This window comes from Methylobacterium sp. Leaf108, assembly GCF_001423265.1.
Taxonomy (GTDB): domain Bacteria; phylum Pseudomonadota; class Alphaproteobacteria; order Rhizobiales; family Beijerinckiaceae; genus Methylobacterium.
The window spans coordinates 57672-112022 of record NZ_LMND01000003.1; the positions used below are offsets into that span (position 1 = coordinate 57672).

General features: G+C 72.4%; 46 protein-coding genes (1 of these 46 cut by a window edge). 25 read left to right on the top strand and 21 right to left on the bottom strand.

Annotated elements, in window-relative coordinates:
* The 5 genes from livM to ASF39_RS04650 all read left to right on the top strand — a co-directional run.
* Positions 1–48 carry the end of a high-affinity branched-chain amino acid ABC transporter permease LivM gene (gene livM, locus ASF39_RS04630; protein WP_156648393.1) on the top strand. Its footprint begins 1257 nt before the window's first position, so the window shows 48 of its 1305 coding nt (coding positions 1258–1305); the start codon falls outside the window, past its left edge; the stop codon is at positions 46–48.
* Positions 45–902 carry an ABC transporter ATP-binding protein gene (locus ASF39_RS04635; protein WP_056281434.1) on the top strand — a complete coding sequence of 286 codons (858 nt, stop codon included), beginning with the start codon at positions 45–47 and terminating at the stop codon, positions 900–902. The genes livM and ASF39_RS04635 overlap by 4 nt, the downstream gene beginning before the upstream one ends.
* A 10-nt stretch (positions 903–912) precedes the next feature.
* Positions 913–1695 carry an ABC transporter ATP-binding protein gene (locus ASF39_RS04640; protein WP_056281435.1) on the top strand — a complete coding sequence of 261 codons (783 nt, stop codon included), beginning with the start codon at positions 913–915 and terminating at the stop codon, positions 1693–1695.
* Positions 1692–2039: a DUF6867 family protein gene (locus ASF39_RS04645; protein WP_056281436.1), complete on the top strand. Its 348-nt coding sequence runs from the start codon at positions 1692–1694 to the stop codon at positions 2037–2039. The genes ASF39_RS04640 and ASF39_RS04645 overlap by 4 nt, the downstream gene beginning before the upstream one ends.
* Before the next feature lie 73 nt (positions 2040–2112).
* Positions 2113–3234, top strand: coding sequence for a branched-chain amino acid ABC transporter substrate-binding protein (locus ASF39_RS04650; protein WP_156399248.1), 1122 nt, complete (start codon positions 2113–2115; stop codon positions 3232–3234).
* A 49-nt stretch (positions 3235–3283) separates the two neighbouring features.
* On the opposite strand, the gene ASF39_RS04655 is transcribed toward ASF39_RS04650, so the two are convergent.
* Complete coding sequence (locus tag ASF39_RS04655; RefSeq protein ID WP_200938152.1) at positions 3284–4624, bottom strand: NAD(P)/FAD-dependent oxidoreductase; 1341 nt, start codon at positions 4622–4624, stop codon at positions 3284–3286.
* Positions 4625–4774: 150 nt separating this feature from the next.
* Here ASF39_RS04655 and ASF39_RS04660 point away from each other — a divergent pair, with 150 nt between their 5' ends.
* Complete coding sequence (locus ASF39_RS04660) at positions 4775–5491, top strand: sulfate transporter family protein (RefSeq protein WP_055881266.1); 717 nt, start codon at positions 4775–4777, stop codon at positions 5489–5491.
* Positions 5492–5500: 9 nt separating this feature from the next.
* Here ASF39_RS04660 and ASF39_RS04665 read toward each other — a convergent pair whose 3' ends face one another.
* On the bottom strand, positions 5501–6646 hold the full coding sequence (locus ASF39_RS04665) for a complex I NDUFA9 subunit family protein (protein WP_056281437.1): 1146 nt from the start codon (positions 6644–6646) through the stop codon (positions 5501–5503).
* 279 nt (positions 6647–6925) lie between these two features.
* Here ASF39_RS04665 and ASF39_RS04670 point away from each other — a divergent pair, with 279 nt between their 5' ends.
* From ASF39_RS04670 to ASF39_RS04685, 4 genes are read left to right on the top strand one after another with little or no spacing between them, the layout of a single operon-like run.
* Positions 6926–7621: an ABC transporter permease gene (locus ASF39_RS04670; RefSeq protein WP_056281439.1), complete on the top strand. Its 696-nt coding sequence runs from the start codon at positions 6926–6928 to the stop codon at positions 7619–7621.
* Positions 7618–8337 (top strand): phosphate ABC transporter ATP-binding protein, encoded by a 720-nt coding sequence (locus tag ASF39_RS04675; RefSeq protein ID WP_055880457.1) that lies wholly within the window; start codon positions 7618–7620, stop codon positions 8335–8337. The genes ASF39_RS04670 and ASF39_RS04675 overlap by 4 nt, the downstream gene beginning before the upstream one ends.
* Positions 8310–9146 (top strand): substrate-binding domain-containing protein, encoded by an 837-nt coding sequence (locus ASF39_RS04680; RefSeq protein ID WP_082494361.1) that lies wholly within the window; start codon positions 8310–8312, stop codon positions 9144–9146. Before ASF39_RS04675 ends, ASF39_RS04680 begins: the two co-directional genes overlap by 28 nt.
* A gap of 37 nt (positions 9147–9183) precedes the next feature.
* The gene (locus ASF39_RS04685; RefSeq protein ID WP_056281442.1) at positions 9184–10524 is read left to right on the top strand and encodes a glutamate--tRNA ligase; all 1341 of its coding nucleotides are present in this window, start codon (positions 9184–9186) and stop codon (positions 10522–10524) included.
* A 9-nt stretch (positions 10525–10533) separates the two neighbouring features.
* On the opposite strand, the gene ASF39_RS04690 is transcribed toward ASF39_RS04685, so the two are convergent.
* The 3 genes from ASF39_RS04690 to ASF39_RS04700 all read right to left on the bottom strand — a co-directional run bounded on the left by ASF39_RS04690 (position 10534) and on the right by ASF39_RS04700 (position 13580).
* Positions 10534–11484, bottom strand: a complete 951-nt coding sequence (locus ASF39_RS04690) for a prephenate/arogenate dehydrogenase family protein (RefSeq protein WP_055880465.1) — start codon at positions 11482–11484, stop codon at positions 10534–10536.
* A complete protein-coding gene (locus ASF39_RS04695) occupies positions 11474–12616 on the bottom strand; it encodes a histidinol-phosphate transaminase (protein WP_056281445.1) in 1143 nt (380 codons plus the stop codon). Before ASF39_RS04695 ends, ASF39_RS04690 begins: the two co-directional genes overlap by 11 nt.
* A 115-nt stretch (positions 12617–12731) precedes the next feature.
* Positions 12732–13580 carry a chorismate mutase gene (locus tag ASF39_RS04700; RefSeq protein WP_055880470.1) on the bottom strand — a complete coding sequence of 283 codons (849 nt, stop codon included), beginning with the start codon at positions 13578–13580 and terminating at the stop codon, positions 12732–12734.
* Between the two features lie 289 nt (positions 13581–13869).
* On the opposite strand from ASF39_RS04700, the gene ASF39_RS04705 reads away from it, so the two are divergent.
* The 4 genes from ASF39_RS04705 (at position 13870) to ASF39_RS04720 (ending at position 19687) form a co-directional block, all read left to right on the top strand.
* Positions 13870–15117 carry a homoserine O-acetyltransferase gene (locus ASF39_RS04705; RefSeq protein WP_056281447.1) on the top strand — a complete coding sequence of 416 codons (1248 nt, stop codon included), beginning with the start codon at positions 13870–13872 and terminating at the stop codon, positions 15115–15117.
* Positions 15118–15232: 115 nt separating this feature from the next.
* Complete coding sequence (gene metW, locus ASF39_RS04710; RefSeq protein WP_056281449.1) at positions 15233–15922, top strand: methionine biosynthesis protein MetW; 690 nt, start codon at positions 15233–15235, stop codon at positions 15920–15922.
* Positions 15923–16118: 196 nt separating this feature from the next.
* Positions 16119–16946, top strand: coding sequence for an FAD binding domain-containing protein (locus tag ASF39_RS04715; RefSeq protein ID WP_056281450.1), 828 nt, complete (start codon positions 16119–16121; stop codon positions 16944–16946).
* Positions 16943–19687, top strand: a complete 2745-nt coding sequence (locus ASF39_RS04720; RefSeq protein ID WP_056281452.1) for a molybdopterin-dependent oxidoreductase — start codon at positions 16943–16945, stop codon at positions 19685–19687. The genes ASF39_RS04715 and ASF39_RS04720 overlap by 4 nt, the downstream gene beginning before the upstream one ends.
* Here the strand turns inward: ASF39_RS04720 and ASF39_RS04725 are convergent.
* The 6 genes from ASF39_RS04725 to ASF39_RS04750 all read right to left on the bottom strand — a co-directional run bounded on the left by ASF39_RS04725 (position 19675) and on the right by ASF39_RS04750 (position 25493).
* Positions 19675–21099, bottom strand: a complete 1425-nt coding sequence (locus ASF39_RS04725) for a mannose-1-phosphate guanylyltransferase/mannose-6-phosphate isomerase (RefSeq protein WP_156648390.1) — start codon at positions 21097–21099, stop codon at positions 19675–19677. The genes ASF39_RS04720 and ASF39_RS04725 overlap by 13 nt on opposite strands.
* 38 nt (positions 21100–21137) lie before the next feature.
* Positions 21138–22139, bottom strand: coding sequence for a GDP-mannose 4,6-dehydratase (locus tag ASF39_RS04730; protein ID WP_056281509.1), 1002 nt, complete (start codon positions 22137–22139; stop codon positions 21138–21140).
* A gap of 68 nt (positions 22140–22207) precedes the next feature.
* Positions 22208–23191: a GDP-mannose 4,6-dehydratase gene (gene gmd / locus ASF39_RS04735; protein ID WP_056281456.1), complete on the bottom strand. Its 984-nt coding sequence runs from the start codon at positions 23189–23191 to the stop codon at positions 22208–22210.
* 212 nt (positions 23192–23403) lie between these two features.
* Complete coding sequence (locus ASF39_RS04740) at positions 23404–23760, bottom strand: 4-fold beta flower protein (RefSeq protein ID WP_055880497.1); 357 nt, start codon at positions 23758–23760, stop codon at positions 23404–23406.
* An 88-nt stretch (positions 23761–23848) separates the two neighbouring features.
* Complete coding sequence (locus tag ASF39_RS04745) at positions 23849–24481, bottom strand: alpha/beta hydrolase (RefSeq protein WP_055880500.1); 633 nt, start codon at positions 24479–24481, stop codon at positions 23849–23851.
* 70 nt (positions 24482–24551) lie between these two features.
* Entirely contained in the window at positions 24552–25493 is a 942-nt protein-coding gene (locus tag ASF39_RS04750; protein ID WP_056281458.1) for a ring-cleaving dioxygenase, read from the bottom strand.
* A 126-nt stretch (positions 25494–25619) separates the two neighbouring features.
* Here ASF39_RS04750 and ASF39_RS04755 point away from each other — a divergent pair, with 126 nt between their 5' ends.
* Both ASF39_RS04755 and ASF39_RS04760 read left to right on the top strand, forming a co-directional pair.
* Positions 25620–26537: a LysR family transcriptional regulator gene (locus ASF39_RS04755; protein WP_056281460.1), complete on the top strand. Its 918-nt coding sequence runs from the start codon at positions 25620–25622 to the stop codon at positions 26535–26537.
* A 112-nt stretch (positions 26538–26649) separates the two neighbouring features.
* Positions 26650–27378, top strand: coding sequence for a GntR family transcriptional regulator (locus ASF39_RS04760; RefSeq protein ID WP_055880509.1), 729 nt, complete (start codon positions 26650–26652; stop codon positions 27376–27378).
* A gap of 46 nt (positions 27379–27424) precedes the next feature.
* On the opposite strand, the gene ASF39_RS04765 is transcribed toward ASF39_RS04760, so the two are convergent.
* From ASF39_RS04765 to ASF39_RS04780, 4 genes are all read right to left on the bottom strand, one after another.
* Entirely contained in the window at positions 27425–28315 is an 891-nt protein-coding gene (locus tag ASF39_RS04765) for a polysaccharide deacetylase family protein (RefSeq protein WP_056281462.1), read from the bottom strand.
* A gap of 27 nt (positions 28316–28342) precedes the next feature.
* Positions 28343–30805: a branched-chain amino acid ABC transporter ATP-binding protein/permease gene (locus tag ASF39_RS04770; protein ID WP_056281464.1), complete on the bottom strand. Its 2463-nt coding sequence runs from the start codon at positions 30803–30805 to the stop codon at positions 28343–28345.
* A 3-nt stretch (positions 30806–30808) separates the two neighbouring features.
* The gene (locus tag ASF39_RS04775) at positions 30809–31678 is read right to left on the bottom strand and encodes a branched-chain amino acid ABC transporter permease (protein WP_055880517.1); all 870 of its coding nucleotides are present in this window, start codon (positions 31676–31678) and stop codon (positions 30809–30811) included.
* 241 nt (positions 31679–31919) lie between these two features.
* Entirely contained in the window at positions 31920–33167 is a 1248-nt protein-coding gene (locus tag ASF39_RS04780; RefSeq protein WP_244472270.1) for an ABC transporter substrate-binding protein, read from the bottom strand.
* Positions 33168–33388: 221 nt separating this feature from the next.
* Here ASF39_RS04780 and ASF39_RS04785 point away from each other — a divergent pair, with 221 nt between their 5' ends.
* The 3 genes from ASF39_RS04785 (at position 33389) to ASF39_RS04795 (ending at position 37179) form a co-directional block, all read left to right on the top strand.
* Positions 33389–33805 (top strand): nuclear transport factor 2 family protein, encoded by a 417-nt coding sequence (locus ASF39_RS04785; protein WP_055880522.1) that lies wholly within the window; start codon positions 33389–33391, stop codon positions 33803–33805.
* Between the two features lie 58 nt (positions 33806–33863).
* Complete coding sequence (locus ASF39_RS04790; protein WP_055880525.1) at positions 33864–35261, top strand: Wadjet anti-phage system protein JetA family protein; 1398 nt, start codon at positions 33864–33866, stop codon at positions 35259–35261.
* A 274-nt stretch (positions 35262–35535) separates the two neighbouring features.
* A complete protein-coding gene (locus tag ASF39_RS04795) occupies positions 35536–37179 on the top strand; it encodes an ABC transporter substrate-binding protein (protein ID WP_055880528.1) in 1644 nt (547 codons plus the stop codon).
* Positions 37180–37370: 191 nt separating this feature from the next.
* On the opposite strand, the gene ASF39_RS04800 is transcribed toward ASF39_RS04795, so the two are convergent.
* Together ASF39_RS04800 and ASF39_RS04805 are read right to left on the bottom strand one after the other, a co-directional pair.
* Positions 37371–38321 (bottom strand): IS110 family transposase, encoded by a 951-nt coding sequence (locus ASF39_RS04800; protein ID WP_056281467.1) that lies wholly within the window; start codon positions 38319–38321, stop codon positions 37371–37373.
* A gap of 222 nt (positions 38322–38543) precedes the next feature.
* Positions 38544–41231, bottom strand: coding sequence for a PAS domain-containing protein (locus ASF39_RS04805; RefSeq protein WP_056281469.1), 2688 nt, complete (start codon positions 41229–41231; stop codon positions 38544–38546).
* A gap of 206 nt (positions 41232–41437) precedes the next feature.
* Here ASF39_RS04805 and ASF39_RS04810 point away from each other — a divergent pair, with 206 nt between their 5' ends.
* Complete coding sequence (locus ASF39_RS04810) at positions 41438–42070, top strand: DUF4194 domain-containing protein (RefSeq protein WP_055880535.1); 633 nt, start codon at positions 41438–41440, stop codon at positions 42068–42070.
* Positions 42071–42167: 97 nt separating this feature from the next.
* On the top strand, positions 42168–43013 hold the full coding sequence (locus tag ASF39_RS04815) for a DUF1206 domain-containing protein (RefSeq protein ID WP_056281471.1): 846 nt from the start codon (positions 42168–42170) through the stop codon (positions 43011–43013).
* A gap of 6 nt (positions 43014–43019) precedes the next feature.
* Here ASF39_RS04815 and ASF39_RS04820 read toward each other — a convergent pair whose 3' ends face one another.
* From ASF39_RS04820 to ASF39_RS21615, 4 genes are read right to left on the bottom strand one after another with little or no spacing between them, the layout of a single operon-like run.
* Positions 43020–45182, bottom strand: coding sequence for a glycosyltransferase (locus ASF39_RS04820; protein ID WP_056281473.1), 2163 nt, complete (start codon positions 45180–45182; stop codon positions 43020–43022).
* Positions 45179–45835, bottom strand: coding sequence for an acetyltransferase (locus ASF39_RS04825; RefSeq protein ID WP_056281475.1), 657 nt, complete (start codon positions 45833–45835; stop codon positions 45179–45181). The genes ASF39_RS04820 and ASF39_RS04825 overlap by 4 nt, the downstream gene beginning before the upstream one ends.
* Entirely contained in the window at positions 45832–46947 is a 1116-nt protein-coding gene (locus ASF39_RS04830) for a DegT/DnrJ/EryC1/StrS family aminotransferase (protein WP_056281477.1), read from the bottom strand. Before ASF39_RS04830 ends, ASF39_RS04825 begins: the two co-directional genes overlap by 4 nt.
* Complete coding sequence (locus tag ASF39_RS21615) at positions 46944–47357, bottom strand: FdtA/QdtA family cupin domain-containing protein (protein WP_056409510.1); 414 nt, start codon at positions 47355–47357, stop codon at positions 46944–46946. Before ASF39_RS21615 ends, ASF39_RS04830 begins: the two co-directional genes overlap by 4 nt.
* Before the next feature lie 329 nt (positions 47358–47686).
* Here ASF39_RS21615 and ASF39_RS04840 point away from each other — a divergent pair, with 329 nt between their 5' ends.
* The 4 genes from ASF39_RS04840 to rfbA all read left to right on the top strand — a co-directional run bounded on the left by ASF39_RS04840 (position 47687) and on the right by rfbA (position 54192).
* On the top strand, positions 47687–51142 hold the full coding sequence (locus ASF39_RS04840) for an SbcC/MukB-like Walker B domain-containing protein (RefSeq protein ID WP_056281481.1): 3456 nt from the start codon (positions 47687–47689) through the stop codon (positions 51140–51142).
* A 203-nt stretch (positions 51143–51345) separates the two neighbouring features.
* Entirely contained in the window at positions 51346–52401 is a 1056-nt protein-coding gene (rfbB, locus tag ASF39_RS04845; protein ID WP_055881280.1) for a dTDP-glucose 4,6-dehydratase, read from the top strand.
* Between the two features lies 1 nt (position 52402).
* Positions 52403–53305 carry a dTDP-4-dehydrorhamnose reductase gene (gene rfbD / locus ASF39_RS04850; protein WP_055880544.1) on the top strand — a complete coding sequence of 301 codons (903 nt, stop codon included), beginning with the start codon at positions 52403–52405 and terminating at the stop codon, positions 53303–53305.
* A complete protein-coding gene (gene rfbA / locus ASF39_RS04855) occupies positions 53302–54192 on the top strand; it encodes a glucose-1-phosphate thymidylyltransferase RfbA (RefSeq protein WP_055880548.1) in 891 nt (296 codons plus the stop codon). The genes rfbD and rfbA overlap by 4 nt, the downstream gene beginning before the upstream one ends.
* The last annotated feature ends 159 nt before the right edge of the window (positions 54193–54351 follow it).

Below are 54351 nucleotides of genomic sequence, written 5' to 3' on the forward strand. Positions count from 1 at the left end.
ATCTCCGAGCGCGAGCCCTCGGTGCGCCTGAGCGAGCGGGCACGATGAGCGGGCTCGTCGATCCCATCCTGGTCGTCGACCACCTCACCATGCGCTTCGGCGGGCTGGTGGCGGTGGACGACCTCTCCTTCGCGGTCGGGCGCGGCGACATCACCGCGCTCATCGGCCCCAACGGGGCCGGCAAGACCACGGTCTTCAACTGCATCACCGGCTTCTACAAGCCGACCGAGGGCATGATCACCCTGCGCCGGGCCGACGGGTCGACCTACCTGCTCGAGCGCCTGCCCGGCCACGACGTCAACCGCCGCGCCGGGGTGGCGCGCACCTTCCAGAACATCCGCCTGTTCCCGCGCATGACCGTGCTCGAGAACCTGCTCGTGGCCATGCACAAGCCCCTGATGAAGGCCTCCGGCTTCAGCCTCGCGGGCATCCTCGGCTTTCCCGGCTACGCCCGCGCCGAGCGGGCCGGCATCGAGAAGGCGCGGGCCTGGCTCGAGCGCATCGATCTCGTCGAGCGTGCCGACGACGAGGCCGGCGACCTGCCCTACGGCGACCAGCGCCGCCTGGAGATCGCCCGCGCGATGTGCACCGACCCGGTGCTGCTCTGCCTCGACGAGCCGGCCGCCGGCCTCAACCCGCGCGAATCGGCCGACCTCAACACCCTGCTGCGCCTGATCCGCGACGAGCACGACACCTCGGTGCTCCTGATCGAGCACGACATGTCGGTGGTGATGCAGATCTCCGACCGGATCGTGGTGCTCGACTACGGCCTCAAGATCGCCGACGGCACCCCCGACCAGATCCGCACCGACACCCGCGTCATCGCCGCCTACCTCGGGGTCGACGACGAGGAGGTCGAGGCGGTGGAGGCCGAAGTCGGGCTCACGGGGACGCAGGCATGAAGAGCCCAGCATGAGCGTCGCCGGCATCAACGTCCTCGTGGAGGAAACCCGGGCCGCCCAGGCCAGGGCGGCGCTGCCGCTGCTGAGCGTGCGCGGAGTCTCGACCTACTACGGCAGCATCCGCGCCCTGAAGGGGGTCGACCTCGACGTCAACGAGGGCGAGATCGTCGCGCTCATCGGCGCCAACGGGGCCGGCAAGTCGACCCTGATGATGACGATCTTCGGCAGCCCGCAGGCGCGCGACGGCTCCATCACCTATGCCGGCCGCGACATCACCCGGCTGCCCACCCACGAGATCGCGCGCCTCGCCATCGCGCAGTCGCCGGAAGGGCGGCGCATCTTCCCGCGCATGACCGTGCGCGAGAACCTGCAGATGGGGGCGGCCGTCAACGGCGGGCGCCATTTCGCGGAAGACCTGGAGAAGGTCTGCACCCTGTTCCCGCGCCTGGCCGAGCGGATCGACCAGCGCGGCGGCACCATGTCGGGCGGCGAGCAGCAGATGCTGGCCATCGCCCGCGCCCTGATGAGCCGGCCGCGCCTGCTGCTCCTCGACGAGCCCTCGCTCGGCCTCGCCCCCCTGGTGGTCAAGCAGATCTTCAACGCGGTGCGCGACCTCAACCGCACCGACGGGCTCACCGTCTTCATCGTCGAGCAGAACGCCTACCACGCCCTCAAGCTGGCGCACCGCGGCTACGTCATGGTCACGGGCACCATCACCATGAGCGGCACCGGCAAGGCGCTGCTGGACGATCCGCAGGTGAAGGCGGCCTATCTCGAAGGAGGCCAGCATTGACCGAGGACATCCCCCACGATCTGCCTACCCTCTGGGTGTTCGTCCTCGTCACCGTGACCTTAGGCGGCGGGGCGGCCTGGATGACGGGGGCCGGCATCGCGCGCGGGTGGCGGCCGTTCTGGCAATGCCTGCTGGCGCTGCTGCTCGTGGCGGCGGTCGCGCGCTTCCTGCACTACGCGCTGTTCGAGCAACCGCTGCTCTCAGGGATGGGCTTTGCCCTCGACGCCATCGTCATCCTCGCGATCGGGGCGGCGAGCTATCGTGCCACGCGCACGCGGCAGATGACGACGCAGTACCGCTGGCTCTACGAACGGACGGGTCCGCTGACTTGGCGGGTCCGCTGATCTGACGCCCGCGCACAACTTCGCTTTCACGCGGCCGGCGGGTGAGCCCGACCGGCCCAGAGGGGAAACACCGATGAGAACACTGCTCCGCACCGGCGTCGCACTCGGCCTCCTGATGTCGGCGACCCATGCCATGGCCGACATCAAGATCGGCATCGTCGCGCCGATCACCGGCCCCAACGCGGCCTTCGGCGCCCAGATCAAGAACGGCGCCACCCAGGCGGTGGAGGACATCAACAAGGCCGGCGGCATCAACGGCGAGAAGATCGTATTGTCGGTGGGCGACGACGCCTCCGACCCCAAGCAGGGCGTCTCGGTGGCCAACAAGTTCGCCTCGGAGGGCGTGAAGGCCGTGGTCGGCGCCTTCAATTCCGGCGTCTCGATCCCGACCTCCGACGCGCTGCAGGAGGCGGGCATCGTCCAAATCAGCCCCGCGTCCACCGCGATCAAGTTCACCGAGCGCGGCAACTGGAACACCTTCCGCACCTGCGGCCGCGACGACCAGCAGGGCGGCGTCGCCGGCGCCTACCTGGCGGACAAGTTCAAGGGCAAGAAGATCGCCATCGTCCACGACAAGAGCCCCTACGGGAAGGGCCTGGCCGACGAGACCCTGAAGGCGCTCAAGGCCAAGGGCGGCTCCAACGTGATCTACGAGGGCATCAACCCGGGCGAGAAGGACTTCTCGGCCCTCGTGTCGAAGCTCAAGCAGGCGCAGGTCGACGTGGTCTACTACGGCGGCCTGCACACGGAGGCCGGCCTCATCATCCGCCAGATGCGCGACCAGAGCCTGAACGCCCCGCTCATGGGCGGCGACGGCATCACCGACCGGGAGTTCGTGCAGATCGCCGGCCCGGGCGCGGAGGGCACCTACATGACCTTCTCGCCCGACGCCCGCAAGAACCCCAAGGCCAAGGCCATCGTCGACGCCTTCAAGGCGCGCAAGATCGATCCGGAGGCCTACACCCTCTATTCCTACGCCGCCGTGCAGATCCTCCAGGCGGCGATGACGGCCACCAAGTCCTCGGACGGCAAGAAGATCGCCGACTACATGCACCAGGGCAAGCCGTTCGACACGGTGATCGGCGACATCTCCTTCGACAAGAAGGGCGACATCACCCGGCCCGACTACGTGATGTACGTCTGGAAGAAGGCCCCCGACGGCTCGATCAACTACGCCGGCAACGAGATCGAGTAGTCGATCGCCGGCGGCGCCCCCCCTCCCCGCAAGGGGAAGGGGAGCGCCTTCAGGTGGGACGAGGCGGGGCGGTCGAATCGCCGATCGCCGCCATAACGCCTTGCGCCGCCCGCGTGCCTTCCTCGTAGGCGCCGCCGGCGGTGCCCCATTGCAGACGCGAGAGCGCTTCGCCGGCAAACCAAATCTTGTCCCCCACCGGTTCGGAGAGGGTGGCCCGGGCGCCGGCATGGCCCGGCGGCACCACCGCCCAGGAGCCGCGGGCCCACGGGTCGTGGCGCCACTCGCTCACAGCGGGGATCGCGAGGTCGTGGATGGCGCGGTACCCGACGTGCTCGGCGAGCACGCTGCGGACGTAGCGGCGTACCCCGTCCGGCCCGCTCCCCGCCGCGTCGAGTTCGGCGGCGGCATGGACGTCGAGTTCGAAGAAGTGGAACGGCGTGCCGTCGATGTGGGTGAGGAGACCGGGGGGGTTGCGCCGCCCGCCGACCACGCTCGCCAGCCGGTCCGCCCCCCGGAACGGGCAGGACGGCCAGTGCAGCACCGCATGCTCGTAGATGCCGGTGGAGAACCCGTCGATGGCCGCGCGATGGGCCGGCGGCAGGGCCGGGGCGAACAGGGCGCCGCCGCGCAGGACCATCATCGGCACGGTGACGATCGCCGCCCTGGCCCGCAGGGTCTCTCCGCCGGCGGTGGCGATCGCCACCCCCTCCCCGCTCCAGTCGATCCCGGTGACGGCGGTGCCGAGCGCGATCGGCAGCCCCTGCGCGAGACGGGCGAGATAGCCGCCGAAGCCGCCGGCGATGAAGCGGTTGTCGCCGTATTCCATGCTGGGAAAGTCGTGCAGGGACACCTCGCTCAGGGGCTGGCCCGAGACGAGACCGTGGACGAGCGTCACCCGCTCGCCCCACGGCCCGAGGCCGGGGGGCAGCACGCTCGCGGCCGGCCGGTCGGGTCCGGGGCGGGCGGCCCCCTCGGTCATCGCCCGGTCGGCCAGGGCGAAGGCGCGACCGAGCGCGCGCTCCTCGTTGCGCCGCGCCCGGCGGCGCCCGACCCAGAGGTGGCTCTCCTGGGCCGCCACCCGCAACGGCTCGCCCCGCGCCTGCCCGAGGCGCACCAGCGGGTTGATCGGCCCGGCGTGCAGCCAGTGGCCGCCCAGATCGACCGGGTGGCCGCGCAGCCGGGTCGTCACCAGCCGGCCCCCGACCCGGTCGCGCGCCTCCAGCACCGCCACCGCGACGCCTCGTTCCGTCAGGGCCCGCGCGGCGGCGATGCCGGCCGCCCCCGCCCCGACCACCACCACCTCGGGGTCCGGCGGCAGGGCGGAGAGGCGCGGGGACACGCTCGGCCGGAAGTGGGCATGGGCGGGGCGCGCGGAACGGATTGGGATCATGAAACACCCTGGACGGGACGAGGAGCCGGCCGGGGTCCTCCAGCGCATGGGGAGGACGGGCGGGCCGCGGCCTTGCCCCGGCGCCGGGGCGAGGCCAGATGCTGGGCGCAGGCGGACGCCGCCATCGGCGTCCGCATCGGGGATTCGTCCATGCTGATCAAGGCCTCCCTCGCCGCCCTGAGACAGGTGTTCTCGCCGCCCCTGCGGGCGATCCTGTGGAAGTCGCTGGCGCTCACCATCGGCATCCTGGCGGTGATCTGGTTCGCACTGACGCGGCTCATCGCGTGGTTCCTCGCCAACCACCACCTCTCGGCGGATTATCCCTTCCTCGACACCCTCGCCTTCTTCTTCGCGGGGGCCGGCCTGTTCGTGGCGCTGGCCTACCTGATGCCGGCGGTCTCGATCCTGGTGGCGGGCTACTTCCTGGACGACGCCGCCGCCATCGTCGAGGCCACCGACTTTCCCGGCGAGCCGCCCGGCCGGGCGATGCCGCTCGGCCAATCGATGCTCTACACCGCGCGCTTCGCCGGGCTGGCGCTGCTGGTCAACCTCGTGGCGCTGATCCTGTTCTTCGTGCCGGGGGTGAACCTCGTGGCGTTCTTCGGCGCCAACACCTACCTGCTCGGCCGCGAGTATTTCGAGCTCGCCGCCGCCCGCTTCCGCGGGCTGGACGAGGCCGGCGCCATGCGCCGCCACCATTCCTTCACCGCCATGAGCGCGGGCGCGCTGCTGGCCGGGCTGATGGTGGTGCCCATCCTCAACCTACTGACCCCGCTGTTCGGCATCGCCCTGATGGTCCACGTCCACAAGGGCCTGAGCCGGCGGGCGGAGCTGACCGGGCCGGAGGTGCAGGGGCGGCTGCGGTAGGCGCGAGGTTCAGTCCCGCGTGCCCCAGCGCGTGCCCATCCGGCTCGGCGCCGAGGCGTCGGGGCCGATGGCCGGGCCGCTGGGGCGCTGCACGCCCGACGCGGGCATCGGCTCGGGCGCGGAGGTGGGCGCCACCTCGACCTCGGCCGGGCGGGCTGCGGTGGTGAACTGGCCGGCCTTGCGGAAGCGCCAGAGGTAGCCCGGCACCACCGCCTCCAGGGCGGTGGGCACGACGCCCAGCGCCGTAATGGTGCGCCCCTCCGCCTCGGCGGCCTCCGAGACGACGTTGTCGGTCTGGAGCAGGGTGACCTGGTCGCGGGTGAGCTTGAGGGCGTCGGGCAGGAGGCCGAGCGACAGGGTGTCGACGATCTCCAGCATCCGGGCCTGGAGGTTGGCCGCCAGCAGCGGCAGCGCCACCACCGGGCGCCGGCGCATGGTCGTCTCCAGCATGTAGCGCACCAGCGCCTCGAGGGTGCGGATCTCGGGGCCGCCGAGTTCGTAGACCGTGCCGCCGGGGACCTTGCCGTCCACCGCCCGGGCCACGGCCTCGGCGACGTCGCCCACGAACACCGGCTGGAACCGGGTCTCGGCGCCGGCGAGCGGCAGCACCGGCAGGGCCCGGGCGAGGCCCGCGAAGCGGTTGAAGAAGCTGTCGCCCGGCCCGAAAACGATGGAGGGCCGGAACACCACGGCGTCGGGCCGGGCGGCGAAGACCTGCGCTTCGCCCAGCGCCTTGGAGCGGGCGTATTGCGACGCGGACTGGGCGTCGGCGCCCAGCGCCGAGACATGGACGAGGTGGGCACCCACCGCGGCCGCCGCGCGGGCGATGGCCCCGGCTCCCTCCGCCTGCAACCCCGAAAAACTCTGGCGCCCGCTCTCCTGCAGGATGCCCACGAGGTTGACGACGATGTCGGCGCCCGCCACCGCCTGCGCGATCGACTGCGGATAGCGCAGGTTGGCCTGGACGGCGACGATCTGGCCGACCTTGCCCAGCGGCTGCAGGAACAGGGCGAGGTCGGGCCGGCGCACGGCGACGCGGATGCGGTAGCCGCGCTTGGCCAGCGCCCGCACCACGTGCCGCCCGAGGAAGCCGGACCCGCCGAACACGGTCACGAGGCGTGTCGCGGCCGGGGTCAACGGCCCGGCGCCGGGCATGGCCTGGGAAATTCCGGTCTGGGAAATCCTGGTCTGGGAAACCCCGGTCTGGGAAACGGTCTCTGGAAGGTCGGTCATCGCTGATCCCGAAAGACGGCCCGGAGCGGGGTCTGCCGCGCTCGCGCGAAGGGATCGCGGCCGGCGCCGGTCCCGTGCGCAGCGCTATGTAGAGCAGTTCCAGCCCGAACGGGAGCCGCCGCGGGCCGCGAAAACACGCGACGTCGCGGCCCCGGACGGGACGCATGGCGCCAAGCGGCCCGACGGTGGTATCGACGCCCGATGCTGCAGACCTTCGGCGAGGCCTTCTCGCTCCTCGCAACCCTCGACCGGGACGTGGTGGCCATCGCCGCCCTGAGCCTGCGCGTCAGCGCCTCGGCGGTGGCGATCGCCGCCCTCGTCGGGATTCCCCTGGGCGCCCTCGTCGCCCTGGTGGACTGGCGCGGGCGCCAGGCGGTGGTGGCGCTCCTCAACGCGGCCATGGGCCTGCCGCCGGTGATCGTCGGCCTCGTGCTTTACCTCCTGCTGTCCCGCTCCGGCCCGCTGGGGGCCCTCGGGCTCCTGTTCAGCCCCACCGCGATGATCGCGGCGCAGGCGGTGCTGGTGACGCCCCTGGTGGCGGCGCTGGCCCGCCAGACCGTCGCCGATGCCGACGGGCAGTTGGGCGAGCAGCTGCGCTCGCTGCGCCTGTCCCTGTGGCAGCGCATCCTGGTGCTGATCTACGACGTGCGCTTCTCCCTCGTCACCATCGTGCTGGCCGCCTTCGGGCGGGCGATGTCGGAGATCGGCGCGGTGCTGGTGGTGGGCGGCAACATCGCCGGGCACACCCGCACCATGACCACCGCGATCTCGCTGGAGACCCAGAAGGGCGACCTGCCCCTGGCGCTGGCCTTCGGGCTGGTGCTGATGGCCCTCGTGATCGCCGTCAACGCCGCGGCGGCCGTGCTGCGCGGCTACGCCGCCCGCGCCTACGGATGAGCGGCCCCGCCGCCATCGTCCGCCTCGCGGGCCTGCGCTACGAGGCCGGGGGCCGCACCATCCTCGACGGCCTCGACCTGACGCTCGAGGGCACCGGCATCACCGCCCTCGTCGGCCCCAACGGCGCGGGCAAGAGCGTGACGCTTCGGATGATCGACGGGCTGCTGGCGCCGCAGGCCGGCACCGTCGAGACCGGCGCCCTGCGCCGCGCCTTCGTGTTCCAGCGCCCGCCCCTGGTGCGCACCAGCGCGGCGCGCAACGTCGCCCTGGCCCTGGCGCCGCTCGGGCTCTCGGGGGCCGAGCGCAGGGCCCGCGTGGCGCAGGCCCTCGCGCGGGTCGGCCTCCTCGACCGGGCCGGCGACCCGGCGCCGAAGCTGTCGGGCGGCGAGCAGCAGCGCCTGGCGCTGGCCCGCGCCTGGGCGACCCGGCCCGGCCTCCTCCTCCTCGACGAGCCCACCGCCAGCCTCGATCCCGCCGCCACCGCGACCGTGGAGACGCTGGTGGCCGAGATGGCGGCGGAGGGCATCGCCGTGGTGCTGGTGTCGCACAACCTCGCCCAGGTGGCGCGGCTGGCCGAACACGTCGTCGTGCTTGCCGCCGGCCGCGTGGTCGAGCAGGGTCCGGTCCGACAGGTTCTCGGCGCACCGCGATCGGCGCAGGCCCGGGCCTACATCAAGGGAGAGTTCTCATGGGAATCGGCCGTCGCAGCCTCCTGAGCCTGTGCCTCGCGGTCTGCCTCTCCGGGCCGGCCGCCGCCGAGCCGGGGGAGACGATCACGGTGGCCTCCACCACCTCCACCGAGCAGTCGGGCCTGTTCAAGCACCTGCTGCCGCTGTTCACGCAGGCCAAGGGCATCGGCGTGAAGGTGGTGGCGCTGGGCACCGGCCAGGCCCTCGACGTCGGCCGGCGCGGCGACGCCGACGTGGTCTTCGTCCACGACCAGGCCGCCGAGGAGGCCTTCCTCGCCGACGGCTTCGCCGTGAAGCGCCAGGACGTGATGTACAACGACTTCGTCGTGGTCGGCCCCAGGAACGACCCGGCCAGGGCCGGCGGCCAGGACGTGCTCGAGGCCCTGCGCCGCATCGCCGCCGCCAGGGCGCCCTTCGTCTCGCGCGGCGACCGCTCGGGCACCCACGCGGCCGAACTGCGATACTGGAAGGCGGCGGGCGTCGACCTCGGCGCGGCCAAGGGCGAATGGTACAAGGAGATCGGCCAGGGCATGGGCCCGGCGCTCAACACCGCCTCGGCCGCGAACGCCTACCTCCTGTCGGATCGCGGCACCTGGCTCTCGTTCAAGAACCGCGGCGATCTCGCCATCCTGGTGGCCGGCGACCGGCGCCTGTTCAACCAGTACGGCGTCATGCTGGTGAACCCGGCCAAGCACCCGCAGGTGAAGGTCGCCGCCGGCCAGGCCTTCGTCGACTGGCTGGTCTCGAAGCCCGGCCAGGACGCCATCGCCGCCTACACCATCGGCGGCGAGCAGCTGTTCTTCCCCAACGCGGCCCCGGATGCGAAGGGGCAGTGAGCGCGCACGAGGCCGGGGAATCGGCTAGAGAGCGGGCATGACCGCTCCCCTCGTCCGCTTCGCGCCCTCACCCACCGGCTACCTGCACATCGGCAACGCCCGGCCGGCGCTCCTCAACGCGCTGTTCGCCCTGCGCCACCGCGGGCGCTTCCTCTTGCGCCTCGACGACACCGACGCGGACCGCTCCACGGACGTCTTCGCCGATGCCATCGCCGAGGACCTGGCCTGGCTCGGCATCGTGCCCGACCTCGTCGCCCGCCAGTCCGACCGGGCGGCGATCCACGACGCGGCGGCCGAGCGCCTCAAGGCGATGGGCCGGCTCTACCCGGCCTACGAAACCCAGGACGAGCTGGAGCGCCGCCGCCGGCGCCAGCTCGGCCGCGGCCAGCCGCCGCTCTACGACCGCGCCGCCCTCGACCTCACCGAAGCCGATCGCGCCGCCCTGGAGGCGGAGGGGCGCAGGCCGCACTGGCGGTTCAGGCTCGACCACAGGAGCGTGACCTGGACCGACCTCGTGCGTGGGCCGGCCCACGTCGATTGCGCCTCGCTGTCGGACCCGGTGCTGATCCGCGCCGACGGCAGCTACCTCTACACCCTGCCCTCCGTAGTGGACGATGCCGAGATGGGCGTCACCCACGTCATCCGCGGCGAGGACCACGTCACCAACACCGGCGTGCAGGTGCAGATCTTCGAGGCGCTGGGGCACCCGGTGCCGGTGTTCGGCCACCACAACCTGCTCACCACCATCGACGGCGAGGGCCTGTCGAAGCGCCTCGGCCACCTCTCGCTGCGGGGGCTTCGCGACGAGGGCTTCGAGCCGGCGGCCGTGCGCTCGCTGGCGGTGCTGACGGGCTCGGCCGAGGCGGTGCGGGCGGTGGCCACGATGGACGAGCTCGCGGCGTTGACCGACCTGGCGCAGATCTCGCGGGCGCCCGCCAAGTTCGACCCGCACGAGCTCGACGGGCTCAACGCCCGCCTGATCCACGCCATGCCCTACGCGCAGGCCAGCGAGCGTCTGCTGGCGCTGGGCGTGCCGGACGACCGCGCCGAGGCGTTCTGGCTCGCGGTGCGGGCCAACCTCGCCAAGGTTGCCGAGGCCGGCGACTGGTGGCGGGTGGTGGCCGGGCCGGTGACCCCGGTCGTCCCCGACCCCGGCTTCGTCGCCGCCGCCCTCGCCGTCCTGCCGCCCGCGCCCTGGGACGGCGAGACCTGGAAGGTCTGGACCGGGGCGGTGAAGGCCGCCACCGGCGCCAAGGGCAAGGCCCTGTTCATGCCGCTGCGCCTGGCGCTCACCGGCCTCGAACACGGGCCGGACCTCGCCGGACTGCTGCCGCTGATCGGCCGGGAGGCGGTGGTGGCGCGGCTGTCGGGCGAGTAGGCCCGCCGGTCACCCCTCGCCGGTCTTGCCCCGCTCGGCCCGGCTGCGGCCGAAGTCCGGTTCGGCGGTCTCCTGGCCCTGGGCGACGATGCCCCGGCGGATGGCGCGGGTGCGGGTGAACAGGGCGTGGAGCGCGTCGCCGTCGCCCCAGCGGATGGCGCGGGCCAGGGCCGAGAGGTCCTCGTTGAAGCGGCCCAGCATCTCCAGCACCGCGTCCTTGTTGGCGAGGAACACGTCTCGCCACATGGTCGGGTCGGAGGCGGCGATGCGGGTGAAATCGCGAAACCCGCCGGCCGAGAACTTGATCACCTCCGATTGCGTCACCGCCTCGAGGTCGGCGGCGGTGCCGACGATGTTGTAGGCGATGAGGTGGGGGACGTGGCTGGTGATGGCGAGCACGAGGTCGTGGTGCTCGGGCGTCATGGTCTCGACGATGGCGCCGATCCCCTCCCAGAACGCCTGCACCCGCGCCGCCGCGCCCGCGTCGCCCTCGGGCAGCGGGGTGAGGATGCACCAGCGCCCGGAGAACAGGGTCGAGAAGCCGGCGTCCGGCCCCGAGTATTCCGTGCCCGCCACCGGGTGGGCCGGCACGAAATGGACACCGGGCCCCAGATGGGGCGCGACGGCGGCCACCACCGCCACCTTCACCGAGCCGACGTCGGAGACCACCGTGCCGGGCGCGAGATGCCCGGCCATGGCCTCGGCCACCGCGCCCGCCGCCCCCACCGGCACGCACAGGATCACGAGGTCGGCCTGTGCCACCCCTGCCACAAGGTCGTCGGTGGCGACATCGGCGATGCCGAGCGCCCGCACCCGCTCGAGCACGGCCGCGTCGCGGTCGATCGCCACGATGGTCTCGACCATGCCGTAGTGCCGGGCCGCCCGGGCGATGGACGAGCCGATCAGCCCGAGGCCGACGATGGCCAGGCGCCGGAACGGGGCCGGCGCCTCAGCGGGCACGGGTCTCGTCCATGAAGGCGGCGAGCGCGGACAGGAACGCCTCGTTGGCGGCCTGCGAACCGATGGTGACGCGCAGGGAGCCGGGCAGGCCGTAGGCCGAGACGCGGCGCACGATGATCCCGCGCTCGGTCAGGAACGCATCGGCGTCGGCCGCCGAGCGGCCCGGCGCATCGGGGAAATGGACCAGCACGAAGTTGGCGACACTCGGGGTGATGGCGAGGCCCAGGGCGCGCACGCCCTCGCCGACCCGGGCGAGCCAGAGGTCGTTGTGGGCGATCGCCGCGGCGACGTGGTCCTCGTCGGCGATGGCCGCCGCCCCGGCGGCGATGGCCAGCCCGGACAGGTTGAACGGACCCCGGATGCGGTTGACCGCGTCGGCCACCTCGGGCGGGGCCACCATCCAGCCGATGCGCAGGGAGGCGAGGCCGTGGATCTTCGAGAAGGTCCGCGTCGTCACCACGTTCCGCGCCTCGTGCACGAGGGCGAGCCCGGCCTCGTAGTCGGCCGCCCCGACGTATTCGGCATAGGCCCCGTCGAGCACCAGCAGCACCCGCGGCGGCAGGCCCGCGTGCAGGCGCCGGACCTCGCAGAACGGCAGGTAGGTGCCGGTGGGGTTGTTGGGGTTGGCCAGATACACGATGCGCGTGCGCGGGGTCACCGCGGCCAGGATGGCGTCGACGTCGGCCGTCAGGTCGCGCTCGGGCACCACCACCGGGGTGCCGCCCGCCGCCAGGATGGCGATGCGGTACACGAGGAAGCCGTGCTCGGTGTAGATCCCCTCGTCGCCCGCCTCCAGGAAGGCGTAGGCCAGGAACGACAGCAGCTCGTCCGAGCCCGCACCGCAGACGATGCGGGCCGGATCGAGGCGATAGCGGTCGGCGATGGCCTGGCGCAGCCGCGTGGCGTTGCCATCGGGATAGAGGGCGAGCTTGCCCGCCGCCTCCGACAGCGCGGCGATGGCCCTGGGGCTCGGGCCGAGCGGCGTCTCGTTGGAGGAGAGCTTGTGGACCGGATGCGCGCCCGGCACCCCGCTCTTTTCGGGGCCGCTCTTGCCGGGCACATAGGCCTCGATGGCGAGCACCCCGGGGCGGGGCAGCGGGCGGGCGTCGGACGGGTCTGCGGGAACGGTCATGTCGGGATACGGCGCCGGAACGAGGGCGAAGCCGTTCCTCTAGCGCATTTCGTGAGGCCGTGGACACCGGCGGCGACGGGAAAGAATCGCCGCAGCTCCGACCGGGCGGGACGCCCTACACCCGGAACCGCGCCGCGTGGCTGCCGACCTCGTCGAGGCTCTGCGGGGCGGCACCGGCACGCTCCAGGGTCTCGCGCAGCTGGCGCGGGCCGGCGCCGCCGGGAACCGCGAGGAGGAGGCTGAGGCCGTCCCGGGCCACCACCTCGCCGTAGAGGTCCTGCAGCGCGCGCTCCGCCTGGGGCGTCCAGGCCGCGACCCGCAGGGCGTGGAGCACCCAGTCGCGCTGCGCGGCGGCCGGGTCGTCGAGGGGGTTGGAGATCACGAACACCGGGGTCCCGGCCGGGTGGGTCGGCCGCTCGATGAAGGGCAGGCGGGCGATCACCTTGGGCCGGCCCTCGCCCACCAGCCCCTCCCACCACGGCGCGGCGCCCGAGGCCGGGGCCTCCTCGGAATCGAGGCGGAAGATGCCCAGGTCGCCGCGGGAGGCCGCCACCGCCTCGATGACCGCGAGGCAGGTGGGATGCGGCCGGTAGGGCACCGTGAAGCCGAAGTGGAACCGGGCGGAATCGCGCATCGGCGCGTCGCCGCCCGAGACGTCGGCGTGGACGCCGAACGGCGCCTGGACGTAGGTGAAGGTGGCGATGATGACCCGCCAGATCCCCTCCACGGTGTCGAGGGGCAGGAGCCCGCGATGGCGCTCGGCCACCCGCCGCATCATCCCGGCCTCGCGGCCGGGCCGGAAGGCGGAGCCCGAGGCCGAGGTCTTCTTGACCGCGATCAGCCGGTCGATGATCGACCCGCGCTGGATCAGCAGGGCGTGCATCTCCGCGTCGATGCGGTCGATCTCGGCGCGCAGGGAGGCGAGATCGTCGAGGGGCGGCGCGGGTCTCGTGAAAAAGCGCATGCGAGGAAACGCGGGTCCGGGGCGGGGGACGAGTGGTCGGCGCGTGAGAGGCCGCCGGGCCCGTATGCGGGACCCTGCTCGGGGGCCTTGCTTAGGGAATTGCGCACGCGAGGGCCAGTGCGAGGAGCGATCCTGCCCGGCAAACGGCCTTTTGCCGGGGCGGGGGCCTTTCGTTGACGCCCGCAGGGGCGCACATTACCTCGCGTGACATCCGTTGCGGGCAGACCGGCTCGTGCCGGCCGGCGCTCGACGCCCAAACCCGAGACGGACGGAACCGTCAAGACCCGCCATGGACACTTCCCTCGATCCCGCCACGGCACCGGGCGCCCCCGTGGACGACGTTTCCACGCGGGACCCGTCGCAGCCGGTCGACCCCAGGAGCCGGGATCCCAAAAGCGCCGATCCCAAAAGCGCCGATCCCAAAAGCCCGGTGGCGCTGTTCGGGACGGACGAGCCGCTGGCCATGGACGCGGGGGTGGCGCTGGCGCCGTTCCGCATCGCCTACCAGACCGCGGGCACCCTCAACGCGGCGCGCACCAACGCGGTGCTGATCTGCCACGCGCTCACCGGCGACCAGCATTTCGCCCACACCCATCCGCTCACCGGCAAGCCCGGCTGGTGGGAGACCCTGGTGGGCCCGGGCAAGCCGGTGGATACGGATCGCTACTTCGTGATCTGCTCCAACGTGATCGGCTCCTGCATGGGCTCCACCGGTCCGGCCTCCCTCGACCCGGCCACCGGCCGGGCCTACGGGCTCGATTTCCCGCTGGTGACCATCCGCGACATGGTGCGCGCCCAGGCGATGCTCCTCGACCGGCTCGGCATCCCCGACCTGTTCCTGTGCATCGGCGGGTCGATGGGCGGGATGCAGGTGCTGCAATGGGCGGCGAGCTACCCCGAGCGGGTGTTCGCGGCGATGCCCATCGCCACCGGCGCCCGGCACTCGGCCCAGAACATCGCCTTCCACGAGGTCGGCCGCCAGGCGATCATGGCCGACCCGGCCTGGGCGGAGGGGCGCTACCTCGAAGAGGGCACGCGCCCGGCCAAGGGGCTCGGCGTCGCCCGCATGGGCGCCCACATCACCTACCTCTCGGAGCCGGCGCTGCACCGCAAGTTCGGCCGCCGCTTCCAGGGCGGCTCGGCCCCGACCTTCTCCTTCAACGCCGACTTCCAGATCGAGAGCTACCTGCGCCACCAGGGCCTGAGCTTCGTCGAACGGTTCGACGCCAACGCCTACCTCTACCTCACCCGCGCCATGGACTACTTCGACCTCGCCGCCGATCACGGCGGGGTCCTGGCCAAGGCGTTCCAGGGAACGAAGACGCGGTTCTGCGTGATGTCCTTCACCTCCGACTGGCTGTTCCCCACAGCCGACTCGCGGGCGATCGTGCATGCGCTCAACGCGGCCTCGGCGGCGGTCGCCTTCGTCGAGGTCGAGAGCGACAAGGGCCACGACGCCTTCCTCCTCGACGAGCCGGTGATGTTCAACGCCGCCAGGGGGTTCATCGACGCCGCCGCCCGGGCGCGCGGGCTGTGAGAGTGGCCTCGAGACCGCCCGGAACGCGTCGTCCCGCCCACCTCCTCATCCTAAGGTGCCGCGTGAGCGGCCTCGGGAGGAGGGAGCGGGACGGAACGCCGGCGGGTGCCGCCTCATGACGATGAGCCGCTCCCCATCCCTTTCCCCCGCCCCCTGGCAGGGCATCGGCGCACTGCCGCACGACGACGGCGCGCGCATCGATCACCTGATCGTGCTCGGCCTGGTGCCGCCCAACGCCCGGGTGCTCGACATCGGCTGCGGCGACGGTTCGCTGCTGGCGCTCCTGCGCGACCGGCGCGGGGTCGACGGGCGCGGCATCGAATTGTCGCGCGAGGGCGTCAACGCATGCCTGGCCCGCGGCCTGCCGGTGATCCAGGGCGACGCCGACACCGACCTCGAGAACTACCCCGACGACGCCTTCGACGTGGTGGTCCTGTCCCAGACGATCCAGGCGACGCGCAACCCGCGCATCGTCCTCGAACACCTGCTGCGGATCGGCCGGCAGGTGGTGATCTCGTTCCCGAACTTCGGGCACTGGCGGGTGCGGGCCGAACTGGGGTTTCGCGGGCGCATGCCGGTGACGACCCTGATGCCGGAGGCCTGGTACGAGACCCAGAACATCCACCATTGCACCATCCGCGACTTCGTCGGCCTGTGCCGGGTGGTCGGCGCCCGCATCGAGACCGCCCAGGCCCTGAACGCCAGGGGCCGGCCGATGCGCTTTGCCATGCCCTGGTGGGTGTGGAACCTGATGGGCGCACAGGGGGTGTTCCTGCTGCGCCGGGGCGAGCCGGACCCGACCTGAGGCCGCCCGCGTTCCACGTGAAAACTCGGGCGTCGGCCCGACGCTTCACGGGCGGGACCGGGCAAGGACCTTGCATCGGATCGCGTACCGGGACCGGCGTCCTGCGCCGCTCGATTCCGGCGCGGCCGGCGGCGTGAAGGTCTCTCCCCTCCCCGCGAGGCGGCGATCGAGGCGGCAGGGTAGGAGGGGGAGCGCCTTGGACCTGAACACCATCGCGGCCGTCGCGACGCCCCGGTCGCGGGAGGAACTGACCGGCTGGCGGCCGGGCGACGCCTGGCTCGCGGGCGGGACGTGGCTGTTCTCGCAAGCCCAGCCGGACCTGACCCGGCTCGTCGACCTCACCCGCCTCGGCTGGCCGGATCACGCGATCACCGACGAGGGCCTGTCGCTGGCGGCGACCTGCACCATCGCCGCCCTCGACCGGATCGACCTGCCGCCCGCCTGGGTCGCCGCCCCCCTGGTCGGGCGCTGCTGCCGGGCGTTGCTCGGGTCGTTCAAGATCTGGACCCTGGCCACGGTCGGCGGCAACGTCTGCCTGGCGCTGCCGGCCGCCCCGATGATCGCCCTGGCGACGGCCCTGGAGGGCACCTGCGTGGTCTGGACGCCCGACGGCGGCGAGCGCAGGGTCGGCATCCTCGATTTCGTGGTGGGCGCCCAAACGGTGGCCCTGGCACCGGGCGAGGTCCTGCGCCGCATCGACCTGCCGGCGGCGGCCCTGCGGCGGCAAACCGCGTTCCGGCAGGTGTCGCTCAGCCCCAACGGCCGTTCGGGCGCCCTGCTCGTCGGTACGCTGGACGCTGACGGCGGCGTCGCCCTCACGGTGACGGCCGCGACCCGGCGGCCGTTCCGCCTCGCCTTTCCGGCCTGCCCGGAGGCGGGGGCGTTGCGGGGGGCCATCGCGGCCGCGATCCCCGAGGCGGCCTATCACGACGACGTCCACGGCGCGCCGGACTGGCGCCGGCACATGACCCTGGTGCTGGCCGAGGAGATCCGCGCCGAGATGGCGAGGGAGGAACGGGCATGATCCTCACCGTCAACGGCGAGGTGCGGGAGGCCGCGCCGCGCCCCGGACAGTGCCTGCGTACCCTTTTGCGCGAGCACGGCTGGTACGGGGTCAAGAAGGGCTGCGACGCCGGCGATTGCGGCGCCTGCACCGTCCACCTCGACGGSGAGCCGGTCCACTCCTGCCTCGTCCCGGCGTTCCGGGCCGAGGGCCGGGCGATCACCACCATCGAGGGGTTGGCCGGCTCATGCCGGCCGGGCGAGGGCCCGCCGGCGGTGCTGCACCCGATGCAGGAGGCGTTCCTGGCCGCTCAAGGCTTCCAGTGCGGCTTCTGCACGCCGGGCATGATCATGACGGCCGCCGCCCTCGACCAGGGCCAGCGCCGGGATCTCGCCACCGCCCTCAAGGGCAACCTGTGCCGCTGCACCGGCTACCGGGCGATCGGCGACGCCATCGCCGGGATCGGCCATGTCGACCGGGACACCGATGGGGCGGCCGACCCGTGCGGGCGCAACCTCCCCGCCCCGGCCGGCGCGGCGGTGGTCTCGGGCACCGCCCGCTACACCCTCGACGTTCCGCTGGAGGGCATGCTGCACATGAAGGTGCTGCGCTCGCCCCATGCCCATGCCCGCGTCCTGCGCATCGACCGGGCCGCCGCCCTGGCCGTGCCCGGCGTGGTCGCGGTCCTCACCCACGATGACGCGCCGGCGAAGCGCTTCTCCACCGGCCGCCACCAGGACCCGCTGGACGACGCCCGCGACACGCGGGTGCTCGATGATGTGGTGCGCTTCGTCGGCCAGCGCGTCGCGGCGGTGGTGGCGCTGGGCGAGGCGGCGGCCGAGGCCGGCTGCGCCGCCCTCGTCGTCGACTACGAGGTCCGCCCGGCGGTGTTCGACCCGCGAGCCGCCCTCATGCCCGAGGCGCCGCCGGTCCACGCCCGGCCCGGTGTCGCGGCCGGCACCCACCCCAACCTCGCTGCGGAAGTCCACGGCGAGATCGGCGACGTCGCGGCGGGTTTTTCGCGAGCCGACCTGATCCACGAGGGCACCTACGTCTCGCAAAGGGTGCAGCACGCCCATCTCGAGACCCACGCCGCCATCGGCTGGCGGGACGCGGCCGGCCGCCTGGTGATCCGCTCGAGCACCCAGGTGCCGTTCCTGACCCGCGACGCCCTGGCCGACCTGTTCGACCTCGCGCCCGAGGCGGTGCGGGTGGTCTGCGGCCGGGTCGGGGGCGGTTTCGGCGGCAAGCAGGAGATGCTGACGGAAGACCTCGTGGCGCTGGCCGTGCTCGCCACCGGCCGGCCGGTCGCATGGGAGACGACGCGCGAGGAGCAGTTCGTGGGCGCCACCAGCCGCCATGCCATGCGGGTGGGCGTGAAGATCGGCGCCCTGCGGGACGGGACGCTCACCGCCATCGCCCTGCACGTGGTCTCCGACACCGGCGCCTACGGCAACCACGCCGGCGGCGTCATCCACCACGGCTGCAACGAGGTGATCGGGGTCTACCGCTGCCCCAACAAGCGCGTCGACGCCTACGCGGTCCACACCCACACCGTGCCCGCCGGGGCATTCCGCGGCTACGGCCTCAGCCAGACGGTGTTCGCGGTGGAATCGGCCATGGACGAGCTCGCCCGCGGCCTCGGGATCGACCCCTTCGCGATGCGGCGCCTCAACGTCGTGCGGCCCGGCGACGCCATGGTCTCCACGAGCCTGGCGCCGCACGACGTCGCCTACGGCAGCTACGGGCTCGACCAGTGCCTCGACCGGGTGGAGGAGGCCTTGGCGGCGATGCCGCCGGCCGTTCCCCCCTCCCCCGACTGGCTCACCGGCGAGGGCATGGCGATGGCGATGATCGACACCATCCCGCCGCGTGGGCATGTCGCCGAGGCGAGCGTCGCGCTCACCCCCGAGGGGCGCTACGCGCTGTCCGTCGGCACCGCCGAGTTCGGCAACGGCACCACCACCGTCCTCGGCCAGATCGCCGCCTCGGCGCTCGGCACCACGCCGGACCGGATCGCAATCCGGCAGGCCGACACCGACGCGGTCGGCCACGACACCGGCGCCTACGGCAGCACCGGCATCGTGGTGGCGGGACAGGCGAGCCTGCGCGCCGCCACCGCGCTCGCCGAGGCGATCCGGGCCGCGGCCGCCGCCCGTGCCGGGGTCGCGGCCGATGTTTGCCGGCTCGGGATCGACGCCGTGGCGGTGCCGGGCGGCGCCGTGGCGCTCGCCGACCTGGCGCGGGAGAGCGCCCTCGTCGGGCATGGCCGGGCCGACGGGACGCCGCGCTCGGTGGCCTTCAACGTCCAGGGGTTCCGGGTGGCGGTGCACCGCCTCAGCGGCGAGGTCCGCATCCTCGACAGCGTCCAGGCGGCGGACGCGGGCCGGGTGATGAACCCGATGCAGTGCCGCGGCCAGATCGAGGGCGGCGTGGCGCAGGCCCTGGGGGCGGCCCTCTACGAGGACATGCGGATCGACGACGCGGGCGCGGTGACGACGCGGACGTTGCGCGACTACCACGTCCCGTCCTTCGCCGACGTGCCCCGCACCACGGTGCTGTTCGCCGACACCCACGACGGCATCGGGCCGCTCGGCGCCAAGTCGATGAGCGAGAGCCCGTTCAACCCGGTCGCCCCGGCTCTGGCCAACGCCATCCGCGACGCCACCGGCGCCCGCCTCACCCAGACCCCCTTCGCCCCCGACCGGATTTTTCGCGCGGTGATGGCGGGCGGATCGGGATCTCGGGCTCAGCGCCCGTAGATGTCCTCGACGCGGACGATGTCGTCCTCGCCGGTGTAGGAGCCGACCTGGACCTCGATGAGTTCCAGCGGGATCTTGCCCGGGTTGGTGAGGCGGTGCATCGCGCCGATCGGCAGGTAGATCGCCTCGTTCTCGTGGACGAGGGCGACGCTGCCGTTGAGGGTGACCTCGGCGGTGCCGCGCACCACCACCCAGTGCTCGGCCCGGTGGAAATGCTTCTGCAGGGAGAGCCGCCCGCCCGGGGTCACCATGATGCGCTTAACCTGGAAGCGCTCGCCGATGTCGATGCGCTGGTACCAGCCCCACGGGCGGTAGATCCGGCGATGGGCGTCCGCCTCCGGATGCGCCTTGTCGCGCAGGACCGTGACGAGGTCCTTGACGAGGCCGGAGCGGGCCTTGGAGGTGACGAGCACCGCGTCGGCGGTGGTCACCACCACCACGTCGTCGAGGCCGACCACCGTGGTCAGGTGCTCGCCCTCGCTGTGGACGAGGCTGCCGCGGGTGTGGAGCAGCTCGACCCGCCCGCGCACGGCGTTGCCGTCCGGGTCCTTGTCGAGCACGGACCAGACCGCGTCCCAGGTGCCGACGTCCGACCACGGGAACGAGACCGGCAGGACGCCGGCATGGGTGGTGCGTTCCATCACCGCGTAGTCGATGGAGGTCTTGGGCGCGCGGGAAAAGGCCGAGGCGTCGAGGCGGATGAAGTCGAGGTCGCGGGTCGCCTGCGCCAGGGCGCCCTCGGCGGCCTCCAGGATCTCGGGGACGTGCGCGCGCAGTTCGGCGATCATCACGTCGGCGCGGAACAGGAAGTAGCCGGAGTTCCACAGCGCCCCGTCGGCGATCAGCGCCTCGGCACCGGCCGCGTCCGGCTTCTCGACGAAGCGCGCGACGGTGCAGGCCGCGCCGTCGCCCTCCAACGGGCGGCCCCGGCGGATGTAGCCGTAGTCGGTGGCCGGCCGCGTCGGCTCGATGCCCAGGGTCATGATGTAGCCGGCCCGCGCGCCCTCGGCCGCCGCCCGCGCCGCGGCGGCGAAGGCGGCGGTGTCGCCGATGACGTGGTCGGCGGCCATGATCAGCACCACCGCGTCCGCCGCGGTGGCCGCGGCGTGCAGGGCGGCCACCGCCACGGCGGCGGCGGAATCGCGCCGCTCGGGCTCGAGCAGGATGTCGGCGGCGATGCCGGCCTGGGCGAGCTGCTCGGCGACGATGAAGCGGGCGTCGCTGGAGGTGATCACCGTGGCCCGCCCGAAGCTCGCCGCGTCGCCGACGCGCCGGACGGTCTCCTGGAAGGTCGAGCTCGCCGGGCTCACCAGGGCGGTGAACTGCTTGGGCATGCTCTCGCGGGAGGCCGGCCACAGGCGCGTGCCCGAGCCGCCGCACAGGATCACCGGGAGGATCAGGGGAGTGGGCATGTCCGTCATCACCGAGCCTTCGTCTGGAGCGCGCGTCGTCATGGAGGGGTCACCGGCCGGGTCGGGTCCGCGCCGACGCGGCGGCGGGCATCCTCCAGGACGGACAGAAGGGTATCCTCCCAGGGCACGGCCGGCGTCCAGCCGATCGCCGCCGTGAGGGCGGCGGCGCTGCCGCTGGCCACCGGGATCTGGGACGGCCGCATCCGCTCGGGCGCGACCCGGACGTCGAAGGGCCGCCGCGACAGCCGGCGCAGGGCCTCGAGGATGTCGCCGATCCGGCGCGCCTCGCCCGAGGCGATGTTGAACACCGACAGGCCGGGCAGGCCCTCGGCCTTCTCGACGAGGGCCACGTAGGCGCAGACGACGTCGCGGACGTCGAGGAAGTCGCGCCGCGCGTCGAGGTCGCCGACCGCGATCACCGGGGGCGCCACCCCGGCCTCGATCCGGGCGATCTGCGCGGCGAAGGAGGGAACGACGAAGCGCTCGTCCTGGCCCGGGCCGCTGTGGTTGAACGGCCGCATCAGCACGACCCGGTGGCCGCCCCCGTGCAGGATGTCGGTCAGCACCTCCTCACCGACCCGCTTGGTGCGGGCATAGGTGCCGGCGGGCTGCGGCGGGGTCGCCTCGTTCACGGGACAGCCATCGAGGAAGGCGCGTCCGTAGACCTCGCCGGTGCTCGCGAAGAAGAAGCGTGCCCCCGGCGCCAGGTCGGCGACGGCCTCGGCCAGGGTGACGAGGTCGCCGACGTTGGCCCGCCAGGTGCCCGCGCGCGCGCCTTCCGACTGCTGGACCGAGGACGCCGCCGCCAGGTGGAGCACGTCGGTGGGCCGGAACGCGCCGATCACGTCCCGGACCGCCGCGCCGTCGGCGAGGTCGGTGTCGCGATAGGCCATCGGCGGCGCGGGGATGCCCGGGACAGGGGCGGCCGGCGCCGTTCGCCCGATCCCCATGAGGCGCGCATCGGGGAAGGCCCGCACGAAGGCGGGGGCGGCGTGGCGCCCGACGAACCCGTTGATGCCGGTGACGAGGATGCGCCTCACGTCGTCGTCCTCCGCTCCATAGCCCGTGTGCGTTCGTCCGATGACACCGAACGGTCCCGGCGCGGCCGTCACCCGGCCTTGCGCAACCGGGCGAGATCGGCGTCCACCATTTCGGTGATCATCTCCTCGAGGGTGATCTGCGCCTTCCAGCCGAAGGTCCGGTTCGCCTTGGCGGGGTCGCCGAGGAGCACGTCGACCTCCGCCGGCCGGTACAGGGCCGGGTCGACGACCACGTGGTCCTCGTGGCTCAGTCCGACGTGGCGGAAGGCGATCTCGCACATGTCGCGCACCGTGGTGGTGCGGCCGGTGGCGATGACGTAGTCGTCCGGCGTGTCCTGCTGCAGCATCAGCCACATCGCCCGGACGTAGTCCCTGGCGTGGCCCCAGTCGCGCTTGGCGTCGATGTTGCCGAGCCGCAGCTCGCCGGCAAGGCCGAGCTTGATCCGCGCCACCCCGTCGGTGACCTTGCGGGTCACGAACTCGACCCCGCGCAGGGGCGATTCGTGGTTGAACAGGATGCCGTTCGAGGCGTGGAGGTTGAAGCTCTCGCGGAAATTCACGGTCATCCAGTGGGCGTAGAGCTTGGCGACCCCGTAGGGCGAGCGCGGATAGAACGGCGTCGCCTCGTTCTGCACTTCCTCTTGGATCAGGCCGAACATCTCGGAGGACGAGGCCTGGTAGTAGCGGGTGTCGGGCTTGAGGTTCCTGACGCATTCCAGGAGGTGGACGGCGCCGAGCCCGGTGACCTGGCCCGTCAGGATCGGCTGCTGCCACGAGGCCGTGACGAAGGATTGGGCGGCCAGGTTGTAGATCTCGTCCGGCTGGACCTGGTGCACGATCCGCGACAGGCTCGAGGGATCGATGAGGTTGCCGTCGAGCATGTGGACGTGGTCGGCGATGCCGAGCCACTTCAGGCGGTGGTCGTAGATGCCGGCGTGGCTCGAGCGACGGACGACGCCGAAGACCTCGTAGCCCTTGTCGAGCAGCAGCTGGGCCAGGTAGGCGCCGTCCTGCCCGGTCACTCCCGTGATCAATGCGCGCGGGGCTGCCATGGGACGGTCCTCAGCGGGGTTCGGGACGAAGGCCGCCGGCTCCCGACCAAAAACCGCGTCCCCTCAAGGCGTTGGATGGAGACGCATCGGCGCGTCCCGCCGTACCGGATGCCCGGGGGGCACGCAAGGGGCCGGACCATCCCGTCGGCCGGAGCGGGCACGCCCGACGATGCCGTCGTCCTCGCGACGCCGGGATCGCGAGGCGGCGGGGATCAGAGCAGTTGCGAAAAGCTGCGCTCGGACCAGGACGTGCTCGACACCGGCCGCCGCGGCGGAGCCTCGCCGGTGCGGTCGGCCTTGGCCGGGCGCGGCCGGCGCGGGGCGGGCACGGCCTTGGCGAGGCGCTCGGGCTTGGCCGGGCCGCGGATCGCGTCGCTCTCGAACAGGATCGCGTGCCCGTCGAGGTCGGTGATCCAGCCGTCCTGCAGCCAGCCGATGGGGCGCCCGCCGTAGTCGACCACCATGTCGCCGTCGAGGTAGGCGGCGGGCCGCCCGTCCCAGAAGTAGAGGGATGCGCCGTCCTCGCAGAAGGCGGTCGCCCGTCCCTGTCGATCGTAGAAGGCAATCATGACGGGATCCGTGTCCGACGCGCGGGGAACCGGGCGTCCCCGTCACAAGGTAGGGCCGAACGCGGGAACGGCGAGGACGACGCCCCCGTCAGGCGGCATCCGCCTCCCGCCGCCCGAGCCAATCGGCCGCCAGCGTCGCGTCGGTCGCGGTCAGGCCGTGGCCGCCGGGCAGCACCCGGTGTTCCACCCGCGCACCGCGCTGCGCCAGCCCGGAGGCCAGACGCCCCGCGTTCTCCTGCGGCACGATCGGGTCGGTCGCCCCCGACAGCACCAGCACCGGCAGCCCGGCGAGATCCGCCTCCGGCCAGGCGCGCAAGGGGACCATGGCGCGCAGGAGCACGGCGCCCGCGAGCACGCCGGGCCGCAGGAGCAGGGTCGCGGCGGCGATGTTGGCGCCGTTGGAGAATCCCACCGCGATCGGCCGGCCGATCCCGTAGGCGTCCCGCGCGGCGACGACGAAATCGGCGAGGTCACGAGCGCGGCGTTCCACGTCCGCCTCGTCGAACACCCCTTCGGCCAGACGCCGGAAGAAGCGCGGCATGCCCCGCTCCAGCACCGGCCCGCGCGGCGACAGCAGGGCCGCCCCGGGTGCGATCGCCTGCCCGAGCGGCAGCAGGTCGCCCTCGTCGCCCCCTGTCCCGTGCAGGAGCAGGAGGGCAGGGCGCCCCGGCACCGTGGCGGGCGCGAAGCGATGGACGAAACCAAGGGTGGCGGCGGTCATGGCGGGCTCCTGCAGGGGATTCAGCGATGCCGCCCCCGCGCCGGTCGTGGCGGCGCGGGGGCGGTCGCGGTCAGGCGAGGGCGGGCAGCACGCCTTCGATGCGGGCGCGCTGGGCCTCGAGGAAGGCCGGCAGCTTGAGCGCCCCGCCGAGGTCGGCCACCGGCTCGTCGACGGCAAAGCCCGGGACGTCGGTGGCGATCTCGAACAGGATGCCGCCGGGCTCGCGCAGGTAGACCGAGCGGAAGTACTGGCGGTCGCGCTGCTCGGTCACGGCGAGGCCGTGGTCCCGCGTGAGCCTGTCCACCATCGCCGCCTGCTCGGCGTCGTCGGCCGCACGGAAGGCGATGTGGTGGACCGAGCCGGCCCCGGCCCGGCCGCGCTGTGCCTCCCCGACCCCGCGCAGGGTGACGAACCCGCCGAGATCCGCGCCGCTGGCGTAGCGCACCGCGTCGCCCTCGCGGGCGACCTCGGCAAAGCCCATCACGTCGGTGAGGATCGCCGCCGTCGGGCCGGTCTCGGCGAGCCGCAGCGTCACGCCGTGGATGCCGCGGATCGCCTCCCCGGCCGGTACCTCGCCGCCGCTGCGGGCCGGTGCCGGCCCGGCCTCGTCGACCCCCACCAGGGCGAGCGCCATGCCGTCGGGATCGACAAAGCGCAGCACCGTGTCGCCGAAGCGGCGCACCGGCGGATCGACGGCGATGCCGTGGCCGGCCAGGCGGTCGATCCAGGCCCCGATGGCGCCGCGCGGCACCGTGAAGGCGGTCTCCTCGGTCTCGCCGGTGCCGACGTGGCCGCGGGCGGCCTGGGCGATGGGGAAGAACGTCAGGATCGTGCCGGGCCGGCCGGTCTCGTCGCCGTAGTAGAGGTGGTAGGTGCCCGGATCGTCGAAGTTGACGGTCTTCTTCACGAGCCGCAGCCCGAGCACGCGGTTGTAGAAGTCGAGGTTGCGCCGGGCCGGGCCGGACAGGGCGGTGACGTGGTGGATGCCGTGGCGGATGCCGGGGACGGACATGACGATGTCTCCTTCGAAGGGCGTTCGGTCCGGTGGGACGGACCCCGTGACGCCGATATGGAGCTTGTCAGGACCGGCATAAACGGAAACGATGGAAACCCATCGTTTCGCAAAAGCACGGTTGCCATGCGCCTACCCGATTTCGAGGCCTGGGCGATCTTCGCCAAGGTGGCCGAGGCCGGCTCCTTCGTGCGGGCCGCGGCCGACCTCGGCCTGTCGAAGGGCACCGTCTCGAAGGCGGTGAGCCGGCTCGAGGCGCGCCTCGGCGCCCCGCTGTTCCACCGCACCTCGCGAAAACTCTCGCTCACCGAGACCGGGCGGCAGGCCCGCGAGGGTGCCGCGCGGCTGCTGGCGGAGGGTGAGGCGGCCGAGGCGCTGGCGATGGCCACCACGGCCGAACCGCGCGGCCTGGTGCGGCTGGCCTGCCCGATGTCGTTCGGGGTGCTGCACGTGGCCCCGCTGCTGCCGGCCTTCCTCGCCGCCCATCCGCAGGTGCGGATCGACCTGGCGCTGAGCGACGCCGTGGTCGATCTCGTGGGCGAGGGCTTCGATCTCGCCCTGCGCATCGCGGCGCTGGCCGATTCGAGCCTCAGGGTGCGCCGCCTGTGCCCGATCCGCCGTTCGCTGGTGGGAGCGCCCGCCTATCTCGACCGGCACGGCCGGCCGCAGGTGCCGGCCGATCTCGCCCACCACGCCTGCCTCGGCTACGCCCACCTCCCGAGCCCCGACCGCTGGCGCTTCGTCGGCGAGACCGGCGAGGAGGCCAGCGTGGTGCCGGGCGGGCCGCTGCGGGCCAACAACGCCGACGCCCTGACGCCGGCGGTGCTGGCGGGCCTCGGCCTCGCCGTGCAGCCCGATTTCATGGTGTGGGAGGACCTGGCCGCCGGCCGGCTCGAACGGGTGATGACGGCCTGGGCGCCCCCCCCGATCGCCCTCAACCTGGTGATGCCCCCGGGTGCCCTGCGCCCGGCGCGGGTGAGCGCGCTGATCGGCTTCCTCGAACGGGAACTGGTGGCGCGGCCGTGGAACACGCCGGGGCCGTGACCGGATGTGACGGGCTGGTCCCAGTCGTGCTTACGGTTGTCCGACAGGCGCGCGCGCAAGGAACATGCGCAAGGACCGCGCGCAAGACGAACCATGATCGACGGGGGGACGGATGGCGGCCAAGGCGCAGACACACGACGGCACCGGCAAGGTCGGGTCGATCTGCCGGTCCCTGCGCCGGGCCATCGTCGAGCGGGCGCTGCTGCCGGGGGACCGCCTGCCCGAGGATGCGCTGGGCGAGCGCTTCGGCGTCAGCCGCACCATCGCCCGCCAGACCCTGGGGCAGCTGGCGGCGGAGGGGCTGGTGGAACTGCGCCGCAACCGCATCGCCGTGGTGGCGACCCCGAGCTGGGAGGAGGCGCGCGACACCTTCGAGGTCCGCATCTCGCTGGAGCGCCTGGTGATGCAGCGCCTCGTCGGGCGCATCGGCCCGGCCCAGGAGGCGGCGCTGCTCGCCCATATCGAGGAGGAGGACGCCGCCCGCCACGGCACCGAGGCCGCCTCGATCCGGCTCGCCACCGAGTTCCACCTGCTGCTCGCCGAAATGACCGGCAGCCCGGTGCTCGGCCGCTACGTCGGCGAACTCGGCTACCGCTGCGCCCTGATCCTGTCCCTGTACAGCCGGCCCCATTCCTCCGATTGTGCCGTGAGCGAGCACCGCGAGATCGTCGCCGCCCTGGTGGCGGGAGACGCCGAGCGGGTGATCGCGCTCATGGACCACCACCTCGACGCGGTGGCCGAGCGCGCCCACATCGTCGCCGAGCCCCCCCGCGACCGCGACCTCGGACGCCTGCTGGCGCCTTATGTCGAGGGCGGGGCGGCGAGGCGGAAGGCGGGGTGAGGGGAGCGGTGTCGGCCGGAACCCGATTGAACGAAACGCGCGTCTCTCACCCCCCCACCTCCGGCAGCCGCCCGGCGTAGTCCGCGATCCCGCCGGCCGTCGTCAGCCAGACGTCGTCCCGCCGCGACGCGATATGGGCCAGGGCGGCGCGCAGCGGGCGCAGGCGGTGGGGCTGGCCGACGATGTAGGGGTGGAGGGCGATGCCCATCACCAGGGGCGCGGCGGCACTCTGCGCCAGCATCTCGTCGAAGGCGTCGACGATCATGTCGGAAAAATCCCGGGCCGAGTCCTTGCGCGCCACGATGGCGGGGATGTCGTTGAGCTCCTGCGGGTAGGGCACCGAGAGGATGCGCCCGCCGCCGCGGGTGGCAAACCACACCGGCTGGTCGTCGTGGGCCCAGTCGAGGAGGTAGCGGTAGCCGGCCTCGGCCAGGAGGTCGGGGGTGACGCGCGACTGCGAGATCCACGGGCCGAGCCAGCCGGCCGGGGCGCGGCCCTCGTGACGGGTGAGGGTGGCGGTGGCCTCGGCGATGAGCGCTCGCTCGGCGGCCTCGTCGAGGGGGCCCTGGCGCTCGGCGTTGGTGCGGCCGTGGCCGACGATCTCGTCGCCGCGTGCCCGGAACGCCTCGATCAGGCCGGGGCAATCGGCATAGAGCCGGCTGTTGACGAGCACGCTGGCGGGGAGCCGCAGGCCGTCGAACGCCTCGGCGAGCCGGAACGCGCCGACGCGGTTGCCCCAGTCGCGCCAGGCGTAGTTCAGCACGTCCGGCTGCGGCCCGCCCGGCGCCAGCTCGGCCCCGAGGCCGGAGCCGAAATCGAAGGTCTCGAGGTTGAGGGCGACGTAGACGGCCAGGCGCCTGCCCTCCGGCCAGTCGTAGACCGGCCTTTGCGGGAGGGCGCTGTAGCCGTAGCGGCCGTGTCCGGGAATCGTATCCATGGGGTGTCTTCGTGAGGGGTGGAGAGATCAGGCGGCGCCGAGGTAGGCCGCTTCCAGGGCCTTGTCGGCGGCGAGCTCGGCGGCCGAGCCGGCGGTGACGACGCGGCCCTGTTCGAGCACGTAGCCGCGGTCGGCCACGGTGAGCGCCAGGGCCGCCATCTGGTCGACGATGAGGATGGTGACGCCCTGGTCGCGCAGCTCCGCCACCACGGCGTAGAGGGCGTTGATCATCGCCGGGGCGAGGCCGAGGGACGGCTCGTCGAGGAGGAGGATGCGGGGTTTGGCCATCAGCCCGCGGGCGATGGCGAGCATCTGCTGCTCACCCCCCGAGAGGAGGCCGGCCCGGCTGCCGGCGCGCTCGCGCAGGCGCGGGAAGCGGTCGAGCAGGGCCTCGATCTCGGCGGGGTCGAGGGCCTCGGCCCGGCCGTGGGCGCCCAGGCGCATGTTCTCGATGACGGTGAGTTCGGGAAACACCTGCCGGCCCTCGGGCACCAGGGCGAGGCCGAGCCGGGCGATGCGGTGGGCCGGCAGCGCCGCGATGGCGACGTCGTCGAGCAGGATGGTGCCGGTGACCGGGCGCAGCAGGCCCGCGAGGGAGCGCATGGCGGTGGACTTGCCGGCCCCGTTGGCGCCCAGCAGCGCCACCGTCTCGCCGGGGCGCACCTCCAGGGCGAGGGCGTCGAGGACCGGCGCGGCGCCGTAGCCGGCGGTGAGCCCCTGCGCGAACAGCACCGCGTCGGCCGGCCCGCGCCAGGGTGTCTCGCGGGGCCTCGCCGGCGTGTCGGCCCCGCCGAGGTAGGCGCGCAGCACGGCCGGATCGGTGCGGACGGCGGCGGGCGTGCCCGCGGCGATGGGCCGGCCGGCGTCCATGACGAGGACGTGGTCGGAGACGCTCATCACCAGCGGCATGTCGTGCTCGACCAGCACCACGGCGATGCCGCAGCCGGCGATGCGGCGCAGGAGGCCGCCGAGCGCGTCGGTGTCGGCCCGGGTGAGGCCGGCGGCGGGCTCGTCGAGGAGCAGCACGCGGGGGCGGCCGGCCAGCGCCCGCGCGATCTCCACGAGGCGACGGTCGACGTGCGGGAGTTCCCCGGCCGGCCGGTCGAGGCGGCCTTCGTAGCCGGCAAAGTCGAGGAGGGCGGCGGCGTCCCTGGCGTCGCCGGCGCGGGGCCAGCGCCAGAGCCGGCCCGGATCGAGGGCGAGGACGACGTTGTCGAGGACGCTGAGCGAGCCGAACAGGCGGGTGGTCTGGTAGGTGCGGGCGATGCCGGCCCTGGCGATGGCATGGGCGGGCGCACCGGCGAGATCCGCGCCGGCGAGGCGTATGGCGCCGGCGTCCGGCCGGTAGAAGCCCGAGACCATGTTGAGCACGGTGGTCTTGCCCGCACCGTTGGGGCCGATGAGGCTGGTGACGGCGCCGGGGGCGGCCGTCACCGAGACGCCCTCGGCCGCGCGGATGCCGCCGAAGGCGATGCCGATGCCCTCGATCACCAGGGGCTCGCCGCCACGCCGGTAGAGCAGGCGCGTCACGTCGGGCGAGGGCCGGGGCGGCTCGGGGGCGGGCTTGGGCAACAGCCGCGCCAAAGTCCCGATCAGCCCCGAGGGCACCAGCCACAGCACCACCAGGGTGGCGAGGCCGAAGAACAGGAGCCGGTATTCGGCGAGCCCCGCCAGCAGTTCCGGCAGCAGCACGGTCACGAGGGCGCCCACCAGCGGCCCCAGCACCGTGCCGGCCCCGCCCACCACCACCGAGAGGACGAACAGGATCGACTGCGAGAACGGGAACGAGCTCGGCGCGATGAACAGCATCAGGGGCGGCAGCACCGCGCCGGCCAGCGCCGTCAGCGCCGCCGAGATCGCGAAGGCCAGGGTCTTGACCCGCACCGGGTCGAACCCGAGGGAGGCGGCGGCGACATCGGCGTCGCGCACCGCCCGCATGGCACGGCCGAGGCGGCTCAGCGCCAGGCGGTGAAAGCCGTAGAGGGCGCCACCCGCTCCGAGGACCGAGAGGAGCGCCAGCTCGCGCTCCAGGAACGCGTGGCCGAACAGCGTCGGGCCGCCGGTGACGACGAGGCCGTTCTGGCCGCCGGTGAGCGCCCCGCCCTCGATCAGCCCGTGCTCGACGATGAAGCCGAAGGCGATGGTGACCATGGCCAGGTACGGCCCCTTCACCCGCATCGCCGGGATCGCGAGCAGCCCGCCGATGCCGGCCCCGATCAGCGCGGCGGCCGGAAGCGCCAGCCAGAAGCTCACCCCGGCCAGCGTCAGGATCGCGCTGGCGTAGGCGCCGATGGCGTAGAACCCGGCGTGGCCGAACGACATCAGCCCGGTCAGGCCGAGGAGCACGTTGAGGCCGGTGCCGGCGATGGCCGTGAGCGCGACGAGGGCGATCACGAAATGCGCGTAGCCGGAACTGACCATCACCAGGGCGAGGCCGGCCAGGGTAAGGCCGGCGATGGCCAGCGGCATCGCGAGAGGCGAACGCAGCATCGCTCAGACCTTGTTGACGGCGGCGCGACCGAGCAGGCCGTCCGGCCGCAGGGCGAGCGCCAGGATGATCACCGAGAACACGACGATCTGGGTGTAGGTCGAGCCGAGGGTGGCGGTGACGAGCGCCTCGGCGAGACCATAGAGGAGGCCGGCCAGCACCACGCCGGTGGCCGAGCCGATGCCCCCCAGGATCGCCACCGCGAAGGCCTTGATGCCGAACAGGGTGCCCATCTCGGCCGAGACCGAGAACAGCGGCGCGATCAGCAAGCCCGCCACCCCGGCGAGCAGCGCCGAGAGGGCATAGGCGCAGGCCACGGTGCGGCGCACGTCGATCCCCATCAGCCGGGCGGCGTCGGCGTTCTGGGCCACCGCCAGCAGGACGCGGCCGAGGTCGGTCCGCCGGAACACCGTCCGGATGGCGAAGGCGACGCCGAGGCCGACCACGGGGATGACGAGCTGCAGGGGATAGAGGCCGGTGCCGAGGATCTCCACGGGCCTGGTGGCCAGCACGGAGGGCAGGCTGCGCGGCTCCTTGCCGAAGGTGAACAGGATGGCGTTGTCGAGGACGATGCCGCCGGCCACGGTGGCCAGCAGCCAGGAGTCGGACGCCCGCTCGACGAAGGGCCGCACCAGGAGGCGTTCCACCACGAGGCCGAGCAGCGCGCAGCCGGCGAGCGCCAGGAGCACGGCCAGCGGCATCGGCCAGCCGAGGGTGACGCCGAGGGCGTAGCCGAGCACCGCGCCCAGGGTCACAGCACTCCCTTGTGCGAAGTTGACGGTGCCCGACACCACGTAGGTGACGTGGAACCCGAGCGCGATCAGCCCGTACATGCTGCCGAGGCCGAGGCCGCTGACGAGGGTTCCGGTCAGCATGGGGTGGAGCCTTTCGGGTTGGCGGGGGCCGGACGTCGGACCGCAGGAGACGCCGGATCGGGCGCGGGTCCCTTCTCCCAGGGGGAGAAGGACAGGTTGAGGGGCGTGCCCCCTCCGGAACGGTCACTCCCCTCACCCCTGCGCTCTCCCCCTGGGAGAGGGAGCCCGTCGCGGCGCACGAACGAAGTTGCGCCCTCGGAATCGGGTTGCGACGGGACCACCGGCAGCCCGCCCCCTCCCTTCAGTTGCCCACCGCGACGATCTCGCCGTTCTGGAACCGGGTGAAGACGTAGTCCTGCGGCCCGAGCGCGTCGTGCTGGCCGGGGGCGAAGGGTTTTTCGTAGGTCTTGATCAGGCCGGGATAGGTGGCGACCTTGTAGAAGCCGTCGCGCACCTCCGGTCCCTTGGCGGAGCCCGCCGCCTTGATGGCCAGCGCCAGGAGGTGGGTGGCGTCGTAGGCGTTGGCGATGCCCACCGCCGGGGTGACGTCGGCCATCGACTTGATCGCCGGGTACTTCGCCTTGAGGGCGGTCAGCACCGCGGTCGCCTTGGGAGACGCGTTGCCGGCAAAGGTGAAGGTCTGGATGAAGTGGACCTTGGCGGCACTCGGGCCGGCCAGTTCGTCGAAGCGCCCGCCGGCAGGGCCCCAGTGCGAGACCACCGGCACGCTCCAGCCCATCCGGTCGAGGGATTTGACGACCTGCGCCGAGGGGCCGACGTTGCCGACCATGAACAGGGCGTCGGCGCCGGCCTCCTTCAGCCGGGTGAGCTGGGGCACCATGTCGACGTCGGAGGCCTCGAACTTCTCGATGCCGGCCGCGGGCAGGTTCGCGCCCTTCAGGGCGGCGGTCAGGCCCTTCTCGTTGGACTCGCCCCAGGCGTTGTTGACGAGGATCATGCCCGGCTTCTTGGCGCCGTAGGTCTTGACCGCGTAGGCCACCAGCGCCTCGTCCACCAGCGCATCCACCGCCGAGACCCGGAAGGCGTAGTTGTCGGCGGCCCCGTTGCGGGTGATGCCGGTGCCCGCCGCCCAGGGGCCGAGGAAAGGCACCTTCATCTGGTTGGCGATGGGGACGATGGCCATCGACACCGGCGTGTCGAGGCCGCCCACCAGCGCCACGACCCCGACCCGCTGGACGAGCTCGCGCGCGGCGAGCACGCCCTTCGAGGGGTTGGCCTCGTCGTCGCGGGCGACGAGTTCGAGGGGCTGGCCGAGCACGCCGCCGGCGGCGTTGATCTCGTCGATGGCCAGCCCGATGCCCCGCGAGATCGCCTCGCCGGACTTGGCCGACTGGCCGCTCAGCGCCGTGACGAGGCCGATCTTGAGGGTCTCGGCCGCGTGGACGCCCGAGGCCAGACCCAGCCCGATCAGGGCCACCGTCCCCAGGGCCAGCCGGCGTGTCGGCGAGCGGCGTCCTTCGGCCTTCGGAGCCCGGGCGTTCGGAGCCTGAGTTTTCAGAGCCTGAGGTTTCATGGCCTGGGCGTTCATGGCGTCGTCTCCGGCTGAGGGTTACGGGCCTTTGCGCAACGGCCGTGCCATGCACGTCGCATGGGCTGACGCCTTGCAGAGTCAGGCGAATCTCGGTTCGATGACGCCTCGCTGCCCAGATCGGCGCCAAACTGCATGCACTTGATGCATACACTTCGGCGCGATTCGCGCAATCCTGCCGCCGGACCCGATCCTGCCGCCCTCTCGAGGAGACCCCATCCATGACGACCGGACCAGCCACCGACACGACGCAGCGCGACGCGGCCGTCGTCACCGCCTACCTCGAAGCCTCGATGGTGCCCGACCCCGAGCGGGCGGCGGGCTACATGGCGCCGGGCATCCCGATCACCTTCACCGGCGCCCGGCTGTTCCACCACCCGCGCGAGGTCACCGCCTTCAACGCCGGCCGCTACGCCTGGGTGAAGAAGCGCATGGAACGCCTCGACGTGGTGCCGGGCGACGGCGTCACCACGGTCTACAGCCTCGGCACCCTCTACGGCGCCTGGCCCGACGGCACCCCCTTCGAGGGCAACCGCTACGTCGACCGCTTCACCGTGCGCGACGGGGTGATCGTGACCATGGAGGTCTGGAACGACAGCGCCGAGCGCCTGCTCACGAAGCACGGGATCACCGCCTGAAGGGGGAGCCCGCGGCGTTGACAAACGCCGGCCCGGCCGTCTGTCCTGCGCTGGACCCATGCTGTTCACCCGCCTCTCCGACGACCTGTTCCGGCCGCTGGCCTCCCCGAGCCGGGCCTTCAACGCGGCCCTGCTGCTGCACCTGCACACCCGCGTCTTCGCCGACGTCGCCGACCCCCTGCGCAAGGGCGAACTCCTCACCGAGATCGGCGATTTCGCCGAGGCCTTCAGCCAGGGCGAGATCGCCGACGACGAGACCACCCCGGCGGACCCGGTCGAGCGCCGCTCGGCGATCTACCGGCGCCTGCTCGATGCCGGCTGGCTGACGGAGCGGCGCGAGCGCTACGTGCCGGTGGTGGAGTTCGACCCCGAGGCCCGCCTCCTCATCGAGGAGCTGGCCCGGCTCGACAGGGGCGAGACCCGCTCCTACGGCGGCGCGGTGCTGGAGGTGCTCGGCAGCCTGGAGAGCGCCATCGCCAACCCGGCCGACCGGTCGGAGGCGCTGGTCAACGCCGCCAAGGCGTCGCGCGCCTTCCTCGGCCACCTGCGCAGCCTGGCCGGGGCCATGCGCAAGGTCGAGGAGCGCATCCTGCGCGAGGACGACCAGCGCGCCGCCTTCCGGCTCTACTTCGAGGAGTTCGTCGCCCGCCACCTGGTCAGCGACTACCGCACCCTCCACACCCGCCTGAACCCGTTCCGCTTCCGCTCCGGCATCGTGCGCGAGGCGGCCCGGGCCCTGCGCGACGCCCTCACCATCCGCGCCCTGGCCGAGGCCGGCCTGCGCGAGGGCCGCGCCCCGGACCTGGGAAGCGCCGAACGGACCGTGCGCGGCGACCTGGCCGAGATCCTGGCGGTCTTCGAGGGGCTCGACCGGCATCTCGATGCGGTGGACGCGGTGGTCGCCCGGCTCGAACGGCGGATCGCGGCGGCCCTGCGCTACCTCGACCACCGCGATTCCGACCGGATCGAGCGGGTCGCCGCCGCCCTGCGGGCGGTGGGAGCGACGGGCACCCCGCCCGATCCGCCGCCGATGGCTCAGGTCTCGCTGCTGCACCCGCCGGTGGGCGAGCCCCACCTCTACCGGCCGCGCAACGCCCGCCGCCCGATCCTGGCCGAGCCGCTGCCCGAGATCTGGCTCGATCCCGCGGTGGAGGCCTTCATCGCCGCCAAGGACGCCTTCCGCCAGCGGGTGGCGGTGACGCCCGAACGGATGATCGCCTTCGTCGAGGGCCAGCTCGGCCGATCGACGGCGATCCGCGGCTCGCAGATCCGGGTGACCGACGTCGACGCCTTCGTGGTGTTCCAGCGCCTGCGCGAGCTCGACGTGCTGTTCGACGGCGCGCTCGGCCAGCGCTACCGCCTGTCGCGCCTGGAGGGCCGTGTCTCCAACGGCTGGCTCGACTGCCCGGATTTCCTGCTGGAACGGACCGGGCTGCGGGTGGTGCGGGAGCGCTGAGGCGAGGCCCAGCGGGGGGCGCATCCCCCTCCCCCTCGCGGGGAGGAAGGCGGGTCGCGGGTCCCGCTGTCGGCTTTGGACGGTCGGGCACCGCCCCCTGTCTCGCCCAACCGATTCGTTCGACGGCGTTGCGTAAACTGTATGCAATCTGCCCAATTCAGGTCAGAGGGCGCCCATTGTTTCCACTTTACAGAAAATAATATTCTCTCCAGTGAAGTGCATACATCCTCGCCCCCGGCGGGGTGTTTCACATGAAACGAATGGGAAGCCGGTCATGGATCCCCTGTCACTCACCCGCCGCGGTCTGATCGGCGGCGCGGCGGCGCTGGCCGCCCTCGGTCCCGGTGCGTCGCGCTCCTTCGCGCAGACGACGACCGGCACCCCTGCCGGGGCTCCCGCCGGCACCCTCAACTACGGTATCTCGATGAGCGACCTGCCGCTCACCACCGGGCAGCCGGACCGGGGTGCGGGCGGTTACCAGTTCACGGGCTTCACCCTCTACGATCCGCTGGTGGCCTGGGAGATGGACGTCTCCGACCGCCCCGGAAAGCTGGTGCCGGGTCTGGCCACCTCCTGGGAGAGCGACCCGGCCGACCGCAAGAACTGGGTCTTCAAGATCCGCGAAGGCGTGAAATTCCACGACGGCTCGCTCCTCGACGCCGATGCGGTGATCTGGAACTTCGACAAGGTCCTCAACAAGGACGCCCCGCATTTCGACCAGCGCCAAGCGGCGCAGGTGCGCCCGCGCCTGCCCTCGGTGGCCAGCTACAGGAAGCTCGACGCCTCCACGATCCAGGTGACGACCAAGGCGGCCGATTCGCTGTTTCCCTACCAGATGCTGTGGTTCCTGGTGTCGTCGCCGGCCCAGTACGAGAAGGTCGGCCGCGACTGGGCGAAGTTCGCCTTCGAGCCCTCGGGCACCGGCCCCTACAAGCTCGCCGGCCTGACCCCGCGGGTGCGGGCCGAGCTCGTGCCCAACGAGGCCTACTGGAACCCCAAGCGCGCGCCGAAGCTCGCGCGGCTCATCCTGAGCTGCCTGCCCGAGGACCTGTCGCGGGTGAACTCGCTGCTCAGCGGCAGCGTCGACCTCATCGAACTGCCCGCCCCCGATTCGGTGCCCCGCCTCAAGGCCGCGGGCATGCGCATCGTCGGCAACGACACGCCCCACGTCTGGAACTACCACCTGTCGATGGTCGAAGGCAGCCCGTGGCGCGACCTGCGCCTGCGCAAGGCGGCCAACCTCGCCATCGACCGCGAGGGCGTGGCCACCCTGATGGGCGGGCTCGCCACCCCGGCCGAGGGCCAGGTGCAGCGCTCGAGCCCGTGGTTCGGCAAGCCGACCTTCAAGGTCGGCACCGACATCGACGCCGCCCGCAAGCTGATGAAGGACGCCGGCTACTCGGCCCAGAACCCGCTTAAGGCCAAGTTCATCATCCCCACCGGCGGAACCGGGCAGATGCTGTCCCTGCCCATCAACGAGTTCATCCAGCAGAGCTGGGCCGAGATCGGCATCGCGGTGGAGTTCCGCACCGTCGAGCAGGAGGTCGCCTACACCGCCTGGCGCCAGGGTGCGGCCGATCCGAGCCTGAAGGGCATCACCGCCAGCAACGTCGCCTACGTCACCTCCGACCCGCTCTACGCCATCATCCGCTTCTACGATTCGAAGCAGATCTCCCCCAACGGCGTGAACTGGAGCCACTACCGCAACCCGGAGGTCGACGCGCTGTGCGACAAGGTCAAGCAGAGTCTCGACCCCAAGGAGCAGGACGCGATGCTGGCGCGTATCCACGAGATCGTGGTCGACGACGCGGTGCAGGTCTGGGTCGTCCACGACACCAATCCCCACGCCCTGTCCCCGAAGGTGAAGGGCTACACCCAGGCCCAGCACTGGTTCCAGGACCTCACCACCCTGTCGTGAGGGCGCGCTCCCGCCGACGCCGTCGCGTCGTCGGCGAGGTCCTTGCCGATCCGCCGCCCGCTTGCCTCGGATTGCCGGGTGATACGGTTTCCGCTCGAATCAAGCGGGACCCGTATCACCGAGCCCGCGCGGCGCCTGAGCGAAGCCCATGTCCGCATCACGACGTGATCAACCGGCGACTGTATTGTCGGTCAAGCCATGAGGTCGCTTTCGGCGAAGGTTTTGTCGTCCTTGACGAGGGCGTTGGCGAGGACGACGAGGCGTCGGCCGGTGGCGACGATGGCGACCTTGGCGGGTTTGCCCGCCTCTCGCATCGCTTTGTAGGGCGTCTTGAAGGTCGGGCACGTTCGGGCCGCGACCATGCCGGCCATGTAGAACGCGGTTCTGAGGCAGGGTCGACCGCCCGCGATGGCATGGCGTCCGGGATGGGCCCCGCTCTGGGTGGGATGGGGGGCCATGCCGGCCAGGCTGGCCGCCGCCTTGCGGTCGAGCCTGCCGAGTTCGGGCATGTCGGTGATCAGCACGGTGGCGATGCGCCGGCCGATGCCGGGGATCGAGGTGAGGATGGCGCGCTTGCGGGCGAGGACCGGATCGTCGGCGATGCGCTGATCGAGCTCCGCCTCGATGGCGGCGCAGGCGCCCTCCAGGGCCTCGATCACCGCCCGGTGGCTGTCGGCCACCAGAGGATCGAGGGCCTGGGCCAGGCGCGTCTTCTCCATGGCGATCAGTTCGGTGATCTGGCGGCGGCGGGTCGAGAGCGCCTTGAGCCGGACCTGATCGGGCGTGGGCGCAGGGTGCAGATGCTCGGGCATGCGATGAGCAAAGCGCGCGATGAGCGCGGCGTCCAGCCGGTCGGTCTTGGCGATCAGTCCTTCGGCCGTGCGGAACGCTCGGACCCGGCGCGGATCGACCAGGGCGACCGTGAAACCGGCCTCCGCCAGCGCCATCACCAGGGGCTGGGCATAGGGACCGATCGCCTCCAGGGCGACGCGCAGCACGCCACGCTGGCGCAAAGCGTCGATCAGGCTTTCGATGCCGGCCGGGGTGTTCTCACACCGGAGCGGCTTGGCGGCGGGGTGGAACCCGAGATCGAGGAAATGCTTGCCGACATCGACGCCGGCCACCGGTACGAGGCTGAGCATGGCGGATCCTGTCCTGTACGCGGGCGCCCGCCGGAGCGGAGCCCACCCGACTGTTCGGAGTACGCACACAGGGCGTCCGGGATCGCGCCGATCGACGGTCGCGCCACGATGGCAAAGCACATCTCATCCCGACAGACCTGGAAATCGTCAGATCGCCGGACGCCCAAGCCGCATCAAACCACGGCCAGCCCTCAGGTACAGGAAATGGGATGACGGGACGGCCTACGTCCCGATCATCGAGCGGATGCGGGCGGCCATGGTCTCGATGGCGAAGGGCTTGGTCAGCACCGCCATGCCGGGGGCGAGCGAGCCGTTGCCGACAGCGGCGTTCTCGGCGTAGCCGGTGATGAACAGCACCTTCAGGGCCGGCCGGCGCGCGCGCGCGGCATCCGCCATCTGGCGTCCGTTCATGCCGCCGGGCAGGCCCACGTCGGTGATGAGCAGGTCGATGCGCACGTCCGACTCCAGCACCCTGAGGCCCGCCGCGCTGTCGGACGCCTCGATGGCGGTGTAGCCGAGGTCCGCTAGGACGTCGGCGATCAGCATGCGCACGGTGGATTCGTCGTCCACCACCAGCACCGTCTCGCCCTGGACCGAGCGCGGCAGCCGGGCGATGTCGGTGGGGGCCTCCTCCGGCGCGATCTCGCCCTCGTGCCGCGGCAGGTAGATGCAGACCGTCGTACCCTTGCCGACCTCCGACGTGATGCGGACCTCCCCGCCCGACTGCTGGGCGAACCCGTAGATCATGCTGAGCCCGAGGCCCGTGCCCTGCCCGATCGGCTTGGTCGTGAAGAACGGCTCGAACACTCGCTCCACCACCTCCGGCGGCATGCCGATGCCGGTGTCGGTGACGCTCAGGCACAGGTACTGCCCCGGCGGCATGTCGTGCCCGCGCGCCGCCTGCGCGTCGAACCGGGTGTTGGCGGTCTCCACCGTGATGCGGCCGCCCTCCGGCATCGCGTCGCGGGCGTTGATGCACAGGTTCAGGAGCGCGTTCTCGAGCTGCGAGGGGTCGACCAGGGCCGGCCAGATCCCGGCGGCGGCGGCGACGTCGATCGGGATCGCCGGCCCCACCGTGCGCTGGATCAGCTCGCGCATGTCCGCCACGAGGCGGTTCACGTCGGTGGGCTTCGGGTCGAGGGTCTGGCGGCGGGAGAACGCGAGCAGCCGGTGGGTCAGCGCGGCGGCGCGCTTCGAGGCCCCCTGCGCCGCGGCCATGTAGCGTTCGACGTCGTTGAAGCGGCCCTGCTGCATCCGGGTCTGCATCAGTTCGAGCGCACCCGAGATGCCGGCCAGCAGATTGTTGAAGTCGTGGGCGAGGCCGCCGGTGAGTTGGCCCACTGCCTCCATCTTCTGGGCCTGGCGCAGGGCCTCCTCGGCCGCCATCAGGTCGCCGGTGCGGGCCGCCACCTGCTCCTCGAGGGTCGCGTTGAGGGCGGCGAGCGCATCCACCGCCTCGCGCACCGCCGCATCCGCCCTGACCCGTTCGATATGGGCCCAGCAGCGTTCCGTGACCTCGCGGACGAGGGTCAGGTCGTGCGCGGTCCAGGTGCGGGGGACCCGGTCGTGGATCGCCATCAGGGCGGTCAGGCGGCCGTCCTTGATCAGCGGCATGCAGATCGTGGCGGCGATGCCGATCGCCTGGAAGGTCGCGGCCTCCTCCGGCGCCAGCTCCGCCAGGTTGTCGTTGACGATCAGCGGTTCGCCGGCACCGAGGTCGCGCACCGCGCGCCTGCCGAAGGCGGCCAGGCTGTAGTGGCCGACGATGCTGGGGGAGCCGGGTGCGGCCCAGTCGCCGCGGATGGTGAAGCCGTCCTCGTCCGGGTCCATGTCCGCGTAGGCGCAGTTCGACAGGGACAGGTGCTCGGCCACCATCCGCGTGGTGGTGGCCAGGATGGCGTCGGCGTCCACGCTCTTGGCGGTGGCCACCCCCAGGTCGTCGAGGAAGCGCAGGCGGGCCTCGTTGGCGCGCAACGCCTCGTCCGCCTGCCGCCGGCGGGTGATGTCGATGGCGGTGCCCAGCGCCCGCAGGCAGCGGCCGCCCTCGTCGAACAGGCCCCGGCCCTTGGCCGCGACCCAGCGCACGAGGCCGTCCTCCTTGCCGACCGTGCGGTACTCGACGTCGTAGGTCGCCCGCTGCAGCGGATCGAGGGCCGAGGCGAAGGCGGCGACGGTCGCGTCCCGGTCCTCCGCGTGCAGGCCGCCGTAGAAGTCGTCCATGGAGCAGGGCACGTCCGGCGAGATGCCGAACATCGCCTTGGTGCGGTCCGACCAGGTCAGGACGCCGGTGGAGAGGTCGAGGTCCCAGGTGCCGATCTCGGCCGCCGCCACCGCGAGCTGGTGCGAGACCTCGCTGAAGGCCAGGCGCTCCCGGCTGGCCTGCCGTTCCGCCGCCAGGATCGCGTTCTGGGTCTCGAGGGCGCAGAGGCGGTCCCGGTCGAGGGTGACGTCGAGCTGGCTGGCGAAGAAATACGCCAGCGCCCCGGCCGCGTCGGTGACCGGCGCCAGCAGGAGCCGGTTCCAGAACGGGGTGCCGTCCTTGCGGTAGTTGCGGATGTCCATCTCGACGGCCCGCGGCACCGCCAGCGCCTCCCGCAGGCGGGCCACGTCGTCGGGATCGGTCTCGCCCCCCTGCAGGAACCGGCAGTTGCGGCCCAGGATCTCCTCGCGGTCGTAGCCGGTGAGACGGCAGAACGCCTCGTTGACGAAGACGATCGGATTGTCGGGCAGGCGCGGGTTGGTGATGACCATCGGCATGCGCGTGGCGCGCACGGCCGCGGGGAACGGATCGAAGCCGCCGTCGGTGCCGGCGATCTCGGCGCCGATCCGGGTCTCGTCGCGCAAGAGCTGCTCGACGGAGTCCCGCGGGATCGACGGCTCGGTCGTGTGGTCCTTCGAGGTCTCGTCCATGCGACCGGCGGTATACCCGACAAAGGATCGTTTTTCACCGCGCCCGGCCACGCGCCGCGGGCGATCGGGTCCCGGACGAGGTTCTTCGCGAGCGGGACGTTCTGGGAATCGGGTTTTTGCGGGACATGTTCCCGGCTTGTCATCGGGGAGGACGGCCCGCCGGCCCGTGCTAGGAGGAAGGCGATCCGAACGCCAGCCGGTCCGCCATGCTTGAAGCCTTCCGCGCCATCGTCGACGGCGACGAGCCCCCTCCCCCCGGGGCCCGCGCGCCCGACGAGACCGAACTCACCCGCGCCCTGCAGGTGCTGCTCAAGAGCCAGTGCGTCTATGCCGGCACGCCGGGCATCGGCCGCTCCTACGAGATCGCCCGGCACTACGCGCCGTTCTTCCAGAGCTACTTCTCCTGCCTCGGCTACGGCTTTGAGGTCTCGCACCGCGACCAGATGGTGTTCCTGCGGGTTCCGACCGACGGGGTCCGCCACGACGGCCAGGCCGAGCGCCTGCGCAAGGACGAGACCCTGGTGCTGCTGGCCCTGCGCCTCGCCTACGAGGAGGGCTTGCGCGACCACCGCGTCACCACCGAGGGGGTGGTCGAATGCACCACCGACGACATCGCCGAGTCGATCCGCACCGCCGCCCGCAGCGATCCGCCCGAGGAGACGCGGCTCACGGAGATCCTGCGCCTGTTCGCCCGCAAGGGCGCGCTGCGCCTGGGCGAACGCGACAAGGCGGAGCGGATCACGCCCCTGATGGTGCTGCCGGGCATCGCGGTGCTCTCGCCCGACGCCTGGATGGACCAGGTCCGGGCCTGGGCCTCGCGCGGTGAAGACGAAGGGTGACGGGGGAACGGCCGAACGCCCTGGGTCGTTTCCCGTGGCCTTAGCCGGCTCGGCGATCGCCTCCGGCCGCACCTGCCGGAGAGCCTCGTTGTTTCGCATGGACGCGCCGACGCTCGAACACATCGCCCGGCTCGGGTACGGCGCCCGCGGGGCGGTCTACTGCCTCGTCGGCGGGCTCGCCGTCCTCGCCGCCGTCGGCACCGGCGGCCAGACCGGGGGCAGCAAGTCGGCCCTGACCGCCCTGCTGACGCAGCCGTTCGGGCGGATCTGGCTCGGGCTCGTCGCCCTGGGCCTGCTGTGCTTCGCCGTCTGGCGGATCGTCGAGGCCGCCACGGACGCCGATCGCCACGGGCGCTCGGGCAAGGGTCTGGCGGTGCGCGCCGCCCATGTCGTCAGCGGGCTGACCAACGCGGCGCTGGCGCTCAGCGCCGGGCAGCTCGCCCTCGGCCTCGCCCTGTCGAGCCGGGACAACGAAGCCGCGCAGGATTGGACCGCCTGGCTGCTCGGCCAGCCGTTCGGGCAGTGGCTCACCGGGATCGTCGGCCTCGTGGTGATCGGCATCGGCCTCGGCTTCCTGCGCAAGGGCTGGTCGGGCGACGTCGTCAAGCACCTCGCCCTGCCGGCGGGCGCCGGGTCCTGGGCGGTCCCCCTCGGCCGGCTGGGCTTTGCCGCGCGCGGGGTGGTGTTCGCGCTCATCGGCGGCTTCCTCGTCCTGGCCGCCGTCCACAGCCGCTCCTCGGAGGTGAAGGGCCTGGGCGAATCCCTCGTCTTCCTCCGCAGCCAGCCGTTCGGATGGGTGCTCCTCGGGCTGACCGCGGCCGGCCTGTTCGCCTTCGGCCTGTTCAGCTTCGTCCAGGCCCGCTACCGCCGCATCGACGCCCCCGACATGGCCGACGGAAAGGCCGCCCTGAAGAGCGCGGCGTCCTCGCTGCCGGGGCGGTGAGGCGCGTCAGCGGGCCCTGAGCGCCCGCCGCGTGCGCCCGATCCAGCGCAGGAACGCGGTGGAGCGCCACGACAGCGATTCGCGCATGCGCAGGCGCGAGGCCAGGGCCGCCTCCAGTCGTGTCCGCAAGTCGGCCATGGCGGCATCCGCCTCCTGCAGGCGGGCCTCCAGGTCTTCGGCGTCGGCCCGGCGCCGCGCGTCGGTCTCGGCCAGGGCGGCGGCCCGCCGCTCGGCGTCCGTCACCGCCGCCGTCAGGTCGGCGACCTCCCGATCGTAGCGGAGGTCTTTCTCCGCCACCGTCTGCGTCAGCTGTGCCACGGCGTGGTCCCGGCCGTGGATCTCCCGCTCGAGGTGCTGGAGGGTGCGCAGGTTGTAGACGTCGAGGGTGCCCGACCAGACGCGCAGCCGGTCGATCTCGTCCGGGGTGCGGGCATGAGTATAGAGGGTGTCGAGGGCAAAGCGCTGCATGTAGGTGTGGGGCTGCCGTTGTGCGATCGCGGCGACCCGCAGGGCGACCGGGTCGGTGGCGGGTCCGCCCTCCTCGCCGAACACCTCTCGGAACAGGTCTTCGTCGATGCTCGCGAACCGGTCGAGGATCCGAGTGATCTCGCATTGCAAGCGCAGCATCGCCTCCACCGTGGGAGCGCTGGTGTTGGCGTTGTTGTCGCGGATGCGGAACGCGCTCAGGGGCTCGGAAAGGACGTGGATGCCGTGGCCCGCGATCAGCATGCGGATCCACATGTCGAGGTCCTGCAGATTGACGAAGCGCGGGTCGTAGGCGCCGGCGGCCTCGTAGGCCTCGCGCCGGATCATGGCGGTGGGGGCGCACAGGCAGTTGCCCTCGAAGAAGAACTGCCGCAGCCAGGTCCGGCGCGAAAAATCGGGAAACCGCAGCGGCACGGTGAAATCGTTGAACGGCGCGGCCGGCAGCCCGTCCTCGCCGACGGGGCGGGGCTGGCCGAACACCAGGGAGACCTGAGGGTTCGCCTCGAGGAAGGCGACCTGGCGGGCGAGCCGTCCGGGCAGGGCCCAGTCGTCGGAGTTCAGGATCGCGAGGTAGCGTCCGCGGGCGCGGGCGATGGTGGCGTTCATCGCCGCCGAGATGCCGAGGTTGCGCGGGTGCGCCTCCAGGCGGATGCGGGGATCGTCGAACGCCTGGAGGATCGCCAGGGTGTCGTCGGTGGAGCCGTCGTCGGTGACGACGATCTCGAAGTCCTGGAACGGCTGGGCGAGCACGCTCTCGATGGTCTGGCGCACGTAGGGCGCGTGGTTGTAGGCCTTGATCAGGACAGAGACCGTGGGCGCGGCGTCCAGGGTCGCCGGGACGGCCGGCGGGAGAGGCGCCGCCGCGACCCGCGCGATCCCCTCCGCCGCCTCCCACCACAGCGGGCGGACGCAGGCCTCGTCGGGGACCATGTCCGGCCCCGAGAGGTCGGTGGACCCGGCCTCCATCTCGTCCCAGAACCCGCGCAGCCGCTCCCGGGTCCAGCGGTAGTGTTGGCCGTAGCCCTCGGCGAGGTCGACCTTGCCGAGACGCAGGGCCTGCGTCGCCTCCCGCGTCGCGTTCCGGTCGAAGCCGAGGTGCTTGTAGTGCCAGAGCATCAGGTCGTCGCGGGCGGGCAGGTGGAGGGCGCCCACGGGCTCGGCCGCGTGCCGGCCCGGCCCGAAGCCGGTCTCGTGCAGGGCGCCGGGGTCGAACACGCTGAGCTTGTTGAACGCGGCCCGCGGCCGGCCGCGGGTGACGCGCTCCACCAGCAGGCCGGCGTCGTCGGGCATCGCCTCGGCGTTCATGTCGAAGCCGAGCGCCGGGATCAGGGTGACGCCGCGCTCCCGCTGCTCGGCGAGGTAGTCGGCCATGCCCCGCCCGCGCAGATGGAGATGCTCGTCGATGGCGGTGACGATCACCCAGTCGGCCCGGCCGCGGCTCTCCTTCCAGGCCTCGTCCTGCATGGCCTTGTGCGACAGGACGAAGGACTCGGCCTCGACCCGGGCAAAGCTGCGCAGCTCCACCTTCGGATGCGCCGCCAGGATCTCGCGCGAACCGTCGGTGGAGCCGTCGTCGTAGATCACGTAGCGATCGACGAAGGGATCGTAGTGGCGGAAGAAGAAGCCGAGCATGTCGGCCTCGTCCCAGCATACGGTGTAGAGGTGGACGACGGGGAGCTTCACGTGACGGGCAGTCCCTTGTAGCCGCCGATGTCCCGCCGGACGATGCGGGCGGGGTTGCCGAGCACCAGGGCGCCCGGCGGGACGTCGCGGGTCACCACCGCGCCGCCGCCCACGACGGCGTTCTCGCCGATGGTCAGTTCGGGCAGGATCGTGGCGCCCGCCCCCACGACCGCGCCGCGCCCGATGGTGACATGGCCGGCCACGACGACGCCGGGGCCGATGGAGACGAAGTCCCCGAAGCGGGCGTGATGGCCGATGCTGGCCCCGCGGTTGATGAAGACGTGGGCGCCGAACGCCGAACGGGCGCCCAGCGAGCAGCCGGCATTGACGTAGGTGCCCGGCCCGATCGCGATCCGGCGGGGCGTCGCGACGGTGGGATCGACCAGCGTGAACGGCGTGACGAGCCCGGCCGCCCCCGCCTCCCGCGCCCCGGCCTGCCGGTGGGCGGGGGTGAACAGCGGCACCACGAACGCAATCGCGCGCAGGGTTTCGTCGAGGTCGGCGACATCGAGGGGGCGCACCCCCTCCCCCAGGTGGCAGGCGCCCGGCCGGTTGCGGACACCGGCGACGATGGGGATGCCCGCGCGATGCAGGCTCTCCTCGACGTCGACCAGGATCGGAGAGCCGGTGCCGAACAGCAGGATCCCGGTCATCGCGGGCCCGCCTCGGCGAAGGTCAGGACCGCCTGCGCGATCCGCTCGGCGACCTCATCGGCGACGTCACCGATCACTTCTGGCTGGATCGGCAGACTCAGGAGGGTGTCGCTCAGCCTCTCGGTGATCGGCAGGGGGTGGGCCGCGCCCCCGGCGAAGGCGGGGTGCCGGTGCAGGCCGGGCGCGTAATGCACCGCGGTGCCGATGCCGGCGCCGGCCAGATGCTCCTTCAGCCGGTCGCGGTCGGGATGCGCGATGGCGAACTGGTGGTGGACGCAGCCCTCCGCCTCCGGCGGCAGGACGATGGACGGACAGGCCGCCAGACCCGCCCGGTAGCGCGCCGCGATAGCCCGGCGCTCGGCGTTGCCGGCATCGCAATGGGGCAAGAGCGCCAGCAGGATCGCCGCGTGGATCTCGTCGAGCCGGGCGTTGAAGCCGAGGGTCTGGCTCACGCGACCCCCGGGCGAAAAGCCGTAGGCGCGCAGCGAGCGGACCCGGCCGGCCAGGGCCGCATCGTCGGTGACCACCGCGCCGCCGTCCCCGACGCAGCCGAGGTTCTTGGTGGGATAGAACGAATAGGCCGCCGCGTGCCCGAAGGTGCCCAGGCGGCGACCCTCCAGGGTGGCCCCGTGCGACTGGGCGCAATCCTCCACCACCGCCAGCCCGTGCCGGCCGGCGATGGCCATGAGGGCGGGCATGTCGGCCGGATACCCGAACAGGTGCACCGGCATGATCGCGGTCGTGCGGGCCGTCACCGCATCCGCCACCGCGGCCGGATCGATGCAGCGGCTGGCGGCATCGACCTCGACGAAGCGGGGCAGGGCCCCGCACTGCAGGATCGCCTGTGCGCTCCCGGCGAAGGTGAGGGCCGGCAGGATCACCTCGTCGCCCGGGCCGATGCCGAGGGCGCGCAGCGTCAGCGCCAGGGCATCCGTGCCCGAGGCGACGCCGATGCCGTGGCCACGGCCGCAGTAGCGCGCGAAAGCCGTCTCGAAGGCGTCCACCGCCGCACCGAGGATGTAGTCGGGTCCGCTCAGGACAGCCGACACCGCGGCGTCGATCTCGGGTCGGAAGCGGGCGATGCGGCGCGGCGGGGCCGCCTGCGGGATCATGCGAGGCAATCGGCCATGAAGAGATGCGGCTGGGCTCCGTCGTAGTGGCGGGTCTCGCCGTAGCGGGCCGAGGCGCATACCAGGAGGAGGGTGCCAGGACGGAAGTCGCGCAGGTGGATCAGGATCCCCGGCTTGATCCACAGGGCCCGGTCGTAGCCGTCGAGGCCGATGGCGGTCCGCTCGTCGCCGTTGTCGACGTGGATCTCCACCGACCCGGTCAAGGCCACGATCAGCTCGTCGCAGGAATTCGCGTGGCCGCCGCGGGTCACCTCCGACGACGAGACCTTCATGACGAACACCCGTTCCATCGGAAACGGAACGTTGCTGAAGTGTTCGAAGGCCAGCAGGTCGCCGCGCATGTCACGATTGACACGCTGGTCAATGAATTCGACGCCATTGATAAGGCGCATGACTTCTCGTTCCGATGACGTTTGCTTTCTCGTCACCGTATAATCCGATGTTTTAAAATGCAAACTCGGGATTATTCGGAAACATCGTTGCCGAATGCTCCCGGCGACACCGATGGGAGGCGTCGTCCCAGGCTGGGCCGGAGGGGTGCCAGGCTGGGTTGGAGGGGTGCCAGGCAACGCCGTGCCGCGTCCCGTGCATGGCCTCCGGACCCAGCCCCCGTGATCCCCTGCCCAGCGATCCCCTGCCATGCCGGCCCCATCGCTTGCGCCGGCCGCGCGAGTCGGGGCAACTGGACGGCCACCCCTCACGGATCGCCGGGCCCCTCGGAGTGTATCGCCTCACCGACATCGTCCTCTCCAACTGGTACCTGATCCGGCGCGAGCAGATCCGGATCCGGGGCGCGACCGCCTTGGTCGGGCCGACGGGGGCGGGCAAGTCGACGATCTTCGACGCGGTCGGCACGGTGCTGGCCGGCAACAACGCCAGCCGGCTGGCGCTCAACGCGTCCGCCTCGGGGCGCAGCGCACGCACGGTGCGCGACTATTGCCTGGGCTGGATCAGCGACCCGGCCGAGGGCGGGCGCCCCACCCGCGAGGCCTGCGAGACCCTGATCGTCCTGGTGTTCGAGAACGCCGCCACCGGCCGGGTCGTTTCGGTGGGGCTGGCGCTGGCCGCCCGCGCCGAGGACAGCCGCGAGACCACCCTGTCGCGCTTCGTCGCGGAAGGGCACCGGTTCGAGATCGCCGACTACGTTCGCGAGACGCCGGAGGGCAGCTTCGTCGCCCCCTGGCCCGAGATCGCCAAGGACCTGCGCCTTGTGTCGCGGCGCTTCGAGGAATTCCGCTCCTCGGGCGAGCGCTTCACGGCGCAGGTGCTCGCCCTCCTGCGCGAGGGCGCCCCGGCGCCCGAGCCGCGCCACTTCCTGCGCACCTTCTCGAACGCCGTCGCCTTCAAGCCGATCTTCGATTCCAGCGCCTTCGTGCGCTCCTTCGTGCTCGAGCCCGAGCCGCTGGACGTCGCCCGCATCCGCCAGTCGGTGGAGAACTGGCGTCGGCTCCTCGAGACCATCGAGGAGCTGGAGCGGCGGCTCTCGCATCTGCGCCGCCTGCTCACCCGCTACGAGACCTGGGCGGAGGCGAGCCTGTCGGCCGCCCTCGACGAGGTGCGCGCCGCCGGGGCCGACCTGCGCCGGCGGCTCCTCGACTGGAGCGCGGCGAGGGCCCGCCTCGGCGAGGTCGCCGAGCGCCTGCGCATCGCCCGCGAGAGCGTCGCCGCCAGCCAGGGCTTCGTGCGCGACATCGACGGGGAGATCGCCGCCAAGAAGGCGCTGGCGGCGGGCACCGCCGCGCAGGGCAGGCTCGCCGCCACCGATGCCGGCCTGTCCATGCTGGCGCGCGACCGGCGCGACCTCGGGACCCGGGTGGGCGACCTCGTCGGCCTGGTGCTCGAGGCGGGCAAGCTCGCCGCGATCCTTCCCGAGATCCGCCGGATCGACCCGCAGGCGGCGCGGGTGGTGGAGGCCTGCGCCCGCTCGGGGCTGCGCCGGGACGCGCCCCCCGACGAGAGCCTGCGCCCGGACGGGCCGCTGGCGCGCCTCGTCGCCGACCTCTCCGCCCTGCCCGACATCGCCACGCCCCTCGACCGGGCCGCCGAGGACATGGCCCTGCGCGCCCGTGCCGAGGAGACGCAGGTTCAGAGCCTCTCGGCCGCCTTTTCCGGCGGTCGCACCAGCGCGGGGCGGCTGTCCTCGGACACCGCCGGCTTTCGCGACGAACTCGCGCGCCTGGGCATCGAGGCGGTGCCGGTGTGCGAACTCGCCGAGATCGTCGATCCGGCCTGGGGCCCGGCCCTGGAGGGCCTGCTGGGCGGCGCCCGCGAGGCCCTGGTGGTGCAGCCCGACCGCCTCGCCCAGGCCTTCGCTCACCTGGAGGCGCGCAAGAGCCAGTTCTACCGCTGCCTTCTGGTCAAGACCACAGACACCGCCCGGCGCCGGGGCGGGCGCGACGACGTCGGCCCGCTCTCGCTGATCGCATCGGACGATCCCCATGCCATGGCCTTCCTCGCCGCCCGGCTGGGGGGCTACGACCTCGCCCCCGACGATGCGGCCCTGTCGCGGATGAGCCGGGCTGTGGCGCCGAGCGGGCGCTCGACCTCGGGCATGGCCTATTCGGTGGTGCGCCCGGTGCAATTGATGATGACCCGCGGCAGCCGGGGGCCCACCGCCGAGGGCCGGCAGGCGCTGGAACAGGCGGTGGCGGAGGCCCGGCGCCTGCGCTCGCAGGCCGACGTGCTGCGCGAGGCCGCCCGCAGCGCCACCGTGCTGGGAAAACGCCTCGGCGAGGCCGATCTCGACGTCGCCGCCCTGCGCGAGGAGGCCGATACCATCGAGGGCCGGCGGCGCAGCCTCACCACCGAGCGCGAGGCGGTGGAGAAGGCCGACACCGGCGCCCTGGAGGCCGAGATTCGCGACCTGCAGGCCGAGCGCTCGGCCTATCTCACCGAACTGGTGCAGGTGCTCGAGCCCAAGCGCGACGCGCTGCTGGGCGAGGAGGCCGGGCTGAAGGCGAAGGTGACGGCCTCCCGCGAGGCGGCCCGGGCAGCGCTGGCCGCCCGTCGTAGCGCCCACGCCCGCTGGAGCGGCGGCGACAGGGTGCGCATCCGCCTCGTGCGTCCGGACGGGTTCGATCCGGCGGCGGTGGCCAGGGCGCGGGCGGATGCGGCCGGGCTCGACGCGAAGGACCTGGCCGCTCTGGCCAACGCCGCCCGCCAGGCCGCCCGCGAGGGGGCCGAGACCGCCCGCACGCAGGGGCGCGCCGCCGAGCGGGATCTGGCCGAATACTGCGCCCAGTGGCGGCTCGAGAATCCGCTCGGGCGCGGCGACGTGCCGGCCTCCTTCGGCTACGCCTGGGTCGTGCGCGCCCACGACGAGGTCGCCGGGCACGAGCTGCGCCGCTACCGCGACCAGGCGCTGCGCGCCGAGGGCGAGATGCGCCGGCTGATGACGGAAGACCTTCTGACCCGGCTCGCCGACAAGTTCGAGCGGGTCCGCACCCGCCTCGACGCCCTGAACGAACGGCTCTCGACCCAGAGCTTCACCGGCCAGACCTACGCCTTCGAGGCGGCGGTGGACCGGCGCTACGCGGCCGTCCATGCGCTGGCCACCGAGGTCGCCCGCTCGCCCGACGCCGCCCAGGCGATCCTGCCCGAGGCGGGGGCGCCGGCGGACGGGCCGCTCTCGGCGGCCATCGCCGAGATCTCGGCGCTGATCGCCGGCGAGGAGAGCGCGGCGCGGCTGGCCGACTACCGCAACTACTTCGTCTACGAGATCGGCATGCGCGATGCCGCGGGCAACCGCACCACCATGTCGAACCGGGCCCTGCGTGGCTCGGGCGGAGAGGCGCAGGCGCCGTTCTACGTGGCCATCGCCGCCTCCCTCGCCTCGGCCTACTACCCCGGAGACCGCCCCGGCGACGAGAACCCGGGCCTGGGCCTGTGCCTCCTCGACGAAGCATTCTCGAAGCTCGACGTGCGCAATTCCCAGGCTCTGGTCGACCTCTACCAGGCCTGGGGCCTGCAACTGCTGATCGCCGCGCCCGAGGACAAGCGCACCACGCTGACCGAGGTGATGGACACCATCGTCACGGTCTACAAGAACCCCGACCTCACCTCCGTGCGCATCGAATCCGAGCATCCGCTGGAGGCGGCCAAGCGGGCGCTCGCCGCCATCAATCCGGAGCGCCGGAGCCCGCAAGCCTCTGTCATGACGAGCGATGCCGCCGAATAGGCCGGCGCCCGGCGCGAGGGATTCTCGCGGCATCGGCGGTTGCCCCGCCCACGATCCCCAAGTACAGCCGACCGACACGGCCGGCCGATCGACCGGAGAAACCCTCTCCGCCCGCCCGGCGGCGGCGGCGGCGCTGGCAAGGTTGTGCTTCGCGTCGTCGCCGAATCGGTCGATGGCGGCGACCAGCAATGACGGATGATGGCATGCGCATCTTGGTGACCGGCGGCTGCGGCTTCATCGGCTCGGCGCTCGTTCTGCACCTGGTGGAAGACCTCGGCCACGACGTCCTCACCCTCGACGCGCTGACCTATGCGGCCAACCCGATCTCGCTGCAGCCGTTGGCCGACGATCCGCGCCATCGCCTCGTGGAAGCCGACATCTGCGACGCGCCGGCCGTGCACGCCGCCTTCGCCGCGTTCCGGCCGCAGGCGGTGATGCATCTGGCCGCCGAGAGCCACGTCGACCGCTCGATCACCGATCCGGGCGCCTTCATCCGCACCAACGTCATCGGCACGCAGGTGATGCTCGATGCGGCCCGCGGCCATTACGAGGGCCTCACCGGGCCCGACCGCGAGGCTTTTCGCTTCCTCCACGTCTCCACCGACGAGGTCTACGGCTCGCTGCCGCCGGGCGGGTTCTTCACGGAGGAGAGCCGCTACGACCCGCGCTCGCCCTATTCGGCGTCGAAGGCGGCGTCCGACCATCTGGCCCGCGCCTGGCACGAGACCTACGGGCTGCCGGTGCTGGTCACCAACTGCTCCAACAACTACGGCCCCCGGCACTTCCCGGAGAAGCTGATCCCGCTGATGATCCTCAACGCCCTGGAGGGCAAGCCGCTGCCGGTCTACGGCGACGGGCTCAACGAGCGCGACTGGATCCATGTGGAGGACCACGCCCGCGGCCTCGTGGCGGTGCTGGAGAAGGGCACGCTCGGCGAGACCTACCTCCTCGGCGGCCGCTCGGTGCGCAACAACCTCGCGGTGGTGAAGGGCCTGTGCGCCGCCTTCGACCGGCTGCGCCCGGAGGCCGGCCCGCACGAGCGGCTGATCACCTACGTCGCCGACCGCCCCGGCCACGACCGCCGCTACGCCATCGACCCCACCAAGTCCGAGGCCGAGGTCGGCTGGGTCCCCACCAAGGTGTTCGAGGAGGCCCTGGAGGAGACCGTGCGCTGGTACCTCGACAACGAATCGTGGTGGCGCCCGATCCGCGAGGGCCGCTATTCCGGCGAACGCCTCGGCCTGTCCGGAAAGGCCTGAGGTGGACGTCCTCATCCTCGGCGGGGCCGGGCAGGTCGGCACCGAACTCCAGGCCGCCGGCCGCTGGCCCGAGGGCGTGCGCCTGCACGCCCCCGACCGGCACGCCCTCGACATCACCGACGCGGCGGCGGTGGCCGCTCTCATCGCCGGAACGCCCTGGGCGGCGGTGATCAACACGGCCGCCTACACGGCGGTGGACAAGGCCGAGAGCGAGGTCGCGCAGGCCTGGCGCCTGAACGCGCTGGCGCCCGCCTATCTGGCGGCCGAGACGGCCCGCACCGGCATCCCGCTGGTGCAGGTCTCCACCGACTACGTCTTCGACGGCAGCGCGCCGGGCGCCTACGAGGCCGATGCGCCCATCGCCCCGCGCAGCGTCTACGGGGCCAGCAAGGCCGCCGGCGAGATGGCGGTGCGCACCGCCAACCCGCGCCACGCCATCGTGCGCACGGCCTGGGTGGTGAGCCCGCACCGGGGCAACTTCGTCAAGACCATGCTGAGGTTGGCCGCCGAGCGCGACGCCCTGAGCGTCGTCGACGACCAGCACGGCTGCCCGACGAGCGCGGCCGACCTCGCGCAGGCCCTGGCCGCGATCGCCCTGCGCCTGGCGTCCGACGCGGGCGCCCCCACCGGCACGGTCCATTGCGTCAACGAGGGCGCCACCACCTGGTGCGGCTTCGCCCAGGCGATCGTGGCCGGCGCCGCCCGGCGCGGCGGCCGCTCGGTGCCCGTCACCGGCATCCCCACCAGCGCCTACCCGACTCCGGCCCGGCGGCCCGCCAACTCGCGGCTCTCCACACGCAGCCTGACGCAGGCCTACGGCCTCGTGCCGCGGCCCTGGGAACAGGCCCTCGACGACATCCTCGACCGGCTCGTGGGGCCGGCGACAGAAGGAGTGCAGCCATGAAGGGGATCGTTCTGGCCGGAGGCTCGGGCACCCGGCTGCATCCGGCGACGCTGTCGATCAACAAGCAGCTGCTGCCGGTCTACGACAAGCCGATGATCTACTACCCGGTCTCGGTGCTGATGCTGGCGGGCATCCGCGAGATCCTGATCATCTCGAGCCCGGAGCACCTCGACAACTACAAGCGCCTGTTCGGCACCGGCGAGCAGTTCGGCCTGAGCTTCTCCTACGCGGTGCAGCCGCGTCCCGAGGGCCTGGCGCAGGCCTTCGTCATCGGGCGCGACTTCGTCGGCAGCGACGACGTCGCCCTGGTGCTGGGCGACAACCTGTTCTTCGGCTCAGGGATGAGCGAGTTGCTGGCGCGGGCGCGCGAGCGCAAGCACGGTGCGACGGTGTTCGCCTACCACGTCGAGAATCCGGCCGCCTACGGCGTCGTCACCCTCGACCGCGAGGGCCGGCCCCTGCGCCTCGTGGAGAAGCCCAAGGAGCCCGAGAGCCCCTGGGCGGTGACGGGCCTCTACTTCTACGACAACCAGGTCCTCGACATCGCCGCGGCGGTGACGCCCTCGGCGCGGGGCGAGCTCGAGATCACCAGCGTCAACCAGGCCTACCTGGAGAAGGGCGAGCTCCACGTCGAGAAGATGTCGCGCGGCTACGCCTGGCTCGACACCGGCACCCACGACAGCCTGCTGGAGGCGGCCGAGTTCGTGCGCACCCTGCAGCACCGCCAGGGCCTGCAGGTCGCCTGCCTGGAGGAGATCGCCTACCTCCAGGGCTTCATCGGCAAGGACCAGCTCGTCGCCCGCGGCGAGCTGTTCGCCAAGACCGCCTACGGGCAGAACCTGCTCCGGCTCGCCCGCGAGGAGATGCCGGGGCAGGCCGGGCTCTGAGGGGAAGGTCGGCAGGCGATGAGGATTTTCGCGTCGCCCGACCCGTTGATCAGCCCCCATTGAAGTGGTCCGCCCTTTGGTATGGCTTTTGAGCCTGGAGGACGGACAAGATGGCAAAGCACCCGAAGCCCGAGGAGATCGTCGCCAAGCTACGGCAGG

Coding starts and splice junctions, on each gene's coding strand:
- ASF39_RS04635 (WP_056281434.1), top strand. CDS start 45: ATGAGCGGGCTCGTCGATCCCATCCTGGTCGTCGACCACCTCACCATG.
- ASF39_RS04640 (WP_056281435.1), top strand. CDS start 913: ATGAGCGTCGCCGGCATCAACGTCCTCGTGGAGGAAACCCGGGCCGCC.
- ASF39_RS04650 (WP_156399248.1), top strand. CDS start 2,113: ATGAGAACACTGCTCCGCACCGGCGTCGCACTCGGCCTCCTGATGTCG.
- ASF39_RS04655 (WP_200938152.1), bottom strand. CDS start 4,624: ATGATCCCAATCCGTTCCGCGCGCCCCGCCCATGCCCACTTCCGGCCG.
- ASF39_RS04660 (WP_055881266.1), top strand. CDS start 4,775: ATGCTGATCAAGGCCTCCCTCGCCGCCCTGAGACAGGTGTTCTCGCCG.
- ASF39_RS04665 (WP_056281437.1), bottom strand. CDS start 6,646: ATGCCCGGCGCCGGGCCGTTGACCCCGGCCGCGACACGCCTCGTGACC.
- ASF39_RS04670 (WP_056281439.1), top strand. CDS start 6,926: ATGCTGCAGACCTTCGGCGAGGCCTTCTCGCTCCTCGCAACCCTCGAC.
- ASF39_RS04675 (WP_055880457.1), top strand. CDS start 7,618: ATGAGCGGCCCCGCCGCCATCGTCCGCCTCGCGGGCCTGCGCTACGAG.
- ASF39_RS04680 (WP_082494361.1), top strand. CDS start 8,310: ATGGGAATCGGCCGTCGCAGCCTCCTGAGCCTGTGCCTCGCGGTCTGC.
- ASF39_RS04685 (WP_056281442.1), top strand. CDS start 9,184: ATGACCGCTCCCCTCGTCCGCTTCGCGCCCTCACCCACCGGCTACCTG.
- ASF39_RS04695 (WP_056281445.1), bottom strand. CDS start 12,616: ATGACCGTTCCCGCAGACCCGTCCGACGCCCGCCCGCTGCCCCGCCCC.
- ASF39_RS04700 (WP_055880470.1), bottom strand. CDS start 13,580: ATGCGCTTTTTCACGAGACCCGCGCCGCCCCTCGACGATCTCGCCTCC.
- ASF39_RS04705 (WP_056281447.1), top strand. CDS start 13,870: ATGGACACTTCCCTCGATCCCGCCACGGCACCGGGCGCCCCCGTGGAC.
- metW (WP_056281449.1), top strand. CDS start 15,233: ATGACGATGAGCCGCTCCCCATCCCTTTCCCCCGCCCCCTGGCAGGGC.
- ASF39_RS04725 (WP_156648390.1), bottom strand. CDS start 21,099: ATGCCCACTCCCCTGATCCTCCCGGTGATCCTGTGCGGCGGCTCGGGC.
- gmd (WP_056281456.1), bottom strand. CDS start 23,191: ATGGCAGCCCCGCGCGCATTGATCACGGGAGTGACCGGGCAGGACGGC.
- ASF39_RS04740 (WP_055880497.1), bottom strand. CDS start 23,760: ATGATTGCCTTCTACGATCGACAGGGACGGGCGACCGCCTTCTGCGAG.
- ASF39_RS04745 (WP_055880500.1), bottom strand. CDS start 24,481: ATGACCGCCGCCACCCTTGGTTTCGTCCATCGCTTCGCGCCCGCCACG.
- ASF39_RS04750 (WP_056281458.1), bottom strand. CDS start 25,493: ATGTCCGTCCCCGGCATCCGCCACGGCATCCACCACGTCACCGCCCTG.
- ASF39_RS04755 (WP_056281460.1), top strand. CDS start 25,620: ATGCGCCTACCCGATTTCGAGGCCTGGGCGATCTTCGCCAAGGTGGCC.
- ASF39_RS04760 (WP_055880509.1), top strand. CDS start 26,650: ATGGCGGCCAAGGCGCAGACACACGACGGCACCGGCAAGGTCGGGTCG.
- ASF39_RS04765 (WP_056281462.1), bottom strand. CDS start 28,315: ATGGATACGATTCCCGGACACGGCCGCTACGGCTACAGCGCCCTCCCG.
- ASF39_RS04770 (WP_056281464.1), bottom strand. CDS start 30,805: ATGCTGCGTTCGCCTCTCGCGATGCCGCTGGCCATCGCCGGCCTTACC.
- ASF39_RS04775 (WP_055880517.1), bottom strand. CDS start 31,678: ATGCTGACCGGAACCCTCGTCAGCGGCCTCGGCCTCGGCAGCATGTAC.
- ASF39_RS04780 (WP_244472270.1), bottom strand. CDS start 33,167: ATGAACGCCCAGGCCATGAAACCTCAGGCTCTGAAAACTCAGGCTCCG.
- ASF39_RS04785 (WP_055880522.1), top strand. CDS start 33,389: ATGACGACCGGACCAGCCACCGACACGACGCAGCGCGACGCGGCCGTC.
- ASF39_RS04790 (WP_055880525.1), top strand. CDS start 33,864: ATGCTGTTCACCCGCCTCTCCGACGACCTGTTCCGGCCGCTGGCCTCC.
- ASF39_RS04795 (WP_055880528.1), top strand. CDS start 35,536: ATGGATCCCCTGTCACTCACCCGCCGCGGTCTGATCGGCGGCGCGGCG.
- ASF39_RS04800 (WP_056281467.1), bottom strand. CDS start 38,321: ATGCTCAGCCTCGTACCGGTGGCCGGCGTCGATGTCGGCAAGCATTTC.
- ASF39_RS04805 (WP_056281469.1), bottom strand. CDS start 41,231: ATGGACGAGACCTCGAAGGACCACACGACCGAGCCGTCGATCCCGCGG.
- ASF39_RS04810 (WP_055880535.1), top strand. CDS start 41,438: ATGCTTGAAGCCTTCCGCGCCATCGTCGACGGCGACGAGCCCCCTCCC.
- ASF39_RS04815 (WP_056281471.1), top strand. CDS start 42,168: ATGGACGCGCCGACGCTCGAACACATCGCCCGGCTCGGGTACGGCGCC.
- ASF39_RS04825 (WP_056281475.1), bottom strand. CDS start 45,835: ATGACCGGGATCCTGCTGTTCGGCACCGGCTCTCCGATCCTGGTCGAC.
- ASF39_RS04830 (WP_056281477.1), bottom strand. CDS start 46,947: ATGATCCCGCAGGCGGCCCCGCCGCGCCGCATCGCCCGCTTCCGACCC.
- ASF39_RS21615 (WP_056409510.1), bottom strand. CDS start 47,357: ATGCGCCTTATCAATGGCGTCGAATTCATTGACCAGCGTGTCAATCGT.
- rfbB (WP_055881280.1), top strand. CDS start 51,346: ATGCGCATCTTGGTGACCGGCGGCTGCGGCTTCATCGGCTCGGCGCTC.
- rfbA (WP_055880548.1), top strand. CDS start 53,302: ATGAAGGGGATCGTTCTGGCCGGAGGCTCGGGCACCCGGCTGCATCCG.